This is a genomic window from Kribbella sp. NPDC020701 (genome assembly GCF_055562215.1).
Window position 1 is genome coordinate 1 of the sequence record NZ_JBVHFT010000010.1, and the last position, 56,624, is coordinate 56,624.

53 protein-coding genes and 1 pseudogene (1 of these 54 running past the window's edge) are annotated in these 56,624 nt (G+C 68.6%); 21 read left to right on the plus strand and 33 right to left on the minus strand.

Annotated elements, in window-relative coordinates; all coding sequences use genetic code 11:
* Positions 1-335: 335 nt before the first annotated feature.
* From ACZ3HV_RS23615 to ACZ3HV_RS23625, 3 genes are all read right to left on the minus strand, one after another.
* A complete protein-coding gene (locus ACZ3HV_RS23615) occupies positions 336-569 on the minus strand; it encodes a hypothetical protein (protein ID WP_465687140.1) in 234 nt (77 codons plus the stop codon).
* 296 nt (positions 570-865) lie between these two features.
* Positions 866-3,544 carry a hypothetical protein gene (locus ACZ3HV_RS23620; RefSeq protein WP_465687141.1) on the minus strand — a complete coding sequence of 893 codons (2,679 nt, stop codon included), beginning with the start codon at positions 3,542-3,544 and terminating at the stop codon, positions 866-868.
* 68 nt (positions 3,545-3,612) lie between these two features.
* Entirely contained in the window at positions 3,613-3,849 is a 237-nt protein-coding gene (locus ACZ3HV_RS23625; RefSeq protein WP_465687142.1) for a hypothetical protein, read from the minus strand.
* Between the two features lie 137 nt (positions 3,850-3,986).
* Between ACZ3HV_RS23625 and ACZ3HV_RS23630 the strand changes: the two genes are divergently transcribed.
* Positions 3,987-5,399, plus strand: coding sequence for a glycoside hydrolase family 43 protein (locus ACZ3HV_RS23630; protein WP_465687143.1), 1,413 nt, complete (start codon positions 3,987-3,989; stop codon positions 5,397-5,399).
* A gap of 3 nt (positions 5,400-5,402) precedes the next feature.
* Here the strand turns inward: ACZ3HV_RS23630 and ACZ3HV_RS23635 are convergent, their stop codons facing one another.
* The 4 genes from ACZ3HV_RS23635 to ACZ3HV_RS23650 all read right to left on the minus strand — a co-directional run bounded on the left by ACZ3HV_RS23635 (position 5,403) and on the right by ACZ3HV_RS23650 (position 12,182).
* The gene (locus tag ACZ3HV_RS23635; protein WP_465687144.1) at positions 5,403-9,080 is read right to left on the minus strand and encodes a hypothetical protein; all 3,678 of its coding nucleotides are present in this window, start codon (positions 9,078-9,080) and stop codon (positions 5,403-5,405) included.
* Between the two features lie 62 nt (positions 9,081-9,142).
* Positions 9,143-9,970, minus strand: a complete 828-nt coding sequence (locus ACZ3HV_RS23640) for a carbohydrate ABC transporter permease (RefSeq protein WP_465687145.1) — start codon at positions 9,968-9,970, stop codon at positions 9,143-9,145.
* The gene (locus tag ACZ3HV_RS23645; protein ID WP_360366299.1) at positions 9,967-10,899 is read right to left on the minus strand and encodes a carbohydrate ABC transporter permease; all 933 of its coding nucleotides are present in this window, start codon (positions 10,897-10,899) and stop codon (positions 9,967-9,969) included. The genes ACZ3HV_RS23640 and ACZ3HV_RS23645 overlap by 4 nt, the downstream gene beginning before the upstream one ends.
* Positions 10,896-12,182, minus strand: coding sequence for an ABC transporter substrate-binding protein (locus ACZ3HV_RS23650; RefSeq protein ID WP_465687146.1), 1,287 nt, complete (start codon positions 12,180-12,182; stop codon positions 10,896-10,898). Before ACZ3HV_RS23650 ends, ACZ3HV_RS23645 begins: the two co-directional genes overlap by 4 nt.
* Positions 12,183-12,479: 297 nt before the next feature.
* Here ACZ3HV_RS23650 and ACZ3HV_RS23655 point away from each other — a divergent pair, with 297 nt between their 5' ends.
* Together ACZ3HV_RS23655 and ACZ3HV_RS23660 are read left to right on the plus strand one after the other, a co-directional pair.
* Positions 12,480-13,178 carry a hypothetical protein gene (locus tag ACZ3HV_RS23655; RefSeq protein WP_465687147.1) on the plus strand — a complete coding sequence of 233 codons (699 nt, stop codon included), beginning with the start codon at positions 12,480-12,482 and terminating at the stop codon, positions 13,176-13,178.
* Positions 13,179-13,262: 84 nt separating this feature from the next.
* Positions 13,263-13,979: a hypothetical protein gene (locus ACZ3HV_RS23660; RefSeq protein WP_465687148.1), complete on the plus strand. Its 717-nt coding sequence runs from the start codon at positions 13,263-13,265 to the stop codon at positions 13,977-13,979.
* Between the two features lie 374 nt (positions 13,980-14,353).
* On the opposite strand, the gene ACZ3HV_RS23665 is transcribed toward ACZ3HV_RS23660, so the two are convergent.
* Positions 14,354-15,946, minus strand: a complete 1,593-nt coding sequence (locus ACZ3HV_RS23665; RefSeq protein WP_465687149.1) for a protein kinase domain-containing protein — start codon at positions 15,944-15,946, stop codon at positions 14,354-14,356.
* 61 nt (positions 15,947-16,007) lie between these two features.
* Here ACZ3HV_RS23665 and ACZ3HV_RS23670 point away from each other — a divergent pair, with 61 nt between their 5' ends.
* From ACZ3HV_RS23670 to ACZ3HV_RS23695, 6 genes and pseudogenes are all read left to right on the plus strand, one after another.
* On the plus strand, positions 16,008-16,568 hold the full coding sequence (locus ACZ3HV_RS23670; RefSeq protein ID WP_465687150.1) for an RNA polymerase sigma factor: 561 nt from the start codon (positions 16,008-16,010) through the stop codon (positions 16,566-16,568).
* Between the two features lie 50 nt (positions 16,569-16,618).
* Positions 16,619-17,851, plus strand: a complete 1,233-nt coding sequence (locus ACZ3HV_RS23675) for an MFS transporter (RefSeq protein ID WP_465687151.1) — start codon at positions 16,619-16,621, stop codon at positions 17,849-17,851.
* Between the two features lie 27 nt (positions 17,852-17,878).
* The gene (gene dhaK / locus ACZ3HV_RS23680; protein WP_465687152.1) at positions 17,879-18,883 is read left to right on the plus strand and encodes a dihydroxyacetone kinase subunit DhaK; all 1,005 of its coding nucleotides are present in this window, start codon (positions 17,879-17,881) and stop codon (positions 18,881-18,883) included.
* A 2-nt stretch (positions 18,884-18,885) separates the two neighbouring features.
* A complete protein-coding gene (gene dhaL, locus ACZ3HV_RS23685; protein WP_465687460.1) occupies positions 18,886-19,506 on the plus strand; it encodes a dihydroxyacetone kinase subunit DhaL in 621 nt (206 codons plus the stop codon).
* A pseudogene (gene dhaM, locus ACZ3HV_RS23690) lies at positions 19,503-19,913 on the plus strand (dihydroxyacetone kinase phosphoryl donor subunit DhaM); the annotation flags it as partial. The gene dhaL and the pseudogene dhaM, both read left to right, overlap by 4 nt.
* Positions 19,914-19,952: 39 nt before the next feature.
* Entirely contained in the window at positions 19,953-21,827 is a 1,875-nt protein-coding gene (locus tag ACZ3HV_RS23695; RefSeq protein ID WP_465687461.1) for an HPr family phosphocarrier protein, read from the plus strand.
* On the opposite strand, the gene ACZ3HV_RS23700 is transcribed toward ACZ3HV_RS23695, so the two are convergent.
* The 3 genes from ACZ3HV_RS23700 to ACZ3HV_RS23710 form a co-directional block, all read right to left on the minus strand.
* Positions 21,806-22,462 (minus strand): cupin domain-containing protein, encoded by a 657-nt coding sequence (locus ACZ3HV_RS23700; RefSeq protein ID WP_465687153.1) that lies wholly within the window; start codon positions 22,460-22,462, stop codon positions 21,806-21,808. The genes ACZ3HV_RS23695 and ACZ3HV_RS23700 overlap by 22 nt on opposite strands.
* Positions 22,459-23,007, minus strand: coding sequence for a GNAT family N-acetyltransferase (locus ACZ3HV_RS23705; RefSeq protein WP_465687154.1), 549 nt, complete (start codon positions 23,005-23,007; stop codon positions 22,459-22,461). Before ACZ3HV_RS23705 ends, ACZ3HV_RS23700 begins: the two co-directional genes overlap by 4 nt.
* Before the next feature lie 72 nt (positions 23,008-23,079).
* The gene (locus tag ACZ3HV_RS23710; protein ID WP_465687155.1) at positions 23,080-25,008 is read right to left on the minus strand and encodes a beta-L-arabinofuranosidase domain-containing protein; all 1,929 of its coding nucleotides are present in this window, start codon (positions 25,006-25,008) and stop codon (positions 23,080-23,082) included.
* Positions 25,009-25,160: 152 nt separating this feature from the next.
* Here ACZ3HV_RS23710 and ACZ3HV_RS23715 point away from each other — a divergent pair, with 152 nt between their 5' ends.
* Positions 25,161-26,150, plus strand: a complete 990-nt coding sequence (locus tag ACZ3HV_RS23715) for a LacI family DNA-binding transcriptional regulator (RefSeq protein ID WP_465687156.1) — start codon at positions 25,161-25,163, stop codon at positions 26,148-26,150.
* Here ACZ3HV_RS23715 and ACZ3HV_RS23720 read toward each other — a convergent pair whose 3' ends face one another.
* The 5 genes from ACZ3HV_RS23720 to purS form a co-directional block, all read right to left on the minus strand.
* Positions 26,151-26,639 (minus strand): DUF1707 SHOCT-like domain-containing protein, encoded by a 489-nt coding sequence (locus ACZ3HV_RS23720; RefSeq protein WP_360366275.1) that lies wholly within the window; start codon positions 26,637-26,639, stop codon positions 26,151-26,153.
* Positions 26,640-26,729: 90 nt separating this feature from the next.
* Complete coding sequence (purL, locus tag ACZ3HV_RS23725; protein ID WP_465687157.1) at positions 26,730-28,991, minus strand: phosphoribosylformylglycinamidine synthase subunit PurL; 2,262 nt, start codon at positions 28,989-28,991, stop codon at positions 26,730-26,732.
* Between the two features lies 1 nt (position 28,992).
* Positions 28,993-31,047 carry a hypothetical protein gene (locus tag ACZ3HV_RS23730; RefSeq protein WP_465687158.1) on the minus strand — a complete coding sequence of 685 codons (2,055 nt, stop codon included), beginning with the start codon at positions 31,045-31,047 and terminating at the stop codon, positions 28,993-28,995.
* Positions 31,047-31,718: a phosphoribosylformylglycinamidine synthase subunit PurQ gene (purQ, locus tag ACZ3HV_RS23735; protein ID WP_360366269.1), complete on the minus strand. Its 672-nt coding sequence runs from the start codon at positions 31,716-31,718 to the stop codon at positions 31,047-31,049. Before purQ ends, ACZ3HV_RS23730 begins: the two co-directional genes overlap by 1 nt.
* On the minus strand, positions 31,715-31,966 hold the full coding sequence (gene purS / locus ACZ3HV_RS23740) for a phosphoribosylformylglycinamidine synthase subunit PurS (protein ID WP_465687159.1): 252 nt from the start codon (positions 31,964-31,966) through the stop codon (positions 31,715-31,717). The genes purQ and purS overlap by 4 nt, the downstream gene beginning before the upstream one ends.
* Positions 31,967-32,080: 114 nt before the next feature.
* On the opposite strand from purS, the gene ACZ3HV_RS23745 reads away from it, so the two are divergent.
* The 5 genes from ACZ3HV_RS23745 to ACZ3HV_RS23765 all read left to right on the plus strand — a co-directional run bounded on the left by ACZ3HV_RS23745 (position 32,081) and on the right by ACZ3HV_RS23765 (position 35,948).
* Positions 32,081-32,596 (plus strand): helix-turn-helix transcriptional regulator, encoded by a 516-nt coding sequence (locus tag ACZ3HV_RS23745; protein WP_465687160.1) that lies wholly within the window; start codon positions 32,081-32,083, stop codon positions 32,594-32,596.
* Positions 32,596-33,279: an ABC transporter ATP-binding protein gene (locus ACZ3HV_RS23750; RefSeq protein ID WP_465687161.1), complete on the plus strand. Its 684-nt coding sequence runs from the start codon at positions 32,596-32,598 to the stop codon at positions 33,277-33,279. Before ACZ3HV_RS23745 ends, ACZ3HV_RS23750 begins: the two co-directional genes overlap by 1 nt.
* Positions 33,279-34,727, plus strand: a complete 1,449-nt coding sequence (locus tag ACZ3HV_RS23755; protein WP_465687162.1) for a hypothetical protein — start codon at positions 33,279-33,281, stop codon at positions 34,725-34,727. Before ACZ3HV_RS23750 ends, ACZ3HV_RS23755 begins: the two co-directional genes overlap by 1 nt.
* On the plus strand, positions 34,724-35,350 hold the full coding sequence (locus ACZ3HV_RS23760) for a CDP-alcohol phosphatidyltransferase family protein (protein WP_465687163.1): 627 nt from the start codon (positions 34,724-34,726) through the stop codon (positions 35,348-35,350). Before ACZ3HV_RS23755 ends, ACZ3HV_RS23760 begins: the two co-directional genes overlap by 4 nt.
* Positions 35,351-35,459: 109 nt before the next feature.
* Positions 35,460-35,948: a hypothetical protein gene (locus ACZ3HV_RS23765; RefSeq protein WP_360366257.1), complete on the plus strand. Its 489-nt coding sequence runs from the start codon at positions 35,460-35,462 to the stop codon at positions 35,946-35,948.
* Here the strand turns inward: ACZ3HV_RS23765 and ACZ3HV_RS23770 are convergent.
* A complete protein-coding gene (locus tag ACZ3HV_RS23770) occupies positions 35,945-36,820 on the minus strand; it encodes a phosphoribosylaminoimidazolesuccinocarboxamide synthase (protein WP_465687164.1) in 876 nt (291 codons plus the stop codon). The genes ACZ3HV_RS23765 and ACZ3HV_RS23770 overlap by 4 nt on opposite strands.
* A gap of 136 nt (positions 36,821-36,956) precedes the next feature.
* Positions 36,957-38,036 (minus strand): FAD-dependent monooxygenase, encoded by a 1,080-nt coding sequence (locus ACZ3HV_RS23775; protein ID WP_465687165.1) that lies wholly within the window; start codon positions 38,034-38,036, stop codon positions 36,957-36,959.
* A gap of 53 nt (positions 38,037-38,089) precedes the next feature.
* Between ACZ3HV_RS23775 and ACZ3HV_RS23780 the strand changes: the two genes are divergently transcribed.
* The gene (locus tag ACZ3HV_RS23780) at positions 38,090-38,677 is read left to right on the plus strand and encodes a TetR/AcrR family transcriptional regulator (protein ID WP_465687166.1); all 588 of its coding nucleotides are present in this window, start codon (positions 38,090-38,092) and stop codon (positions 38,675-38,677) included.
* On the opposite strand, the gene ACZ3HV_RS23785 is transcribed toward ACZ3HV_RS23780, so the two are convergent.
* The 11 genes from ACZ3HV_RS23785 to purD all read right to left on the minus strand — a co-directional run bounded on the left by ACZ3HV_RS23785 (position 38,661) and on the right by purD (position 49,275).
* Positions 38,661-39,083: a hypothetical protein gene (locus ACZ3HV_RS23785; protein WP_465687167.1), complete on the minus strand. Its 423-nt coding sequence runs from the start codon at positions 39,081-39,083 to the stop codon at positions 38,661-38,663. The two genes, ACZ3HV_RS23780 and ACZ3HV_RS23785, sit on opposite strands and share 17 nt — an antisense overlap.
* A 222-nt stretch (positions 39,084-39,305) precedes the next feature.
* Positions 39,306-39,662: a hypothetical protein gene (locus tag ACZ3HV_RS23790; protein WP_465687168.1), complete on the minus strand. Its 357-nt coding sequence runs from the start codon at positions 39,660-39,662 to the stop codon at positions 39,306-39,308.
* 434 nt (positions 39,663-40,096) lie between these two features.
* On the minus strand, positions 40,097-42,208 hold the full coding sequence (locus ACZ3HV_RS23795; RefSeq protein WP_465687169.1) for an ArnT family glycosyltransferase: 2,112 nt from the start codon (positions 42,206-42,208) through the stop codon (positions 40,097-40,099).
* A 1-nt stretch (position 42,209) separates the two neighbouring features.
* Positions 42,210-43,592 carry a bifunctional glycosyltransferase family 2/GtrA family protein gene (locus ACZ3HV_RS23800; protein ID WP_465687170.1) on the minus strand — a complete coding sequence of 461 codons (1,383 nt, stop codon included), beginning with the start codon at positions 43,590-43,592 and terminating at the stop codon, positions 42,210-42,212.
* A gap of 63 nt (positions 43,593-43,655) precedes the next feature.
* Positions 43,656-44,069 carry a hypothetical protein gene (locus ACZ3HV_RS23805; protein WP_465687171.1) on the minus strand — a complete coding sequence of 138 codons (414 nt, stop codon included), beginning with the start codon at positions 44,067-44,069 and terminating at the stop codon, positions 43,656-43,658.
* 1 nt (position 44,070) lies between these two features.
* Positions 44,071-44,427 (minus strand): hypothetical protein, encoded by a 357-nt coding sequence (locus ACZ3HV_RS23810; RefSeq protein ID WP_465687172.1) that lies wholly within the window; start codon positions 44,425-44,427, stop codon positions 44,071-44,073.
* 3 nt (positions 44,428-44,430) lie between these two features.
* A complete protein-coding gene (purB, locus tag ACZ3HV_RS23815) occupies positions 44,431-45,867 on the minus strand; it encodes an adenylosuccinate lyase (protein WP_465687173.1) in 1,437 nt (478 codons plus the stop codon).
* Positions 45,868-45,900: 33 nt separating this feature from the next.
* Positions 45,901-46,350 carry a glutaredoxin domain-containing protein gene (locus ACZ3HV_RS23820; protein ID WP_465687174.1) on the minus strand — a complete coding sequence of 150 codons (450 nt, stop codon included), beginning with the start codon at positions 46,348-46,350 and terminating at the stop codon, positions 45,901-45,903.
* 23 nt (positions 46,351-46,373) lie between these two features.
* Positions 46,374-47,282 (minus strand): hypothetical protein, encoded by a 909-nt coding sequence (locus ACZ3HV_RS23825; RefSeq protein WP_465687175.1) that lies wholly within the window; start codon positions 47,280-47,282, stop codon positions 46,374-46,376.
* A complete protein-coding gene (locus ACZ3HV_RS23830) occupies positions 47,279-47,851 on the minus strand; it encodes an RNA polymerase sigma factor (protein ID WP_465687176.1) in 573 nt (190 codons plus the stop codon). Before ACZ3HV_RS23830 ends, ACZ3HV_RS23825 begins: the two co-directional genes overlap by 4 nt.
* A 146-nt stretch (positions 47,852-47,997) precedes the next feature.
* Entirely contained in the window at positions 47,998-49,275 is a 1,278-nt protein-coding gene (purD, locus tag ACZ3HV_RS23835; protein ID WP_360366229.1) for a phosphoribosylamine--glycine ligase, read from the minus strand.
* A 77-nt stretch (positions 49,276-49,352) separates the two neighbouring features.
* On the opposite strand from purD, the gene ACZ3HV_RS23840 reads away from it, so the two are divergent.
* From ACZ3HV_RS23840 to ACZ3HV_RS23850, 3 genes are read left to right on the plus strand one after another with little or no spacing between them, the layout of a single operon-like run.
* Positions 49,353-50,306, plus strand: coding sequence for a carbohydrate ABC transporter permease (locus ACZ3HV_RS23840; RefSeq protein WP_465687177.1), 954 nt, complete (start codon positions 49,353-49,355; stop codon positions 50,304-50,306).
* Entirely contained in the window at positions 50,303-51,145 is an 843-nt protein-coding gene (locus ACZ3HV_RS23845; protein ID WP_465687178.1) for a carbohydrate ABC transporter permease, read from the plus strand. The genes ACZ3HV_RS23840 and ACZ3HV_RS23845 overlap by 4 nt, the downstream gene beginning before the upstream one ends.
* Before the next feature lie 22 nt (positions 51,146-51,167).
* Positions 51,168-52,577, plus strand: coding sequence for an ABC transporter substrate-binding protein (locus ACZ3HV_RS23850; RefSeq protein ID WP_465687179.1), 1,410 nt, complete (start codon positions 51,168-51,170; stop codon positions 52,575-52,577).
* A 55-nt stretch (positions 52,578-52,632) separates the two neighbouring features.
* Here the strand turns inward: ACZ3HV_RS23850 and ACZ3HV_RS23855 are convergent, their stop codons facing one another.
* Positions 52,633-53,232, minus strand: coding sequence for a hypothetical protein (locus ACZ3HV_RS23855; RefSeq protein WP_465687180.1), 600 nt, complete (start codon positions 53,230-53,232; stop codon positions 52,633-52,635).
* Positions 53,233-53,421: 189 nt separating this feature from the next.
* Here ACZ3HV_RS23855 and ACZ3HV_RS23860 point away from each other — a divergent pair, with 189 nt between their 5' ends.
* On the plus strand, positions 53,422-54,273 hold the full coding sequence (locus tag ACZ3HV_RS23860) for an SMP-30/gluconolactonase/LRE family protein (protein ID WP_465687181.1): 852 nt from the start codon (positions 53,422-53,424) through the stop codon (positions 54,271-54,273).
* Positions 54,274-54,350: 77 nt separating this feature from the next.
* Here ACZ3HV_RS23860 and ACZ3HV_RS23865 read toward each other — a convergent pair whose 3' ends face one another.
* Genes ACZ3HV_RS23865 through ACZ3HV_RS23875 form a run of 3 tightly spaced genes read right to left on the minus strand, consistent with a single transcriptional unit; the run spans position 54,351 to position 56,314 of the window.
* Positions 54,351-54,665, minus strand: a complete 315-nt coding sequence (locus tag ACZ3HV_RS23865) for a hypothetical protein (protein WP_465687182.1) — start codon at positions 54,663-54,665, stop codon at positions 54,351-54,353.
* A gap of 3 nt (positions 54,666-54,668) precedes the next feature.
* Positions 54,669-55,418, minus strand: a complete 750-nt coding sequence (locus tag ACZ3HV_RS23870) for a hypothetical protein (RefSeq protein ID WP_465687183.1) — start codon at positions 55,416-55,418, stop codon at positions 54,669-54,671.
* A gap of 32 nt (positions 55,419-55,450) precedes the next feature.
* A complete protein-coding gene (locus tag ACZ3HV_RS23875; RefSeq protein ID WP_465687184.1) occupies positions 55,451-56,314 on the minus strand; it encodes an alpha/beta fold hydrolase in 864 nt (287 codons plus the stop codon).
* Between the two features lie 159 nt (positions 56,315-56,473).
* On the opposite strand from ACZ3HV_RS23875, the gene ACZ3HV_RS23880 reads away from it, so the two are divergent.
* Positions 56,474-56,624 carry the 5' end (the start) of an FKBP-type peptidyl-prolyl cis-trans isomerase gene (locus tag ACZ3HV_RS23880; protein WP_465687185.1) on the plus strand. Its footprint extends 221 nt past the window's final position, so the window shows 151 of its 372 coding nt (coding positions 1-151); its start codon is at positions 56,474-56,476; the stop codon falls past the right edge of the window.

The window sequence follows — 56,624 nt, forward strand, 5'->3', positions numbered from 1 at the left end:
AACTGCTGGATGCGGACCCGTCCCAGGTCACCGTCTCCTGTCAGGTCACCGTGCGGTGTCACTCCAGGGGACCCACACATACCGCAGAAGAGCCGTTATTTCCTGTTCACGGCCCCGCAAGGGGATCCCAGCCCCCCACCGGAGACGCGGACGCAGTTGGCCCGCTGGAGGAGCGGACGCAACTCGGCTCCCGCAGTTGGGAAGCGTGCGGACGCAGCGCGGCTCCTACCGCTGGGACAGGTGCGGGCGTGACTCGGCTCCCGCAGCTGGGAAGCGTGCGGGAGCCGGGCTCCTGTCGGCTGCGCCTGACCGACGGGAGGTCGAGGAGTGGGAGGTCAGGCGTGCATCAGGACCAGGGACGGGTCGGCGGCGGCCAGCTCGAGGCGGCCGGCGTCGATGGCTCCGTAGGCACCGATCGGGCCGCTGGACGGGCGACCACTGCGGTTGACCCAGAAACCCCAGCCGGCCGGAGCGTCCGGCCACGCGGGGTCGGGCTCCCAGCCGACCGGCGGACGCCAGCTGTCGGTCGGCGGCTCGGGCCAGTCAGGTGGTGAGTTGAATCGGTGCACGGGCGGTCCCTTCCCCAGATTCCCCAGCAAGATCTGCCCCAGCGATCCGCTGCTCGCGAACTCTCTGACAGATCAACGACCTGGCGCGCCGGACGTCACGGCAAATCTTCGTAAAGTTTCGCCCTGCACACGGCCACTAATCAGACCACCGGCCTCGAGTCCCGGCAACCACCCGCTCACCAGGCGGACTGCACGTGCATCGGCACCAGCATCAGCTGCCTTGTCCACAACTTTCGTTGCCTTGTCCACAGATCTGCGGAGTTATCCACAGGAGCAGGGCCTTTCCAGACTGTTGCCTACGGCACGTCCCAGAGGCGGTCGTGGACCCGGTGGTGGTCGGTGAGGGATTGGGCGAGGCTGTAGCCGAGGGCCCGGTAGGCCTCGAAGTCCCACTCGTCGTAGAACTGGTCGCCGGTGGTCCGGCGCGGGAAGTCCGAGTGCTCCACGGCGTATTGCTCGAGGTCCCATTCGAGGTGACCGGCCAGCATCGCCTTCACGAAGAAGATCTCGGTCTTGTACGGCTTCTCCTCGCCCTCCTTCAGCGGATGGGTCGCGAGTCCGTACGCCCAGGCCCGGTCCGCGCGCGGCTTCGACCCGCGGACCATCGGCGCCGGGTCGATGTCGATCTGGATCCCGTGGTCCATCCGCGCGGTCGCGATCGCCTCGGCCAGTGCGGTGAACCTGTCCTCGGCGTCGTTCGAGGCGTCGATCACGATCACCTGGGCGGGCTTGCGGCGCAGCGCCTCGACCAGCCCGAGGTTGTCGTAGTGACCGCCGTCGGTGACGTAGATCCGCCGTTCGTACATCGACGGCGACCCGACCGCCTCGTGCAGCAGCCGGTACGGACCAGGCTTGTCGATCACGCTGCCGACGTACCGCCGGAGCTTCGGCACGAACCCGTGTACGTCGGGGAACGCGGGCTCGGCGCGGTTGTTCCAGTACGGGTTCGGCAACCACACGCCGAGGCGGGCGTTCAGTACGGCGAGCAGCAGCCGCACCGGCCTGGTCCGTCCATTGACCCGGCCGGTGAGCGGACTGAGCGCCGCGCCGCTGATCGCCATCGCCGCCGGCACGGTCACCTCCCGCTTCAGCATGTCGGCCTCGCGCTCGTAATCGTCGGTCGTACGCCGGCCGCCGTCGGGCAGCGACCGGTCCCCCACGATCCCGATCTGCTCGGCATCGAAGATGAACGGGACACAGTCGCGCTCGGTCGGCACGAAGTCGGGATCGTCGACGTTCGCGACGCCGGCGATGACGAGCTGCGGACCACCATTGACCGGCTTCGCCCAGTCCGAGTACCGCAGCCGCAAGTGGTAGTCGAGCGCGACCGCGGCACCGTTGTCCTTGCGCGTCACCAGGAACGCCCGCGACAACCGCTCGCGGTAGAACGAGTGCAGCGAGGTCCGGTTCGCGTCGGTGAGCACCTTGATCGCCACGGCGATCGCGGCCAGGACCAACGCGACGTTCCAGTCCTCCTGATAGGAACGATCGGTCGCGTAGCCGCCGGTCCACCGCAGCAGCACGATGCCCGCGGCAACCACGATGATCGTGCTGCCGACCCAGGGCGCGAGCTTGGTCCGCGCGAACGCGAGCAGCCGCGCGCGCAGGCCGGGCGCCGACTTGCCCTCGACCGCGAGCCCGTTCCACACCGACTTACCGAGCCCGATCAGGACGACGACCAGTGCACTGAACGAGGCCAGGCCCTGCTTCGTTGGATCGACCAACGCCAGCAACGCGGACGGGAGACTCGGCTGATCGGAGGAGTCACCGGGCAGCTTCCCCAGCAGATAAAGGCCTCCCGGTACGCCGAGGAGGAGGACCGCGACGGGTACGCCGTACCGGAGGGTGACGGTCCCGACCGTGGTCAGGACCGTCCGGACGACGTCGGGCATCCGGGCCCAGCGATCCCAGACCTTCTCGATCACGAACATCGCGGCGCTGACCGCGAGCAGGAACGCCGACAGGCCGACGAAGAACCAGGAGTCGTTCGGCCGCCAGTCGACCCGGATCTCGGTGCCCACGGGCACGATCACCTTCTGGTCGGCCAGGAACCAGCCAAGCACCCAGGCGATCGCGCGCAGCATGATCCCGATCAGCAACAGGTTGACGCTCAGACCGAACAACACCGACAACGCCGCGCGGAACATCGCGCGGCCGCCGGACAGCAGGTAGCGGGTCTGCCGGCGGAGCCTCGCCAGCTCCGGCGAGCCGGGTGAGAACGGGTCGGTGCAGGTCCGCCGGAGTACGTGGAACGCGGCGGCCATGTAGCCGCCACCGCTGACCCCGATCACCGTCGACGCCTTGTCGTACAGGCCTCGCTCCCGCAGGAGTTGCAACGCGCCGAGACAGAACGACGCGGACCGGATGCCGCCGCCCGAGCACGTGATCACGAGCCGCCCGGTATCCTTGCCGTCGTCCATGGGCCGCTTGAACGTCGCCGGTGGGTCGAGCCGGACGCCGTACAGCTTCCGCTGGCCGAGGCGACTCGTCGCGAACAAGCAGACCGCGAGTACGAGCGCTCCCGCCAAACCGACCGCCCGCATCAGCCAGGTGAACCAGCCGGTCGAGAGATCCGCGCACGGGCCCGTCGACGCGCCGAACTCGCTCCACAGCCAGACGTCTTCGACGATGTCGAGAACGGCCGCGCCGAAGACCAGCCACGACCCGACCACCGCGATCCCTTCCCAGGATTGACGATTGAGCAAGGATTGGCGGTTGAGGAACTTGACGTACTTGTAGGCCCGGAACGCCGCGTAGACGTAGGCCATGATGAACATCGCGTCGACCAGCAGCGAGAGCCGGCCGGGCACCTCACAATCGAACGCGGAGCCGGCCGCGTCGTGCACCGCGGCACGCATCGGCCATTGGACGACCGCGAGAATGATCGCGAGTTGGAGAGTTGTGGTGAAGGTCCGGCGCCGGCCGATCTGCTCGATCGTGGCGTTGCCTGTCGTGCCGTCCGATTCCCCGAGCATCGCCCCAGGATGCCGCCCGCGGGGTGCACGCGGCCAGGTCTGCGCCGCGGTAGTTGCCGAGCCTTGACCTAGGCGGCCGCGGTGCGGGACTCGCTGATCCGGCACGGAAGAGTGCCCGCGGCAATCGCTTGGTCGAGCGCGACGAGCTGGGTGCACGCCAGCGAGATCGCTTCAGCCTGAGTGCGGCAGCCGTCGGCGTACCAGAACGGGTCGTCCGGCTGACGATCGTCCGCGTCGTCGATGTCGGCGTACCAGCAGTCGTGCCGCTGACAGCGGTAGTGCACGACCCGCACCTTCAGCTTCATGTGCGGTACGACGCCCGCCGCGAGGTGCCGGTTCCGGCTCCGGTTTCGATCCTGGTGTGAAGGGTTTACAACGATGGTAAAGATGGAATAGAACAACAGCGAGACCGGTCCGCCCCCCAGGTTTCGAGAGGTGCGCCATGAGGTTCGTCCGCCCCGTCCTCTGCACGATGCTCGCCGTACTGCTGAGCGCTGCACCCGCCGGCGTCTCACGTGCCGTCGAACCCCAGGAGAGAGCGGCTGTGTCGCAGACCTTCCGGAATCCGGTGAACCCTTCCGCGGATCCGTCGCTGATGTACTACGGCGGCAAGTACTACGTCGCGACCACCCGCGGCGACCGGATCGGGATCTGGTCCTCGCCGAGCCTGGCGACACTGCTGGTGCAGCCCGAGCAGGTGGTGTGGCGGGACTCCGACACCAGCCGCAACACACAGATGTGGGCGCCGGCGTTCCGTCACGTCGGCGGCCGCTGGTACATCTACTACACGGCCTCCGACGGCGTCGACGCCAACCACCGGATGTACGTGCTCGAGTCCTCCGGCGACGACCCGCTCGGCCCGTACCACTTCAAGGCGAAGACCGCGGACTTCGGTGAGTACGCCATCGACGGCGAGCCGATCACCGTGAACGGCCAGCAGTACTTCGTCTGGACCGGCCCCGGCCGTGGTCAGGGCGGACCGGCCCAGCTGTACATCGTCCGGATGAGCGACCCGTGGACGTCGACCGGCGCGCGGGTAGCGATCCCGGCGGACGGTGGCTGCACCGAGGTCCGCGAGGGACCCACCCCGCTGTACGGCGCCGCGCGTACGTTCCTCACCTATTCGACGTGTGACACCGGCAAGCCGGACTACCAGCTGTGGATGAAGAGCATCGAGAACGGCGCCGACCCGATGGTCGCGTCGAACTGGGTCCAGCACCCCGGCCCGATCTTGTCCCGCAACGACGACACCGGGGTCTGGGGTCCTGGCCACCACTCGTTCTTCAAGTCCCCCGACGGCACCGAGGACTGGATCGCGTACCACGGCAAGAACACCAGCACCTACACGTACGCGTTCCGCACCGCCCGCGTCCAGAAGGTCGCCTGGAACGCCGACGGCACGCCCAACCTGGGGAGGCCGTTGGCCGCCGGCGCCACCCAGGACCTGCCCTCGGGCGACCCCGGCTCCACCAACTACTGGATCAACGACACCGACACAACGGTCTCGTACGCCGGTGCTTGGAGCTCCGGATCCGGTTGTGGCAACCAGTGCTTCTGGGGCAACGACCACTGGAGCAACGCGGTCAACGCGACCGCCACCATCCACTTCACCGGCAGCAAGGCAGCCCTCCTCAGCGTCGCGGACGTCGGCAACGGGATCGCCGCGATCTCGATCGATGGCGGTCCCGAACAACGCGTCGACTACTACAGCTCCATCCGTGTCGGCGAGCAACTGATGTACATCAGCCCAACCCTCGCGAATGGCGCCCACACCTTGACGGTCCGCGTCACCGGCGACAAGAACCCTGCCTCCAGCAACACCGTGATCAGCCTGGACCGCATCGAGGTCTACTGACCCTCAGCCACGCCGGAGAATCACCGGGCCGAAGAGGCCGGATTCCTTCTGGCCCGGGAAAACGAAGTGGGTGGGGCTGACCGCGTCCAGGTAGGGGGCGGCGGTGTTGAAGACCTCGATGGACAGGGTGTGCTTCCCGGGCGGTACGTCATAGACGTACGGCGCACAGAACCGGACGCCCTGGCTGATGCCGTCGACAAGTACTTCGGCAGTTCCGCGGACCCGCCCGAGGTCCAGCCGCAACGCGCCGGCTTCGGGGAAGTCGATCTCACGGGAATAGCGAACACCACCGGAGTACTCGGACAGCCCCTGGTCTTCCCAGTTGCCCACGGCAAGACGACCATGGCCGACGTACACCCGGATCGGGCCGGTGAGGGCGGCGCCGGATTCGAAGCCTGGTTCGGTCAGGAGGGTCAGCACCCCGACGCGTGAGCCGGTCGGGACGGGTGTCTCGAGGTAGCCCGAACCGGTAGCGAGTTGATTGCCGTCGACAACGAGAACCGCTTCGCCGACGACATCCAGTTCGAGACGGTTGGTGCCTGGCGGGAGGTCGAAGCGCAGGTGCTCGATGCGTTCGGTCTCCGACCTGGGTACGGCGAAGGTGACGGGCTCGACCGTGTCGATCGACGTACCGTCGAGCCAGGCAGCCCCGGGGAGCGGGTGTGGGCGCCGGGTCAGGTAGAGGTCGGCGAGCGCGCGGTGCTGGGGACGGCGTCGTACGGTCGGCACCGGATTGCCGTCGATCACCGCCTGCCAGTCGTGGTCCGAGATGACCAGGCCGTCGACCAGGATCGGCGTCGGCTGGGTGACCTCGATCGTGACGGTGTTCTCTCCTGGGTGCAGCGCGGCTGCGGCGTCGTACCGGCGTACGCGCGGAGTCGTGCGTTCGTACGGCAGGAAGCCACCCTGGCGGCCGACCTCTTGCCCGTTGACCAGCAGCCGGGCCGAGCCCCAGGCAGTCAGGGTCAGCTCGGTGCAATCGGCCGGTACGACGGTAGTGGTGAAGTGGATCGTCGTTCCGGGCGCGGGCGGCTCCGCGACCGCGATCCAGTCGGGACGTCGATATGCCCCGGTATCGCGGACGAAGGCGACGTTCGCCCGGAGGCGCAGTTCCTCGGACGGAGTCAGCCGCAGCTCGAGCTCATGCGTGCCGACCGCGAGTACGGCGGGAGCCGCACCGAAATGGCCGCCTTCGTCGGAGATCGGCAGCGGTCGGCCGTCGATCAGCACCTCCTTGGCCGCCGGAGCACCGACGACAACCGTGGTGTCCAGATCGGCGGCCAGTTCGAAGGATGCGGTGAACTTCACGGTCCGGCCGGCCTCGACGGTGCCGAAGTCCAGGAAGTCCTCGGGGACGTGACCCTTCGGGCCGAGGGCGTGGTGGTGAATGGGGTCCTTGTGGATCCCCAGCCGGTCGGAGTACTCAACCGGCCGGCCGTCGATCAGGCCGTGCGGGCCGAAGGTGGCGTGGGCGGGCTGCCAGTCCTCCGAGCCTTCGACGCGATGCTCCAGCGCCCAACGCTCGACCACGACGTCCGCCGAAGGCGCCGAGGCCGGCCAGGCGAAGTCGCCCCAGCTGTTGTCGAGGGTCGGGATCAGGGCCGCGTCCCAGTCACCCTCCAGCCGCTCCGACTGCCAGACCACCGGCTCGGACTCTGTGGCCTCCTGGTTGCCTGGGGCGAACACCACCAGCGCCGCGGGACCCGCGTCGAACGGGACCACGACCTCGGTCAGGTCACCGACAGTCCTCGCTGCCAGCGGCCGGGGCTCGCCACCGAACGGATCCGCAAGCAGCGGTGGGCCTGGCACGTCCCGCACGCGGAGGACGACCTCACGGCGATAGTGCTGCGGATCGAAGCTGTACCCCACGCTCGCCCACTCGTGACTGATTCCTCGCCCGACCGGCGGACCGGCGATCTCGGTCGCGCTCCACTCCGTCGGTGTGACGAAGACAACCAGCGCGTCGTCGACGGCCCGCGCCAACACGGGTACGTCGGCCTCCACCCGTCGCTGCAGCCGACCGAGCGCCTCCGGGACGTCCTCCGCCGACGCGACCGTCACGACGCCGTCCGGCAATCCGGCCGGAACGGTGCCAACAGCAACAACCAGGCCACCGGCCACCACGAACTCGGCCAGCCGGTCGAGCACCGCATCCTCGAGCACAGTTGCCTCAGGCAACACGATCGCGCGGTAGATCTCGTCCGCGATGAACAGCCCGTCCCCCACCTCGGCGCCGGCGAGGGAGTCGTCGTCGATCACGTCGGCGTCGATCCGCGCGCGATCCAGTACGCCGGGCACCGGCGCGAACCAGGTCGCGTCCCCGATCAGCTCCCGGTATACCTCCTGCGCCCGCACCGCGGCCGGCCCCGGACCATCGAGCGTCTGATCCGCCTGCGCCGTCGCATTCGGGAACAGTACGGCGACATCGCACACGTGCCGACCCAGCGACAGGGCCGCGCACAGCCGCGTCACCGCATCGGCGAACGACTTGTGGTGCCGCCAGTATGGCTGACGCCAGTCCGTCGACGGTGGCGCCCACTCCCACCAACCGGCCCGCGTCGAGTAGTAGACGGCATGTGGGTTGTAGAGCGTGGCCCCGGTCCGCAGCCACGGGAGCAACCAGTCGAAGGTCTCCTCCAGCGTGCCGCCCCACCCGGTGGAGTGGAATGCTTCGATCCACGTCCGCGGGCGCTCGTACAGATGGGCCAGGGACGAGTGGATCCGCGCATCGCCGTGATGATCGGAGCCTGGAGCACTGAACCACCGGTGCGTCCGGGCATAGTCGGCGTACAACTGGACGCCTTCGACCGGGCGCCCGGCCCGCGCCGGGTCCTGCTGATCACAGCCGACAACGAGCCCGTGCTTGTCGTGCCACTCGTGCAACGGCCGGAAGAACGCCTCTTCGGCCAGCGAGGCCCGCAGCGCGTGATAGTCGCGCCGCACCCGCTGCCCATCGGGTACGTCGAGATCCCACAGGGCACCGAGTCGGTCGCGCAGGTCGTACCCGTACCGCGCGGAGAACCGGTCCGCGAAGTCCGCAGACCACGTGGGCACCGACGGCAACTCGTCCTGGAACGACCCGACGACCACGCGGCCGAGTCGATCCCCGAGACGCCGCTCGAACTCGCCGTGCACCTGATCCAGCAGCGCCTCGCAGGCCGACGTACTGAGGTAGTCGAAGCCGTGATCGGTCTCGTAGAACAACGACAGCCGCGACTCCATCAGCGCGTCGCACTCGGCCCGATCGGAGGCAGTCGTCACCGACAGCGGCGTACCGCCGTCCACCGGTTCCAGCAAGGCCGCGATCGCACGACCTCCGGCGGGACAACGCAGTACCAGCTGGCCCGTCCCGGTGATGGTGAGCCGCTGGATCCGGCGCCCGGCGAAGGCCGGCTGCCGGGCCACCAGCCGAGCCTGGATGTCCGCGCCCGAGAACCCGAGCTGGTCGTAGAACCACAGCGAGACACCGAGCTCCTCGGCGTCGTCGCAGACCCCGAGGAAGATCTCCCACCACAGCTCCGAGAAGAACGGCGGATCGTCCGCGTCGCAGCCGTGGTCGGTGCCGGCCGGCGCCAGATTGAGGACGACGAGTTGGTACACGCCGCCCTCGACGAACCGTTCCAACTGCCAGCGCAACCGCGCAGGGTCGAGCGGTTCGCCGCTCCACCACCAGATGGGCACCGGCGAGAACTCCCTGGGCGGATCGGACAGAACCGTCGCCAGGCGAGCGGGGAGAGGCACAGTTATCCCTTCAGGCCGCTGGAGAAGCCGCGAATGACGTACCGCTGGAGGACCAGGAAGACCAGCAGGATCGGCAGCGCCGCGAGGACCAGGCCGGCGGCGACCAGTCCGTAGTCGGAGGTGTATTCATTGACAAAGGCAAACACTCTGACCGGCACGGTCTCCCGGCCGGAACCGCCGAGGTACAGCAGCGGGGTGAAGAAGTCGTTCCAGATGTGGACCGCGTTGAGGATCAGCACGGTGCCGGTGATCGGCCGCAGCAGCGGGAAGATCACGTAGCCGAAGGCCTGCAGGTGCGAGGCGCCGTCGATCAACGCCGCGTTGGTGTAGTCGGCCGGCAACGACCGGATGAACCCGGTGTAGAGGAACACGGTGAACGGCAGCTGGATCCCTGTGTAGAACAGGATCATGCCCTGGTACGTCCCGAGCAGACCCAGGTCGTTGACCAGCTGGTAGAGCGGGATCATCCCGAGCTGGAACGGCAGGATGATGCCGACCAGGAACAGGATGTACAGGCTGTAGCTCAGCCGGGACGCGGTCCGGGCCAGGAAGTACGCCGCGAGCGATCCGAGCACGATCAGGATGAGCACACTCGACACCGTGATCAGCGTGCTGTTGAGTAGCGCCGACCCGAGTGACGCCGACTGCCAGGCCTCCGAAAAGCTACCGACCGACGGCGGGTTCGGGAGCGACAGCGGCTTGTTCGCGATCTGTCCCGGATCCTTGAAGGCGAGCGTCACCAGGGCGTACACCGGGAACAGGAACGCGACCGCGACCGCGATCATCACGATCTCGCGGACCAGCGTGCGGGGACGGTATCCGGTCCTCATGCCGACGTCTCCCTCGAGCGCAGGTACCCGATCTGGATGAACGACACCGCCGCGACGAAGATCGCGAGTACCAGGGCGACCGCCGTGCTGTAGCCGAACTTCCCGAAGACAAAGGCCTGTTTGTACAGCACCGTCGACAAGGTGTCCGTCGCGTACCCAGGCCCGCCATTGGTCATCGCGATGATCTGGGTGAACAGCGTCAGCCCGCCCACCGTCGACAGCATCACGTTGATCGTCACCGCCGGAGCAAGCAGCGGCCAGGTGATGTGCCGGAACCGCGCGACCGTCCCCGCACCGTCCACCATCGCGGACTCGTGCAGCTCGGCCGGCACGCCTTCGAGCCCGGCCAGGAAGATCACCATCGAGTACCCGGCGCACTGCCAGATCACCGTGAACGCGACAGACCAGATCGCCAGCGACGGGTTCCCCAGCCAGTCCTGCCGCAACGAGCCGAGGCCGATCGCGTTCAGGGCGGCGTTGAGGCCGGCGTCCGGCGCCGGGTTGTAGACGTACTTCCACAAGAACGACACCATCACCGGACTGACCACGACCGGCGCGAAGAAGATCACCCGCAGAACCATCCGGCTCTTGATCCCGGTGTGTACGCCGAGTGCCAGCAGCAACCCGATCCCGTTCTGCACGACCACGATCGCCACCGTGAGCAGCAACGTGTTCCGCAACGCCCCGAGCGCCTGGTCATCGGAGAACAACTGCTTGAAGTTGTCGATCCCGACGAACGACCGCGCGTCACCGACCCCGGACCAGTCCGTGAACGCCGACCCCGCCCCGACGATGCTCGGATAGAGCATCACCAGCGCGTAGACGAGGAGCGCCGGAACGGCGAACAACCACGGCGGGGTGATGCCGCCCCCGCGACGCCGCGATACTTTCACGGCGTCGCGGCGTACCGCCTGTGCAGTGATCGTCATGCGCTCTTCCGGTAGGCCTCGTCCATCTTCTTCAGGGCACCCTGGACTGTGGTCTTTCCGCCGAGGAGTTCCTGGACGACGGCGAAGTGGGTGGGCTGGACTTCGGCGTTCGGCCAGCGCTGGTCCATGAACGGGACCGCCTTGTTGTCCTTCAGGTAGGGCAGGAAGGAGGTGAGGACCGGGTCGACCTTCGCGTCACCGTCGGAGTACACCGGTACGCACGCCACCGCCTCGGCCCACGCGTTCACGACCTCCGGCCGGCCGCAGTACTCGATGAACTTCTTCGCCTGCTCGGCCTTCTTGCTCTTCGCACTGACCGCGATGCCGACCACGACGCCGCCGGGAATCCAGTTGTCGGCGGCAACATCCGTGGCCGGGAACGGGAACATGCCGAGGTCGTCCGGCGACGGCGCTGCCGCCCGGAACGCCTGCAGGACGGCGGAGACCTGGATGGCCATCGCAGCCTTGCCGGTGCCGACCATCGAGGTGGCCTGCTCGTACGTCGTACCGTTCGGGTTGTCGTTGAAGAAACCCTTCTTCTGCAGCTCCAGGTACTTGTCCATCGCGTCGGCCCAGCCGGAGTCCGCGAAGGACGCGCTGCCGGCGATCATCTTGTCGTCGAAGTCGGGCGTCTTGGCGTAGACCGTGCCCGGGACCAGCGCGTAGTCGATCAGCTGGGTGACCCACGGCGTCTGCGCGCCGAGGGCGATCGGGACGATGCCCTTCTTCTTCAGCTTGTCGCAGACCGAGAGCAGCTCGGACCAGGTGGCCGGAATCTCGACGCCAGCGGTCGCGAACGCCTTCTTGTTGTAGATCGCGCCGAGCACACTGGTGCCGGGCGAGAAGATGAACGTCTTGCCGTCCTGCTGGAAGGCGCCCTTGAAGCCGGTCGGGATCTTCTGCGTCCAGGACTGGCTGCTGAGGTCGGCGAGCAGGTTGGCCTTGCTCAGCTGGACCATCGACATCGCACTGCCGTTGCCCGGGTAGACCGCGTGCAGGTCGGGTGCGTTGCCGGCCGCGAGCTGCGCGCGGAGGGCGGTCTGCAACTGGTCGGCGGGCGAGAACGAGAGGTTGAAGTCGAAGTCGGAGTGCGCCTTCTTGTAGTCGTCGAGCGCCTTGCGCAGGCCGGCCTCCTGGCTGCCGGCGCCGATCACCTTCAGCGTGCCGCCGGACGAGGACGAGCCGCCGTTCCCGCCGCCGCAAGCTGCCAGCGTGCCGACCGCGGCGGCGCCGCCCATCAGCTGGAGGAGCCGCCTTCGGCTGACGGACTGTTCGAGTGCCATGGATCCTCCTGAGCGTCCAGCGCTGAGATACCGCTGGAGAATGTGAAGTAACCGCAAGATCGTGTTACTTTTGACACGCGGGACGCTACGGACGGCCCGGGAGGGTGTCAAGACCTCGTTGAAAGGATTCAGTCCGACACGGTGTGAAAGCCGTTGACCCCGACTTTGGGACCCTGCCCGCCTCGCCTGAGAAGATGTCGTCATGCCCACGACCGCCACTGCCAGCGCGCCGTACGCCGTGCTGCGGACCGGCGGTCCGACCATGGGCTCCCGGCGTGATCCTGGACCGGTGCTCGGGTGAAACGGCTCCTCCTGACCGGCCTGCTCCTGCTGGCCGTCGCTCTCGGCGTCACCGGCGGCTACTTCACCGGCGACCGCTTCGACACGCCCTCCGCCACCCCTTCGGGTAACGCGGCACCCCTCGGCGAGGTGTCACCGTCCGAGCCGGCGCTGCCGGTCAAGACCCCGGTGCCGAGCAACCTCGCCGCCCTGGAGACCGGGCTGGACTACGAGCGCCACACCTTCACGGTCACCCCGAAGGGCCAGCCCTCGGTGCAGCTGTCGATCCAGACACCGGACGGCTGGCGCCTGACCAGGGATCCGGCGGCCCCGGGCGAGGTCAAGTTCCTGGACAAGTTGCGGGAGCGCGGCGTACGGGTCGAGGCGGACGAACCCGCGACCCGGACCCCGGCCGAGGCCAGCGCGAAGCTCGTCGTCGACCTGAAGCAGAGCCAGGAGCCGGAGAACGACGTCCGCATCGTCAGCCAGGCCGACGACCAGATCGAGGGCGACGACGGCACGACCCGGACGGTCTCGACCCTGATCTACACCTATATCCCGAACAAGACGCTCCGCTACGTGATCGTCCGCTGGATCGCGACCGGCGACGACGGGCTCACCACGATCGAGATGAGCATCACCGGCGTCCCCCAGGATGCCCCGGCTCTCGACGAAGTCCTCCTCAACGCCACCCGCTCGATCCACGAAACCGGTTGAACGACTCCGTTTTCACGGAATTGTTACCTGGGGGATGCAACCTGGTGGGGGTCTTGCGGGTCTTTGGAATAGGGAGGTGCAGGCGTGGCTGGTCGGGGGACTGTAGGCGCACTGCTGGCTTCGGGGCTGGTGGCGATGATCGCCATCGGCGGGGCCGGCGGGTACGGCGTCGGGCTGTTGACCACCGCGGAGCAGTCGGCTGCCGCGACAGGTACGCCGGCTCCGCTCGGGAGCGTCAGTCCGTCGACGGCGTCGCCTTCGGTGAACCCGTCGCCGACTCCACCACCGAAGAAGATCGTTCCGGACGACAGCAAGCCACTGAACGCCGACGACCTGTACTACAAGACCCGCCAGTTCACGGCGACGAGCGCGGTGCGCTCGAGAGTCAGCGTGCGGGTGCCGTCGAACTGGAGTTTCACGCAGCCGGATCCGCCGAAGATCGGCCGGTACACCGACCCGACCGGCAAGCGCTGGCTGCGGATCGAGGCAGGGTTCACCATCAGCCGGCCGCCGTCCGCGTCGATGGCCGCAAGGATCACTCAGCTCCGCGTGGTCCCCGCGAACCAGATGCTGTCGATCAAGTCCCAGACCATCGATCCGGACACCGGTGACGCGACGCTCGTCTACACCTACGTACCGGACAACTCGGTCCGCTACGTGCTCGTCCGCTGGGTGGCCAACGACGACGGCCAGTGCACCTTCGAGATCGCGGCCACCGGCCTCCCCCAGGACCTGCCCGCCCTGGAGGATGTCCTGGATCACGCCGGCGACTCGGCCGTCCGCGACGACTCGACGACCTGACCCAGCTCAACGAGCTCGCCCAGTTGCCGGTGCCCGGCCGGAGGCGGCCTCTGGCTACTAGCCCTCACCACCACCTGGCAGACCATCTAACTCAGCCTGGATCCTCGCGGCGTGTGCATTTCGACAGGACGTGTCTGTGTTTGTCGGGCCGACGCACGCTCACGCGACCGGCGTCCCGCTCGTGGTGGAGGTATACGTCCTGTCGAGCTGCTCACGTTGGACGTCAGTCGGTCGGCCAGATGGCGCGGAAGATGGTGGAGCGGAGGCGGTAGAAACGCCGCCGGGCGGACTGGATCAGGGCCGGAGACGGGCGGAGCCGTTCGGTCGGGATACGCACCAGGGATACCTCAAGCGCTCGACAACTGGGCCGGTGCTCATCCGCCGTTGTACCGGACCGATGACGCGATCTCGCGGGCGCGGTCGGGATCGTTTTTCGGCAGCAGGACCTGGATGAGCATCGAGCCGGCGGTCCCCGTGTCCACGACTCGCTGGAAGAGCATAGCGCCGCCGTCCCCGCAGCCGTTGGAAACCTGATCCGTCACCGTCTGCCCTTCGACCGTGGACGGGGCCGGATCCCCCAGAGTGTTGCAGCTGAACTGCGGACTGGAGACCAGCGCGAGCTTGACGTCCCGCGCGTCCGTGACGCCGACGAAGACACCCGGGGTGTCCGTCGACCAATGTGCGTTCTGGCTGACCCGGAGCGCCGGGTACGACTTGGCGCTGCCTGGCGGCTGCCACTCGGAGTCGGCCACCGAGTTCGTCCACCCACGCGGGAGGGTCAGCGAGATCCCGCCGTACTCGACCGGGACCAGTTCACGCCCGGCCAGGTAGCGCTGACCCTCGAAACCGGCGCCGCCGCCCACGATCAGCGCGAGGACGGCGGCAATCACCCAGCGGCCACGCCGTCGCTTCCGCGGGGTCGGCGGCTGCACATCGGCCGTCTCCTCCCGGGCCAGCGACTCCGCCGCACCGGCAACTGCTTCAGAGAGAGCGGCGACAGCGGCGCTGCCGGCCGTCGTCGCATCCGTCTCAGGAGCGGCCGTCTTCACGATGGTCGGCTGGTTCTCGTCGCTGAGGGCGGTCTTCTCGCCCTCCTCCAGTGCCGGAGGTACGACGATCGTCGCGCGGAGCGAGAGCGGGAAGTCGTGCGTGGTCTCGTCGAGCGCGCCGACGAGCTCACGGGTGAACGACTGGACGTCCGGCCAGCGCTGCTCCCGGTCCGGGTCGAGTGCGCGGACGATCGCCGCGTCGACCAGGTCCGGCAGCTCGAACCCGAGCGAACTCGGCGGCGGCGCCGCCTTCACCCGGCTAGCCGCGCCCAGACCGTCGACCTGATGCGGTGACCGCCCGGTCAGAGCGGCGTACGCGACAGCGCCGAGCGAGTACTGGTCGGCGCGCTCGTCCAGCCGCTCCCCCAGCGCCTGTTCGGGCGCGACGTACGACGGGGTGCCGCCGGGCATTGTGATTCGCGACACTTCGTCGATCGCCTTGCCCAGACCGAGGTCGGACAGGACAGCACGCACGCCGTCGTCGACCGTACTGCGGAACAGAACGTTCGCCGGCTTCACGTCACGGTGCAGCAAACCGCGCCGGTGGAGTGCCTGCAGGCCGCGGCCGACCTGGACGACCACGTCGACGGCCTCGGCCAGCGGGAGGGGTTCCTTCTTCAACCGGTCGGCCAGCGTGCCGCGATCGGCGTACGTGAGCACGAGAAACGGGCGGCCGTCCTCGAGCTCGCCGACGTCGTGGACCTGGACGACATGCTCGGACTCCACCCGGCGCAGGAACCGGCCCTCCTCCAGGAACCGGCCCCGGACCGCCTCGTCGTGGGCCCAGTTGTCCGCGAGCACCTTGATCGCCACTTCGGCGTCCAATTGCTCGTCGTGAGCAAGCCACACCGTAGCGAAACCGCCTGAGCCCAGGCGTCGGCGCACGGCGTAGCGGCCGAGCCTGGTTGGGACCCCCATACAAGGCATTATGGATTACGAAGAGTCCCTCCGTTGGGGGCCGATGACAGCAAAGGCGCAGATGAGCGAGAGCAGCAGCCCGAACGACGACCTCGGAGCCCTGGCTGAGCGGGCCCAGGCGGGCGACAAACACGCGATGGACGACCTGCTCCGGCTGGTCCATCCGCGCGTCCTGCGGATCTGCCGCAGTGTGCTGCCGTACTCCGCGGACGCCGAGGACGCGGCCCAGGAGGCCCTGCTCAACATCGCCACCAAGATCAATACGTACTCCGGCCGGAGCAGCTTCTCCACCTGGGTCCACTCGGTCGCGGCGAACTCGGCCCGCTCGACCTACCGCAAGCTGAAGCGCACCGCCCAGGCCGCGCACAACCCGGAGACGATGGAGAGGCCGGACCCCCGGACCACCAGCGTCATCGCCGGCACCCGGCTGGACCTCCTCGAAGCCCTCGAAACCCTCGAACGCGACCGTCCCCAGATGGTCACCCCTCTCGTCCTGCGTGACGTCTACGGCCTGTCCTACGAGGAGATCGCGGCCGAGGTCGGCGCACCGCTGGGCACGGTGAAATCGCGCATCCACGACGCCCGCGAGGTCGTCCGCCCGCTGCTGCGCCCCAAAGACTGACCCGCGCGCGGGCCTGAGAACTGGCCCGGTCCGGTAATACGCTCGCGGACATGTCGAGCGGGGGGCTGCTGCGCAACGGGGACTACCTGAAACTGCTGAGCGGTCAGACGATCAACTCGCTCGGCTCGGCGATGAGCACCTTCGTCTTCACCCTGCTCGCCATGGCCATCTCCGGCTCCCCGGTCCAAGCAGGCCTCGTCGGTACGGCGGGTGCCCTCGGCGGCACGGTGATGGCGCTGCCGGCCGGAGCCCTGGTCGACCGGCTGAGCCGGCGCAAGATTCTGATCGGCTACAGCCTGACCGGGACCGTCCTGTACGGCTCGGTCGCAGTCGCCGGCTGGCTGGACCGGCTGACGCTCCCACACCTCGCGGTGGTCAGCCTGATCAGTGGAGCCGGCTATTCCTTCTTCATGCCGGCGGAGAACGCCGCGCTGCGGCAGATCGTCGAGCCTGAGGAGATCGGCACCGCCCTGGCGGCCACCCACGGGCGGCAGTACATCGCGTCGCTGACCGGAGCGCCGCTCGGTGGCCTGCTCTACTCGGTCGGCCGGGTCGTCCCGATCGCGGTGGACGCACTCTCCTACCTGGTGATGACGGGCCTGCTGGCGACGATCCGCCGGCCGCTCCCGGCGGCGAAGCCCGACGGCGACGCGCACGAGCCGATGCTGGGGGCGATCCGGTCCGGGCTGACCTGGATGCTGCGGCAGCCGGCGCTGCGGACGAACGCCGTGGTCGCAACGGTCTTCAACTTCGCGGCCACCGGCACCCTGCTCGTCCTGATCCTCAACCTGCAGCAGCACGGCGTCCGGGCCTCCGTCATCGGGTTGCTGGAGACCGGCATCGGGGTGGGCGGTCTGCTTGGCTCTGTCGCGGCGCCGAAGCTGCTGGCCAGGCTCACCACCGGCAGCATCACGATCGTGGCCGGCTGGGTCATCGCCCTCACCTTCACCATGACCGCCTTCACCGTGCTTCCGGCCGCACTGGTGGTCCTGCTCGCTCTCGCGATGTTCCTGCTGCCCGCGCTGAACTCCGGCCTGTTCGGTTATCAGATGCTGATCACCCCGGACAACCTGCAGGGCCGGGTCCAGAGTGCCTTCGTCTTCCTGGCGACCAGCACGAACCCGCTGGCACCGTTCGTCGGCGGTCTCCTGCTCGCGACCCTCGGTGCCCGCTGGGCGCTGCTGATCTTCGGTGGATTGCTCACCCTGGGAGCCGTTTTGCTCACGGTGAGCCGATCGATTCGGTCGATCCCGCTGCTTTCGGCGGTGGAGCCCCTCCCGTAGGCGGCGGGCGTGTGCTCAGATGGGGTCATGAAGAAGCTCATCAACGAACCTGGTGATGTTGTGAGTGAGGCGCTGCGGGGGATGGAAGCAGCGCATCCGGATCGGTTGCGGGTGGATCACGAGAACCGGATCGTGTACCGCAAAGACGCGCCGAGGTCGGGCAAGGTGGGACTGATCTCCGGTGGTGGGTCCGGGCACGAACCGATGCACGGCGGGTTCGTCGGACTCGGGATGCTGGACGCGGCCTGTGCGGGTGAGGTGTTCACCTCGCCGGTGCCGGACCAGATGATGGCGGCGACCAAGGCGGTCGACGCGGGCGCCGGCGTACTGCACATCGTGAAGAACTACACCGGCGACGTGATGAACTTCGAGATGGCCGCCGAGCTGGCTGCCGCCGACGCCGGTACCGAAGTGCTGTCGGTCGTGACCAACGACGATGTCGCCGTCCAGGACAGCCTGTACACGGCCGGCCGCCGCGGCGTCGGTGTGACTGTGCTGCTGGAGAAGATCGTCGGCGCGGCCGCCGAAGAGGGCCGTCCGCTGCAGGAGGTCGCGGACCTGGCGAAGAAGGTCAACGACAACGGTCGCAGCATGGGCATGGCGCTGACGTCGTGCACCGTCCCGGCGGCGGGCAAGCCGACGTTCGAGCTGGCCGAGAACGAGATGGAGGTCGGCATCGGCATCCACGGCGAGCCCGGCCGGCAACGGTTGCCCTTGGCACCGGCGCGCGACATCGCCGCCATGCTCGTGGACCCGGTGGTGTCCGATCTGCCTTACCAGCAAGGCGATTCGGTCATTGCCTTCGTCAACGGCATGGGCGGTACACCGCTAATCGAGCTCTACCTCATGTACAACGAGGTGGCCCAACTGCTCGACCGGGCCGGCATCACCGTGGCCCGCTCGCTGGTCGGCAACTACATCACCTCGCTGGAGATGGCCGGCTGCTCGGTCACCCTCCTCAAGGTGGACGACGAACTGGTACGTCTCTGGGACGCACCGGTGAACACCCCCGGCCTGCGCTGGGGCGCGTGAGCATGGGAGTAGACAACTTCGTCAACTGGCTGCGTGACGCCGCGGTGGTGCTGCACGACAACGCGGCGTACCTGACCGAGCTGGACTCGGCGATCGGCGACGCGGACCACGGCGCCAACATGGACCGTGGGTTCCAGGCGGTGGTCGCGGTGCTGGACGAGACCAGCTTCGCGGCGGTCGACGAGCTGATGAAGAAGGCCGGGATGACGCTGGTCAGCAAGGTCGGCGGAGCGAGCGGGCCGTTGTACGGCACGTTCTTCCTCCGCTTCGGGACCGCGCTGGCCGGCGCCGACCTGACCCCGGCGACGATCGGCGCGGCCTTCCGGGCCGGTGTCGGCGGGATCCTCCAGCGCGGTAAGGCCGAGCTCGGCGACAAGACGATGTACGACGCCTGGGCACCGGCCCTGGACGCGTACGACGCCGCCGTCGCGGGCGAATCGGATCTCGCCGGTGCCCTGACTGCGGCCGCCGAGGCAGCCGCCAAGGGCCGCGACGCGACCGTGCCACTGGTGGCGCGGAAGGGTCGCGCGAGCTACCTCGGTGAACGCAGCGCGGGTCACCAGGATCCGGGCGCCACGAGCACCACACTGCTGCTGGAGTCGGCTGCTCGCACGCTCGCATGATCGGGATCGTGGTGGTGTCCCACAGCCACGCGCTGGCTGTGGCGGCGGTCGGGCTGGCCTCGGAGATGGTTGCCGAGGACAAGCGACCGGTGATCGCGATCGCGGCCGGGCTGGACGAGACCACGTTCGGCACGGACGCGATGGCGGTCTCCGAGGCGATCACGACCGCCGACAGCCCGGACGGGGTCCTGGTTCTGCTCGACCTCGGGAGCGCCGTACTGAGTGCGGAGCTGGCCTTGGAGTTCGTCGATCCCGACGCGGCTGAGCGGGTGCGGTTGTCGAGCGCTCCGCTGGTCGAGGGCCTGGTCGCCGCGGTGGTGACCGCGTCGACCGGTGCCTTGCTGGACGCCGTCGCTGCCGAGGCCGAACGCGGGCTGGCCGGTAAGAAGGATCACCTGGGTGACGCCGGGGCTGTTGAGCCCGGGGTGGTGGCCGCGACCGATCAGATGGTGGAAGTTGTCGTCGGCAACGAACACGGCTTGCATGCACGTCCGGCGGCCCGACTGGTCGGCCTCGTCAACTCCTTCGACGCGACGGTCACCATCACGGACCTCGATACCGGGCGTGGGCCGGCCGATGCCGGAAGCCTGAGCATGGTGGCGACGCTGAATGCCCAGCTGGGGCACCGATTGCTGGTCGGCGCCAGCGGGCCGCAGGCTGCCGAGGTGCTGGAGGCGATCACCAAGCTCGCCGCCGACAACTTCGGCGACGCCGCCGAGCCGCCTCTGGCCGCCGGTGTGTCGGCCCCTGGCGGGTCCGGGCTGGATGTGGCGATCGGGCCGGCGGTGATCGCCGGCGTGGCGGTCGAGCTCGGCGACTACGTTGCCGGGGACGACGAGCTGGGCCGGCTCGACGCCGCCCTGGCCGAGACAGGTGCCGAGCTCCAGCAACTCCGCGACGCCAACCCCGAGCACGGCGGCATCTTCGAGGCGCATCTCGCGCTGCTGAACGATCGCACGCCGCTCGAGTCGATCCGTGCGGCGATCACCGCGGGTGCGCCCGCGCCCGTCGCATGGAAACAGACCTACGACGAGCTGGCGGCAGCTTTCGAGGGGCTGGACGATGCCTATCAGCGGGAACGGGCCCAGGACGTCCGGGCTATTCGTGATCGGGTTCTTCGGGCTCTCACCGGAGATCGGACCGCGGACACATCGGCCGGCGGCATCCTCGTCGTGGCCGAGTTGGATGCCGCGACTGCGGCGACTCTGGATGCGACGCGGATCGACGGGATCGCCGTACGGGCGGCCGGGACGACCGGGCACGGGGTGATCGTGGCGCGGTCGCGCGGGATCCCGTTGATCACCGGGATCGGGGATATCGACGTACCGGCGGGGGCGATGGTCGCGTTCGACGCGCGAGTCGGGTCGTTCCAGGTCGCACCGGACGAGGACTCCGTACGGGCGACGATCGCCGAGCGGCAGGGGGAACGCGAACAGGCGCTGGCGCGGGCCGATGAGCCGGCGACGACCGTGGACGGGCGAACGATCGAGGTGCTCGTCAACGTCGGCGTCGTCCAGGACGCCGTGGATGCGCGAGGGGCCGACGGATCCGGGCTGGTGCGGACCGAGGTGCTGTTCGGCGATCGGCGGACCGCGCCGACCGTGGATGAACAGGTCGACGTCTTCCGGGCGATCGCGCGAGCCCTGGCCGGGAAGCCGATCACGATCCGGACCTGGGACATCGGTGGCGACAAGCCGCTGCCGTTCCTGCCGCAGGCTCAGGAGGCGAACCCGTTTCTCGGCGAGCGCGGGCTCCGGGTCTTCCGGCGCCGTCCGGAGCTGCTCCGCGATCAACTCCAAGCAGTACGGCGGGTTGCCGCCGAAACACCGGTGCATGTCATGTTCCCGATGGTGACGACGGCCGACGAGGTCGCGTGGGCTTTGGACGAGCTCGGCGACCGGACCGGCCTGGAGGTCGGCATCATGGTCGAGGTCCCGGCGGCCGCGCTCCGGATCGGTACGCTCGCCGCCGGGCTGGACTTCGTCAGCATCGGCACCAACGACCTCACCCAGTACACGACCGCGGCCGACCGTACCAACACCGCGGTTGCTCCGCTCGCGGACGGCCTCGACCCGGCCGTACTGCAACTGATCGACCACGTGGTCCGCAACGCGGGCGTCCGCGTCGCAGTCTGCGGTGACCTCGCCAGCGATCCGCAGGCCGCCGTACTGCTGGCTGCTCTCGGGGTGGACGAGCTCAGCGCGGTCGGTCCGCAGGTCCCACTGGTGAAGGAACGGCTACGGCAGGCAGACCTCAGCGCGGTCGACACGGCCGCGGTGCTGGCGGCACGGGACGCTGCTCAGGTGCGCGGCTTGCTGTAGTAGCGCAGCTCGACCAAGTTGAACCCGGAGGTGCGTTCGGGCTTGGCGGGGAGGGTGTAGGTCTCGCCGGGCTCGAGGTAGGTGACGGCCGGGTGATCCAGGTCAAGGTCGACGACGAGGGCCGGGTAGGCGCCGGTGTGCCAGGTGTAGGACTCGCCCGCGTCCGGAGTGACGTGCTGGACGCGTACGTCGTCCTCGTCGACGACGACCTTGGCCGGGATCTCGCCGACCTGCTCGAAGCCGGCCTCGGCGGGGACGCCCGCGACCGTGAAGTGTGGGTCGCCGGAGGCCTCCTCACCCAGGTCGAGCACCTCGATCAGCCGGTTGAGGTACAGCGCATCGCCGTCGTTGGTCAGCATGTGTACCGGCGACACCGGACGATAGACCGAACCACCGACGGTCTCGCTCAGGTGCCGGGCCGGACTGCCATCCAGCCAGTCCATGTGACATGGAGACGTGGACAGGCAGAGGACGACGTACGGGTTGTGGTGCAGGTGCCAGCCCTGAGCCTCGCCTGGCGCCAGTGACACCTCCCAGACGCGGACGCGGGAGTTCTTCAGCAGCACCCGGGTCCCGATCTCGCCGAGGACGACCTCGGTCCCGTCGGGGGCAGCGACGGCGGTGCCTGCGGTCATGCTTTCTCCTCGAGATCTATTGGGCGTTCCATGGCGACGCCGCCGAGGACGACGCCGTCGGGCATGGGTAGTTCGACGGACTCCACCTCGGTGAAGCCGAAAGCCTTGTAGAGCGGTACGCCGGGCAGTGTGGCCATCAGTGCGAGCTGGGTGAACCCCTCGGCCTGGGCCGCGTCCACACAGGCGGTCAGGATCGCCCGGCCGAGTCCACGCCGGGTCCAGTCCGCGCGGACGAACATCGCACGGATCCTGGCCGGCTCGGTCGCCGGGTCCAGGAGCCGTCCGTCGGCTCCCGCCGTACTGGCGTTGAACAGCTTGTTCCGCCGGCTCCACCCACCACACGCGACGATCTCACCGGCCGCCTCGTACACGTAGTAGGTCCCGTCGTCGATCAACGCGGTGTCCAAGGTGGTGATGTGTTCAGCGGCGCTAGCGGTCTGCACGTCGTCGTAGTACGCCGGGAACACCTCCCGGACCGAGGCCCGCGCCAACTCCGCGATCGCCGCCCCATCCGCCCCCGCCGCCACCCGCAACCTAGCCTCCACGCCCCCCAGGCTAGTTGATGTCCAACTGCAGCAAGTCTCCCGAGTATGTCGGGCGCAGTGCGGCTGGTGTTCTCAACGGCGGACCCACTGCTCGCCGTCTTCGGATACCTGCGGAAATGACGTGATCCGAAGTCGTGCGGCACCCATCGGGATCAGTGTGATCGTCTCGACCGGCTCGTCCGATCGGGCCGGGCTTGGCTGCAGCAGTCCGACTACATCCTCGGTGTCGGTCTCCCACTCCGGGATCCGCCGAGCCTTGGTGGTCAGAGCGAGCGGCACACCCGCTGGGGTGAACGGATCCGCTCCCGGCTCGGCATCACGCCGTACGACGTCGAACTGCGCGCCGGCCAGGAGGCCATAGTTCCAAGGGGATTCCGGGTAGACGGCCAGCTCTGGCCAGGCGTCGGTCCCGCCGATCCGCTCGTACCGTTCGTCGATCGCCAGTGAGTACGTCAACGGACCGCGGTCCACGGAGATCGAGTCCTGGTTGTCCGTCCACACCCGAGTGGTGGTCCGCATCGGCAGTACCAGCTCCACGCGATCACCCGGCCGCCAGGTTCGGTCGAGCTTGATCCATCCACCCTCGGCCCGGGCCCGCACCCGCTCCGAGTTCACCGTCACCGAGAAGTCGTGAGCCCAGCCGGGAAGCCTTAGATAGAAGGGGAATCGAGTACTGCGCGCAGCCTGCAGAGTGAACGCGATCGCGTCGGAGAACGGGTACTCCGTGTCCTGCACAATGCTGACCGTCTCCCCCGCACCCGCGCCCACGCGCGCGGTCACCTTGCTCGCGGCGTACATCGACGCCGCCAGTCCGTTGTCCGTGGTAGCCAGCCAGAGCTCCTGCGCGTAGTACGGCCAGCCCATGCCGTAGTTGTGCGGACAGCACCGGTACTGATGGACGCCGTACTTGTAGGCCTGCATGGCGAAGCCGTTCTCGAACTGCCCGTGCTTCGGCCGGTCGTCAAGCTGCACGCTGTTGGCGCAGGTGATGTAGTGCATCACCTGCTGGCGCGGGTCGTACGACGCCGGCAGCGAGTTGAACGCCAGCTCCTCACACCGGTCCGTCCAGGCCGTGTCACCAGTGAACCGGGTCAGCAGTTCGCAGCTGTGCATCAGCTCGACGATCCCGCAGGTCTCGAACCCCTGCCGCGGGTCACCGAACCCGGGCCGTGAGTTCTCGTCCCCGGCGAAGCCACCGCCCGGGAACTGACCGTAGAGTCCCATCACGGTCGCATAGTTCCGGTACGTCGCGGCGCGGTACTTCTCGTCGCCGTCCAAGAGCCAGTACTGCAGTGGCTCCCGGAATCCCTGCGCCAGGTTGACGTTGTGCCAGTTGGGAATGCCGGTGGTGTAGTCGGCCGAGCCCGTGTGCATCTTGGTCACCAGGTCGAGCAGCCACTGGTCGCCGGTGCGGTTGTACAACCAGTACGCGCTGTCGATGTTGTCGCCCCAGCGGAAGGCACCCCAGGAGCGGTTGAAGACCTCGGCGGGTTGCGTGTTCTGGAACTGCAGGTACTTCGTCATGAACGGCACGACCCGCTCGTCACCGGAGTACTCGTACCAGGACCGGAACGCGGCCAGCAGCGGCATCCCGGGCCAGAAGTCCGGACCGTTCTCCAACGAGGTCCGCAGGCGATCCGGGCCGAACCAACCGTCCGGAGCCTGGGTGGCGAGGATGCCGTCGATCCAGCGCTGCGTCCGGGTCAGTACGCCGGTGTTGCCGGTGACGTACCCGAGATCGCCGAAGCCGCGGAGCCAGTACGGCAGCTCCTCCCAGGCGCCCTGAGCGGGATCGACCCAGCCGTTGGTGTCGTAGACCAGGAAGTCCGAGATCTCGTCGTACCGGCCACAGAGGCCGTCGACCTGGAGCTCGAGCTGTCGCGCCAGCCAGCCGCGCGGTTCGATCGCGCCGGGCGGAAGCTTCTGGAACGGGACCGGCCGCAGCGGCGCGCGCTGCGGGACATAGTGCCCGCCGCGGGTGGCGGGCAGTGGTTCGGGCATGGCGATGCCTTTCGGAGGGCGGAAATACCGCACACGTTTTCCGTCGCTGACAACGTAGGACAGCGGTTTGCCTGGGTCAATACCAAAGCGCAGGTCAGCCGGGTCTTCGGAGGTCTGCTGATACGCTTCCGCAGAAGATCGGAAGGAAACGCATGATGAGGCCATCGGTCCGGATCACGGACGTCGCCGCCCTGGCCGGGGTGTCCGCCGGGACGGCGTCGAAGGCGCTGAACAACACCGGCCAGCTGAGCCAGGAAACCCGCGCCCGGGTCCGCCGTGCCGCTGCCCAACTCGGCTTCACACCGGACGCCCGCGGCCGCGCACTATCGTCCGGCCGGACCTACACCGTCGCGCTGCTGACCACCGACAGCTCCGGTCGCTTCAGCATCCCGATCATGCGTGGAGTTGAGGACGTGCTCAGTGCGGGCGAGCTGGCCACCGTTCTCTGCGACACCCGTGACGATCCGCTCCGCGAGCAGAGCTACCTGCGTTCGCTGGTGGCCCGTGGCGTCGACGGCATCGTGGTCACCGGCCGACGGACCGAGCCGCGGCCGCCGATCGACGTACCCCTGCCCGTCGTCTACGCGCTCGCCGCCTCGACCGATCCCGCGGACGCCTCGGTGATCGTCGACGACGCGGCCGGCGCCGCCGCGGTGATCAGCCATTTGCTCGGGATCGGGCGGTCGCGGATCGCGCATGTCACCGGGCCGGCCGGCCATCGCTCGGCCGCCGAGCGAGCCCAGGCGGTGGCCACGACCGCGGGCGCCGCTCTGTGCGGTCAGGCCCTCTTCGGTGAGTGGAGTGAACGCTGGGGCCGGCAGGCCGCCGACCTCGTGCTACGCCGGCACCCGGACGTGGACGCGATCAGCTGCGGCAGCGATCAGATCGCCCGTGGCGTCTGCGATCGCCTCCGCGAGCTCAACCGCGCAGTGCCGAGCGACATCGCCGTCACCGGGTACGACGACTGGCTCGTCATGGCCCTGGCCGCCCGGCCACCGCTCACCTCGGTCGACCTCCGCCTCGAGGACCTCGGCCGCCGCGCGGCGTACCTGCTCCTCGACGCGATCGCCGGCACCCCGCGTCACGGCGTACTGGAACTGCCGGCCCAGCTGGTGACGCGGGAGTCGACGCTCGGCTCGTGATCAGGGCCGGCGGCGCTCCTCGCGCTGCGGCCGGGACGCCCAGCGGTAGGTGAAGTAGACCCAGGCAAGCGCCGGCAACCCGAAGATGGCCGCGGCGATCTCACGCCCGAAGACCAGCAGCACCAACCCGGTCAGCGCGAACGGCAGGGCCATCCACACGGCCCCGACGAACGCCGCCCAGCGCCACCTGCCGGCCTTCCGCGGCTCCGGCTTGTACAACGACGGCTCCGGCAACCCCGCAAAGATCGGCTGCAGATCGGCCCGCGTCACAGCGTCGTTCAGCCGATCGACCCGACGATGCAACTCGTCCTCATCCAACCGCCCGACCGCGAACTGCTCAGCCAACTCGTCCGTACAAACCCGCCGCTCCTCATCGGTGAGCCGCAACTGCGCCATCCGCCGCCGCGCAGCCGCGGCCCGAGCTTCCTGCCCAGCCGCGGCAGCAAGACCCATCAGCTCGCCGGGCTTCACCGGGCGCCGCTCCGCCATCCCCTCACCTCACTCGTCCCTTCGAGTGTGCCAGACACGTGGAAGCGGCTTCGACATCGTGGGAGGTGGTGTCAGCGCCCGGGTCTCCGGTCAGCTGAGGGCGGCCGGCAAGGTCTGGGTCCACGCGGTGCGCAGCTCGGTCAGCGGCACCTCGAACTGGTCCTGTACGTCCAGCGAGTCGCCTGTGATCACGCCGATCTTCGCGTGCGGGAAGCGCCGGGCCGTGCACATGTCGGTGAACCGGACCTCTTCGGTGCGCGGTACGGCGACCACCGCCCGGCCGGCCGATTCCGCGAACAGGAACAGGAACGGGTCGAGCCCGTCCGGTGCCCACACGCGCGCACCCACACCGCCACGCAGAGCCGACTCGACCAGCGTCTGCGCGACACCGCCGTCGCTGACATCGTGCGCCGCGTCGATCAGGCCGTCGCGGGACGCGTTGATCAGGATGTCGGCCAGCTGCTGCTCCGCGGCCAGGTCGACTGCCGGCGGCCGTCCACCGAGGTGTCCGTGGACGACATGCGCCCACTCCGACCCGGACAGCTCCTCCTCGGTCTCACCGAGCAGGTACAGCTGGTGGCCCTCCATCTCGGCCGTGAAGCCGATCGGCGTCCGGCGGGTGACGTCGTCGATCACACCGAGGACGCCGACCACCGGGGTCGGCAGGATCGGGGTCTCACCGGTCTGGTTGTAGAACGACACGTTGCCACCGGTGACCGGGATCCCCAGCTCGATACAGCCGTCGACGAGACCGCGGATGGCCTCGGTGAACTGCCACATCACGCCCGAGTCCTCCGGCGAGCCGAAGTTCAGGCAGTCCGTCACCGCGGCCGGCCGGGCGCCGGTAGTGGCGACGTTCCGGTAGGACTCGGCCAGCGCGAGCTTGGCGCCGGTGTACGGGTCGAGCTTGGCGAAGCGCCCGTTGCAGTCGGTCGACACCGCGACCCCGAGGCCGCTGGTCTCGTCGACGCGGATCATCCCGCTGTCCTCGGGCTGCGCGAGTACCGAGTTGCCCAGCACGTAGCGGTCGTACTGATCCGTCACCCAGGACTTGTCACACAGGTTGGGCGACGCGACCAGGCGCAGCAGGGTGTCCCGCAGCTCCGCGCCACTGGTTGCTCGCGGCAACTTCTCGGCGCCGTCGGCCTGCAGCTCGTCCTGCCAGACGGGACGCTCGTACGGGCGGTGGTAGACCGGGCCCTCGTGCGCCACAGTCTCCGGCAGAACGTCCACGACGCGCTCGCCGTGCCAGTCGATCTCCAGCCGGCCGGTGTCGGTCACCTCACCGATCACATCGGCCTGGACGTCCCACTTGGCGCAGATCTTCAGGAACTCCTCGACATTGTCCGGAGTGACGCAGGCCATCATCCGTTCCTGCGATTCGCTCATCAGGATCTCTTCGGGCGACAGCGAGGCATCGCGCAGCGGCACCTTGTCCAGCCAGACGCGCATGCCGCCGTCGCCCGCGCTGGCCAGCTCCGAGGTCGCACAGGACAGTCCGCCACCGCCGAGATCCTGGATGCCCTCGACGACCTTGGCGGCGAAGAGCTCGAGCGTGCACTCGATCAGCAGCTTCTCCATGAACGGGTCGCCGACCTGGACGGCCGGACGCTTGGTCGGGCCGCCCTCGGCGAAGGTCTCGCTGGCTAGCACCGACACTCCACCGATCCCGTCGCCACCGGTCTTGGCGCCGTACAGGATCATCTGGTTGCCGACGCCGGTCGCGTTGGCGAGGTGCAGATCCTCGTGGCGCATCACACCGATGCAGAGCGCGTTCACCAGCGGGTTGCCCAGGTACGTCGGGTCGAAGACGACCTCGCCGCCGATGTTCGGCAACCCGAGGCTGTTTCCGTAGCCGCCGACGCCGGACACGATCCCCGGCAGCACGCGCTTGGTGTCCGGGGCGTCCAGCGGACCGAAGCGCAGCGGGTCCATCACCGCGACCGGGCGGGCACCCATCGCGATGATGTCGCGGACGATGCCGCCGACCCCGGTCGCCGCGCCCTGGTAAGGCTCGACGTACGACGGGTGGTTGTGCGACTCGACCTTGAACGTGACGGCGTACCCCTCGCCGATGTCGATGACACCCGCGTTCTCGCCGATCCCGGCCAGCATCTTCCCGGTCGGCGTCTCCTGCGGAATCTCGCCGAAGCGCTTGAGATGCACCTTGGACGACTTGTACGAGCAGTGCTCGCTCCACATCACCGAGTACATCGCCAGCTCACAGCTGGTCGGCCGCCGGTCCAGGATGTCCCGGATCCGCTGGTACTCGTCAGGCTTCAGTCCGAGCTCCGCCCAGGGCTGCTCGACGTCAGGGGTGCTCGTGGCGTTGCTAACGGTGTCGGTCGACACTTCAGGACTCCTGCACTAGGTGGGACTCAGGTGAAACGGTAGCGGGCTGCTCGGAGGCCACGAGATGGGCCACCAGCAGTGGAGCGGCGAAGCCGGTCATGATTGCGGGGAGCGTGACGCCGGCGTCGTTGAGGAGCATGCCGATGAGGCCGCAGGCCGACAGGGCGAGCAGGGTGGGGCGGATCATCGGCAGACTGGTGTAGAAGCTGCGGTACGCCGGGAACGGGACCCGGTCCGGCAGCACGGTGGCGAGCATCGCCAGCACCACGCCGACGAGCATCGCCCAGCCCGCCGGACCGGTGAAGTACTGCACGGCCATCTCCAGCTTGCGGATCAGTACGTCGCTCACGTCACCGTCCAGCAGCCGGGCCACGAACGTGCCGAAGTGACTCCGCTGATCCGGCGGCCGCAGATAGTCGAGGAAGGCAACAGCAGAAACAGCCAGTACGCCGGTCACACCGACACCGATCAGTGCGCGCCAGGAGATGCTGCCACGCCAGGTCAGCCAGGCCATGAGCAGCACGGCCGGAGTCAGCGCGAGAATGCCGCCGAAGTCGGTCCCCCAGCCCGGTCTGCCGTCCACCACGATCGCAGCGCCGCCGATAGCCAGCACAGCAAGCGCAGCCTGCACTCTGCTCTTGTCGATCAGCTTCTGCGCGACCCAACCGGCGGTGACGAGCGCAGCGACCGCGAGCGTCGCGAAAGTGGAGTTGCCGAAGCCATAGAAGCGTCCACCGACCACGGGCCCGTCGGTGAACATGCTGCCGAACTGCAGCGGTGTCCCCAGTACGCCGTCCACCATCAGGATCGCGTACGCCGCCACTGTGATCCCCAGGAACGCATAGCGCTTCAGCAACACCTGCGTCACGGCCGCGAACAACGCGCTGATCCCGAGAACCACGCCGTACAAGGAGAAACCAGGGGCCGGCCACCGCCACCACACGGTCGCCGTGGACAGGAATACCGCGATGAAGAACCCGCCCTGCGTCAGCAGCGTGAAGACGAACGTACGCCGGGACCGCGGACTGCGCGTGATCCAGAACCACGCGAGCGCGAGAAGCTCCGCGGCCAGGATGGTCATCGTCACCGCGACCTGCACCGGACGCGGCTGCTCGAACCGCTGGTTGGCGTCCAGCCGGTTCTCGATCACCGCGTCCGCGTTGGTGTGCACGGGACCGGTGAAGTGGATCTCGTTCCCGTCCAGCGGTCCGGGCTTCGCCGAACCGGCCGGGTCTACCTCCTTGGCCTCTCCGCGCAGGACAGTCGCCGTGATGTCGGTCAACTGGATCAGACCGGGCCGACGGGTCGAGTCGCTGGTCAGCCAGCGCGGACCGTTGTCCGGCGGCAGTTGCATCGCGACGAGCGGCTCCTGGTGGGCCCTAGCCGTCTCCTGGCTGATGCCCACGAGCAACACCCACCCACCGGCGGCCCGAGCCTGCGCGACGAGGTCGGCGACGTGCTTGCGAGCCTCCGCCCGCCCCTCTCCGAGCGGCAACGCCCCGGCGTCGACGATGGCATCACCACACGCGGTGCTGGCGAGCTTGAGCGGACTGAAGTCCGGAGTCCAGTTGGAGACCGAACCATCGGGCTTCGCCACTGCGATCGCCGCGCCAGGGCCGAATCCGCACACCCGGTCGCGACTCGCACCGAGGCGGCCGACGGGGGCGCCGGTGTGGTGCTCTGCCTGGCGGTCGACGTACGTCTGCCAGTCTGCGACCTTGCCGTCGCTCACCGCGGGCAGGTCACCGCAGGGCTGGTCGGCCACGCTGCCCCACGCCCGGGTGCCCGCGCTGATCGTGAGCCAGCCATCGACCGGGCAGGTGTGCGGGCCGGCGGTCTTCACCGTGATCGAGCCGACGTGGGACTGGTTCACCAGCGCGGTCAGCTCGGGTGAGGCCTTGACGTCGTTCCAGGTCAGGCCGGGTACACCGATCACCACGACCTTGGCCATCAGGCTCGCGGGCTGCGCGTTCGCCGTACTCGCGCCGGCGAGCAGGACGGCCGCGGTCAGAATGAGGGTGCGGCCCAGGAGGCGCCACAACCCGGTGCAGCTCATCAGCTGGAGACGACGGCCTTCAGCACCGAGGTGAAGAAGCCCAGGCCGTCCGTGCTGGGGCCGGTCAGTGTCTCGACGCAGTGCTCCGGGTGCGGCATCAGGCCGACCACGTTGCCCCGCTCGTTGGTGATGCCGGCGATGTCGCGGTACGAGCCGTTCGGGTTCTCGTCCAGGTAGCGGGCGACCACCCGGCCCTCGCCCTCCAGCCGGTCCAGGGTCGCCTCGTCGGCGACGTACGATCCGTCCTGGTTCTTCAGCACGATCGTGATCTCGTGGTTGGCGTCGTAGTCGCTGGTCCACGCGGTGCGGTTGTTCTCGATCCGCAGCGGCTGGTCCTTGCAGATGAACTTGCGGTGGTGGTTCTTGATCAGGGCACCGGGCAGCAGGTGCGACTCGCACAGCACCTGGAAGCCGTTGCAGATCCCCAGCACCGGCAGGCCTTCGCCGGCCTTCTTGATGATGGTCTCCATCACCGGGGCGAACCGGGAGATGGCGCCGGCGCGGAGATAGTCGCCGTACGAGAAGCCGCCCGGCAGGACCACCGCGTCGACCCCGTGCAGGTCGGCGTCGCCGTGCCAGAGCGCGACCGCCTCGGCACCGGCCACCGCGGCCGCGCGACGGGCGTCGACGTCGTCCAGCGAGCCCGGGAAGGTGACGACCCCGATCTTCACTGCTCGTTCTCCACGTGCAGCGTGAAGTCCTCGATCACCGAGTTGGCCAGCAGCGTGTCGGCGGCCTTACGGATCTCGGCGACCCGTTCCTCGGTCGCCTCGCCGTCCAGGGTGATCTCGAACCGCTTGCCCTGACGGACATCGGCCACGCCGTCGAAGCCGAGCCGGCCGAACGCGCCGTGCACCGCCTTGCCCTGCGGGTCGAGGATCTCGGGCTTGAGCATGACATCGACGACAACGCGAGCCACTGACTTACTCCAGGTCTCGTTCCGGGGTGACGCCTGAATCCTACCGAGTGCGCGCCAGAACGCCGCATCGCGGACTATTCACTCAGTACATACACGCAGTGTATAGTCGCTGCCATGGCTACCGCCGAGCTCGTCCTGGGGCTGCTTTCGGCCGGCCCGGCGCATGGGTACGACGTGAAGCGCGGCCACGACCTGTGGTTCCCCGACAGCCGGCCGCTGGCGTTCGGGCAGGTGTACACGACCCTCGGGCGGCTGGAGCGGGACGGGCTCGTCGAGGTGGTCGAGAAGACGTCCGGCGGCGGACCGGACCGGACTGTCTACGCACTGACGACCGAGGGCCGCGACCACCTCGCGGACTGGCTGAACGATCCCGTGCCGCCCGCCTGGGGCAGTGCGGACGAGGTAGTGCGCAAGCTCGTCGCCGCGATCCGCACCGGTGGTGACGCGACGGCGTTCCTGGCCCGGCAGCGCGCGAGCCACCTGCGCCGGATCCGCGAACTGCGGGAGACGCCGGCCGAGGACGACCCGACGTCACCACTGGTCCGCGAGTACATCGTGGCCCACCTCGATGCCGACCTGCGCTGGCTCGACAGCGCCCTGGAACACATCTCCGACCAGAGAGGCTCATAATGACCGCGCCCCAGGTTGCCCTTGAGCTCACCGGCATCAAGTACTCGTATCGCCGCAACACGGCGCTGCGTGGTGTCAGCCTCCAGATCAAGGCCGGCGAGGTGGTCGCGATCACGGGTGCGAGCGGCTGCGGCAAGTCGACTCTGCTGCACTGTGCGGCGGGCATCCTCAGCCCGCACTACGGCACCGTCCGGCTGGCCGGTCAGGACGTGACCGCTCTTCCGGAGGCGGAGCGCGCACGGCTCCGGCGTACGAAGGTCGGGATCGTGCTGCAGTTCGGCCAGCTGGTGCCGGACCTGTCGCTGCTCGACAACGTCGCCTTGCCACTGCTCCTGGACGGCCACGAGCGTGCGGAGGCGCAGGAGACCGCACGGGTCTGGCTGGAGCAGGTGGGCATCGCTGATGAGGCGGAAGCCGTTCCGGCCGAGCTATCCGGAGGTCAGACGCAGCGGGCGGCCGTGGCCCGAGCTCTCGTCACCGGACCGTCCGTCGTACTGGCTGACGAGCCCACCGGCAGTCTGGACAGCCGGGCCGGGCAGGAGCTGCTCGATGTGTTGCTGAAGTCCGCGCAGTACCGCGGCGCCGCACTGGTGATGGTGACCCACGACAACCTCGTAGCGGCCTCAGCAGACCGTGAGATCAGGCTGCGCGACGGCGTGATCCAGCACGAGGTAGTGCTCTGATGACACTCGAGACGCTGGTGAAGCTGGCCCGTTCGCGCACGCCTGCCGACCGCAGCCGCATCCAGCTGGCCACTGCGGCGCTCGCGTTCAGCGGTGCGCTGCTGCTGGGTGCGCTCCGCATCGTCCGGCTGGGCAAGAACGAGCTGCCGAAGGCCATCTACAGCAACTACGTCGCCGAGAGCGAACTGCGCGCCGGACTGATCGCGATCCTCGTGATCCTCGCGCTCCTCACCGGCGGCCTCGCCGTTCAGGCCCTGCGGCTCGGTACGGCGGCGCGCGAACGGCGAATGGCCGCACTGCGACTGGCTGGCGCGTCCAGCAAGCAGGTGCGACAGCTGTCCGTGACCGACGCGGCCATGGCGGGGTCGGCCGGCGGACTGCTCGCGGGACCGGTCTATCTGGTGCTCAGCCTGCTACTGGGGTTGCTGCCGAGGATGGCCCAGATCCTCCCGGGAGCCGAGCTGGTGGACGTGCTGATCTGGATCCCGGTGGTCGTGATCACGACCGGTGCGGGCGCGCTGATCGGCAGCCTGCTCCACCGCGACGACCTGCTGCCTCGCGAGGAGCACCCGGCCGAGCCGACGCGCACCGGCATCATCGCGGGTCCGCTGATGATCGTCCTCGGCCTCGCCACGGCTCGCTGGCTCGGGTACGTCGCGTCGACTGCTCTGGTTGTCGGATTGGCGCTGTGTTTCCTGAGCCTCACCCCGATGTGGATCCGGATCGTCGGCGCCCGGCTCAAGCGATCCAACGACCCGGCCAACCTGCTGACCGGCATCCGACTGGTCACCGACGCGAGGTCATCGGCCCGGATGGCGATGCTGCTCGGCTGCTGCGGGTTCCTGGTCGGCACCCTGGTCAACGGGCTGGTGTCCGTCCTGGCGTCGCGGGACGTGTTCTACGAGCCGGCCTTCTACGCCACCGGTTTCGGGATGAGCGTTCTCGGCCTGCTCGTGGTCGTCCTGACCGCGATGGCCGCACTGATCGTCGGCGTGGCCGACCAACTGGTGGACCAGCGCCGCCAGTTCGCCTGCCTCACCGCACTCGGCGTCGACGTGCGCTTCCTGCGCCGCGTCATCCGCCGCCAACTCACCGCGATCGCCGCACCGGCGCTCGCCGGCGGACTCCTCCTGGGTGCGGTCCTCGGCCTCGCCCGACTGGTCGGCGGGGCGATCGATCCGTTCACCGACCCTGATGGTCACCGCTGCCGCCCTGACCGTCGGCGGCTGGCTGCTCGGCCTCCTCGGTGGCGCCGCCGCCGGCTTCCTCCTCCGCAACCAACTCCAGGACGCACTCGACCCAGAGAACCTGAGGGCAGCGTAATGACTGTGCTTTTGGCCGGGCCTTCGGCGCCGGCAGGGTCATGGGGCTTTTACTCCCGGCCTTCCCTCGTCGCTCCAGTCGCTTCGCTCCCTCCGCTCATCAGTCCAGGCCGGGAGGCCCCATGACCACGACGACCTCGATTCCCTTGGCGGTCCGGCCGCCGTTCCTGCTGGGTGTTCCCAACCGCATCACGCTCGTTCGCACTGTGGTGGCGATGGTGATTGCGGCGATCGCCTTCCGGAGTGGGCTGCTCAGCTGGCTGGTGATTGGGTACGCCGCCTACTGGCTGGGTGATATGGCCGACGGTGCGGTGGCGCGCTATCGGAACGAGGAGTCAGTCGCCGGTGCGGTGTTCGACATCGTCTGCGACCGGGCGTGCTCGTTCCTGCTGGCAGCCGCGTTCATGGCCACGTTTCCGGCGACCATCGGCCCGCTGGCGATCTTCCTGGTGCAGTTCGGCGTACTGGACACCATGCTGTCGCTGGCGTTCCTGCTCTGGCCGGGCACGCTCAGCCCGAACTACTTCTACAAGGTCGACCGGCCGATCTGGGTCTGGAACTGGTCCAAGCCGGCCAAGGCGGTGAACACGGCGGCCGTGGTGATCTCGCTGATCGTCGCGCACCAGACCGGCGCACAGTGGCTGCCGTACTCGATCGCGCTCGCGGCGTGCGTGGTCAAGGTGATCTCGTCGTACCGGCTGATCGCGATTCTGCGCGGACGGCAGGCCGCCGTACCCGGTCAGCCCTGACCGTGGGTGTCAAGGGTGCGAGGGAGCCGGTCGGGCGGGACCCTGGTTCGCCCCGGGAGTGGGGCTGAGTTGCGTGGCAGCGTTGGTTGCGACGCATAGCCTCGGAGTCATGTGGGTCTGGCAGCTTGCGCTGGCGGTGGGCTTCGGGATCGGGTCCGCCGTCGTACCGGTGATGAACGCGGAGGCGTACGTCCTCGGTGTCGGCGTCTCCGGCGCGCTGGACCCGGTGGTGGCGGCGATCGGGGTCTCGATCGGGCAGACGATCGGCAAGGTCGCGATGTTCCTCGCGGTCCGCTACCGGCCCGGGTACGCCGCCCGGAAGGCCAAGGAGCCGAAGTCGGTCAATCTGGAGACGCGCTGGGGCCGGTTCGTGCAGTGGAACCGCGACGTCAGCAAGCGGCTCCTCGACGCGATGAGCGACCGGCGCTGGGGAATTCCGGTGACCCTGCTGAGCGCGTTCGTCGGCATCCCACCCCTGTACGGCGTCGCCCTGATCGGCGGCGCCTCCCGGATGGGCGTCCTCACGTTCGCCCTCTCAGTCCTGGCCGGCCGCGCCGGCCGCTTCATCCTCCTGGCCCTGGGCGTCGGCCTGTTCTAACCCTCGAACTTCCGGCCGGTCAGCTGCTCGTAGGCCCCGACGTACGCATTTCGGGTGCGCTCGACGACCTCATCGGACAGGGGCGGCGGGGCCTCACCGGAGTGGCGGTCCCATCCAGACTCGAACTGCAGCCAGTCCCGCACGATCTGCTTGTCGTACGACGGCTGCTGCTTGCCCGGCGCCCACTGGTCAGCCGGCCAGAACCGGCTCGAGTCCGGCGTCAGCACCTCGTCGGCCAGCACGATCGTCCCGTCCGCCCGCGCACCGAACTCGAACTTCGTGTCGGCCAGGATGATCCCGCGCTCCTCCGACATCACCCGCGCCCGGCTGTAGACGTCCAGCGTGAGGTCCCGCAGGGCAGCCGCCGTGTCCGCGCCGACGGTCGCCACGACCGCGTCGTACGAAACGTTCTCGTCGTGCTCGCCGAGGTCGGCCTTGGTCGCCGGCGTGAAGATCGGCTCGTCCAGCCGGGAACCCTCGACCAGCCCCGACGGCAGCGGGATCCCGCAGACCGCGCCGGTCGCGTTGTAGTCGAGCAGACCGGAGCCGCTCAGGTACCCACGGGCGACGCACTCGACCGGGAACATCTCCAGCTTCTCGCACACCACCGCCCGGCCCGCGACCTCCGCCGGTACGTCGGTGGAGACGATGTGGTTCGGCACGTCCAGCTGCTCGAACCACCACAGGCTCATCGCGGTGAGCACCTTGCCCTTGTCCGGGATGTGCGGCTGCAGGATCCAGTCGAACGCACTCATCCGGTCGCTCGCGACCATCAGGAGATCGCCGGACTCGAGCTCGTACAGGTCCCGGACCTTGCCGGAGTGGATGTGCTTCGCACCGGAAATCTCAGGCGCCTGCGGAGGTGTGATCACACCGGCGATTGTTCCACCTTGCCTTGCGGGGCGGACGTGCAGCACTCACCAAGCCCCACCGGGCACCCGCGGCGGCCGGCGGTCGAGCGTGGGCCGCCGCCTTCGCGCGTGGTTGGTGAGTGCGGCAGGTCCGCACCTATCGACGCCGGAGCGCCACCAGCTTGCCGCCGATGCGGAGGAGGCCGTCGCGGAGTGCGCGGACCACCGGGTTCTCCAGCTGGCCGGCTCGTCCGATGCTCCGGGATCGCCTGACCAGCTTGGTGGTCGCGGGACGGCGCTCGGCATCGTACGCGGCGAGAGCAGCGCTCAGATCAGTGCTCTCGGTGAGGTGGCGGCCGAGGGCGCCGGCGTCCTCGATCGCCGAGCAGGCACCGCGGCCGAGATTCGGCGTCATCGCGTGAGCGGCGTCCCCGAGCAGCACGACGCGACCATGGGTGAACGGGACCAGCGGTAGCGCGAGGTCATAGATGTCGTTCTGCAGCACGGTCGCGGAGCCTGCGAGCAGCTTCGGGATCGGGTCGTGCCAGTCCCCGAACGCCTTCGTGACCGCAGCATGGTCGCCGCCTTGGCCGGCGGGCTGGTTCGCGGTCGCGTACCAGTAGATGCGGCCGTCGATCAGCCGCGCGAACCCGAACCGCTGCCCCCGTCCCCAGGTCTCGCCGCCGCCGTCGTCGGTATCCACGTCCGCAATCCCCCGGTACGCCGTGTAGCCGGAGTACTGCGGTCCCTTGTGCTCCGGGTGCAGCGCGGACCGGATCACGCTGCGGAGCCCGTCGGCAGCGACGACCAGGTCTGCGCGCAGCTCCTCGTCAGCGCTCCGGACCGACACACCCGAGTCGTCCGGCTCGACGCCGGTGGCGGTGAACCCGGTCCGGACGGTGACGGCCGGGCCGAACTCGGCCGTGATCAGGTCGTGCAACTGCGCCCGGTGGATCATCACCGGGATCTCGACACCGAGATCGGCCGCCTCGACGACCCAGCGACCGTCGGGCTTGCGCATGCCGGCCGGCTTCGAGACCGCGGCCGCCTTCTCGACGCCCTTCACCCCGAGCTCCTCGAGGACGGCGACCGCCGACGGCCAGACCGAGATCCCGGCTCCCACCTCACCCAGCTCCGGAGCCCGCTCCAGGACTGTGACCTGCCACCCGCACCGCTGCAGTGCGACGGCCGCCGTGACCCCGCCGATGCCCGCTCCCACCACGATCGCCGTACTCATGCACGGTACTCTACATCTGTAGAGTCTGGTTGGGAAGTGCGAGGATGGCCGCCGTGACGAAGCAGGTACCACTGGGCACGGATCGCCAGGACGCCATCGCCGACGCCGCGATCCACCTCGTCGCGACCCGCGGGCTGCGCGGGCTGACCCACCGCGCCGTCGACGCGGAAGCCGGTCTGCCTCCGGGCTCCACGTCGTACTACCTCCGCACCCGCAATGCCCTCCTCACCGCCTGCGTGAATCGAATGCTCACCCGGGACGTCGGCGGCATGTCCACGCCGGATGGCCTGGACGTACCGCCGTTGGAGTTGATGGTGGGGATGACGGTCGGGCTCGCGCGGGATCGGCCGGACGATCTGATCGCGCGGTACGAGCTGTCGCTGGAGGCGAGCCGTCAGCCCGAGCTGCGGGCCGCGATCAACGAAGGCGGCCGGCAGTTGCGGGTACTGCTGTCGCAGTTGCTCGACGGGCTCGGCGTACCCGATCCATCGGGAGCGGCATGGCCGGTCGCCGCGATGATGGACGGGCTCCTCTACGACCGCGTCGCCGGAGCGGGGGCAACGCTTTCACCAGAAGCGTTCGAGGCCGGCGTACGGCGTTCTGTCACGGCACTGATCGAGGGGCTCAGAACCGGTCGGTGAGGGTGACGAACGTGAAGTACCCGACGCCGACCACCATGCCGACGTGGCCGAGCAGCGACAGGCCGGCGCCGGAACCCCAGGCGTCACCCTGGGCGTCCTCCGAGTGTTTACCGCCGCTGGGCAACCAACGGGCCAGGAGCAACAAGCCGACGATTGCCAACAGCCACCATCCGGCCAGCAGCACCAGAGCGATCGCGCGCTGACCGGTGACCAGGGCAACGACCCACCCCAGCAACGTCAGAACACCAACGATGGTGTGAACTCGCAGCAGAGAGGCGGAGTATCCCGCCCGCCCGGCACCGTGACCGGTGCCATCCACCACTGTTCCGCCGAGGCGGACGCGCGTCAGCAGCACGACGACCGCACCAAGGGCGGTCAGGAACCAGGTGACGTTCGACCATTCCACGCACCGATCCTTACCCCACCCCACCCCCTCGCGAACCGTAAGCCGCGTGTCGTAACCCTCCGTCGCCACAGTCCGCCCCACTTGGTTGCCACTCCCACCCACAGAACAGGAGATGCCCGACGGGCCCAAGTGTCCGCTCGGGGTCCGCCGGGCTGCTTCTCCGGTTGGGTCGACTGATCCGCATCCTGCTACGGGGTTCGGTGCGGGTGCGTTCGGGCTGGGTTAGCTGGTTTGGGTCTGACCGTTGGAGTTCTGGGTGCCGGTGCCGGGTTGGGTTCCTTGCCCCTGGCCCGTGCTGCCTTGGCCCTGGCCCGGGAAGGTGCCCTGACCTTGGCCGGTCGAGCCTTGCCCCTGGCCGGTGTTGCCTTGGCCGGTTGAGCCTTGGCCCTGACCGTTGCCCTGCCCCGTGTTGCCCTGGCCGGTGCCTTGGCCCGGGAACTGGCCCTGGCCTGGGAGCTGTCCGCCGCCGGGGCCGCCGAACTGGTTCTGCTGGTTCGAGCCGCCGTCCGACGCGTGGCCGACCGCCAAGCCGCCGAGGAACGCCAGTACTGCGAGCACCGAGCCCGCACCCGCCATCATCAGGTTGCTCGGCCGCCCGCCGCTCTTCCCGCCCCCGTCAACAGTCGAGCCACCCTGCGGCGCTACGCCCGCCGCAGACTGCGGCGCCGGACCCGCAGTGGACTGGGGTGGCGAACCTCCAGGTGACTGCGCCGCACCCGGGGTGAACTGTGGCCCTGCGCCGCCGGTGAACTGCGGCCCTGCAGCACCGGCCGACTGTGCCGCGCCGCTTGCCGCGGACTGCGGCCCTGCAGCACCGGCCGACTGGGCCGCGCCGCCTGTGGCGTACTGCGGCGCCGCACCTCCAGCGGGCTGGGGTGCGTCGCCTGCGGTGGGCTGGGGGGCGGAGGTGGGGGCCGGGGGGTTGGCTGCGGCTTGGGCTGCTTGCCATCTGTCTTCGGGGTTGGTGCCTGGGTTGAAGGTGGGGTTCTGCGTCATAGGAGTACTCCGGATTCTTAGTTTGTGGTGCTGGTGGTGAGGTCGTAGACGGTGGTGCTGCCGACGGTCTGGGACTGGAAGTTGTCCGCTACCCAGCTGGCGATCTCGCTGGAGATGCCGTTGCGGCCGCCCATCATCCCGCCGCCACCGCTGCCGATGAAGTAGTGGACCTTGCCCTGGGCAACCAGTTCCTTGAACTCGGCCAGGGACGGCGCCGGGTCGGTGCCGTTGAAGCCGCCGATCGCCATGATCGGTTCACCGGAGGCGATCTGCAGTGGTGCGGCGCCGTTCGCCGTAACCGCCGCGGCCGCCCAGGTGTAGCCCTTGGATCCGTTCTGTAGCAGCGTGATCAGCTCACTCGATACTCCACTGATCCCGCCACCACCGAGGAACCCACCGACACCACCGCCGCCCGTGCCACGCCCGGTCGTCCCGTTCCCCGTGGCACCATCACCCGTCGTCCCGTTCCCGGTGGTCCCGTTCCCGGTCGTGCCGTTCCCGGTCGTGCCGTTGCCCGTCGTACCGGTGCCGTTCTGCCCAGGCGGCGTACCCATCTGGCCGCCACCGAAGCCACCGCGGCCGAAGCCACCGCCAGGACCGCCACCCATCCCACCGGCGCCCGAAGGCCCAGCGGACGGAAGCGCACCTGCATGCGCCGTGCTGATCGTCGACAGCGAGTACGCCGTCGGTCCGGTCAGCGCGCTCACCGCGAGCAGTGCGCCCGCAAACACCCCGGCCCGCCGAGCCGCCGTACGATGCAACTTCAACTCAGGCAGCAACACCAGTGCACCAGCCGCGAGTACGCCGGTCAGCAGCACGACCCACCGCAGCCACGGGTGCCAGGTAGGCGTCTCGGCCAGCAGCCGGAAGCTCCACCCGGCCGTCAGCAGCGCACCGCCGGCCAACGTTGCCCGAGCCAACCACTGCGAACGACGCCGCCAGAGCACCGCCATCGCGGCACCGATCAGCGCACCGATCGCCGGCGCGAGCGCGATCATGTAGTAGCTGTGGATGATCCCCTGCATGTAGCTGAAGGTCAGTCCGGTGACGACCAGCCAGCCACCCCAGAGGATGGCGAACGCCCGCGTCTTGTCGGTCCGCGGCGCCTTGCCCGCAGCAACCACCAGAACGATCGTCGCCAGCAGAGCAGCCGGCAGCAGCCAAGCGATCTGCGAACCGAATTCACCGGTGAACAACCGCTGCAGACCGGTCGCGCCACCCCAGCCCATGCCGCCGCCGTTCCCGCCACCACCGCCGCCGACCGAGCCGGTCTCGTTGCCGCTCAGCCGACCGAGCCCGTTGTAGCCGAGCGTCAGCTCGAGAATGCTGTTGTTCTGCGAGCCACCGATGTACGGGCGAGCAGACGCCGGCAGGAGCTCGACGATCGCGATCCACCAGCCGGCACTGACGATCAGCGAAACCAGCGCGAGCACACTGTGCACCAGCCGCTTGCCCACCTTGGGCTTCCCGGCGATCAGGTATGCCAGACCGAAGGCCGGCAGGATCAGGAACGCCTGCAGCATCTTCGTCAGGAACCCGAACCCGACGAGCGCCCCGGCCAGCATCATCCACCGAGCGGCGTGCGTCGAGGAGTCGATCGCCCGCGTCACCGCCCACGCACCGGCGGCCAGCAGCAGGATCAGCAGCGCGTCCGGGTTGTTGAAGCGGAACATCAGTACGGCGACCGGCGTCAGCGCGAGGATCGCACCGGCCAGCAACCCGGCGTTCGCCGAGAACCATCGCCGTACCGACACGTACACGAACCCGACACTCGCGACGCCCATCAGCGCCTCGGGGACCAGCATGCTCCAGGTGTTGAACCCGAAGATCCGCCCGGACAGGCCCATCACCCACAACGCAGCCGGCGTCTTGTCCACGGTGATGAAGCTCGACGAGTCGAACGCCCCGAAGAACCAGGCCTTCCAGCTCGTCGACCCGGCCTGGACAGCGGCCGCGTAGTACTCGTTGGCGTAGCCGTTCTTGGACAGTCCCCACAGGTACGCGATCGCGGTCAGCGCCAGCAGGCCGCCGTACAGGATCTTGTCCCGGCTGAGCGTGTACTGGGTGGTGAGCGCCCGTGGTCCGGCCCGGCGTGGTGACGCCTCGACGGGATCGGTGAGGGTGGCCATATCAATTACTCCGGGTGTTCTCGAGGACGGGTGGTTCGAAGGTGGGAATGGTGGGCGCGTCGTCGTCGAAGACCCACGCCTGGAAGAGGCTGAACCGGACCACGGTCGCGGCCAGATTCGCGACGGTGAGAATGGTGATCTCCACCGCTTGGTGCGGTACGGCGACCGCCGTGTGCAGCAGCCACAACGAGCAGGCGGTCAGGCTCCAGCCGATGCCGAACGCAACGAGACCGCGGAGCTGATGCCGCCACCGGTTCTCGCCACCCTGGACGCCGAAGGTGATCCGCCGGTTGAGAGCGGTGTTGCCGACGGCCGTGATCAGCAGCGACAGCAGGTTCGCCACTTGGGCCGGCATGCCCTGCCGCAGCACGAGATAGAGCAGCGCGTACGCCGCTGTGCTGAGCACCCCGATCGCGCAGAACCGCAGCACCCGCGCGGCCATCGCCGTACGAGGGTCGAGGATGCGCGGACGACCGTACTTCTGCCGGATCGGCTCCAGGTCGATGCGGCTGCGCATCAGTCGGGCGATCCCCCGCAGATCCTCGCCCACTGTTTTCGCGATCGCGACCCTCGAGTCGAGGTCGTCGACCCAGTCGACCGGAACCTCGTGGATCCGCAGCCCAGCCTTCTCCGCCAGCACCAGCAACTCGGTGTCGAAGAACCAGCTGGTGTCCTCGATCAGCGGCAGCAGCTCCCGCGCGACGTCGGCGCGGATCGCCTTGAACCCGCACTGGGCGTCGGAGAAGTGCGCGCTCAAGGTTGCCCGTAGCAACAGGTTGTACGAGCGTGAGATGAACTCCCGCTTCGGACGCCGGACCACTCGGGATCCGTTCGACAACCTGGTGCCGATGGCAACATCACTGTGCCCGGCGAACAGCGGTGCGACCAACGGCAGCAGCGCGTTCAGGTTCGTGGACAGGTCGACGTCCATGTAGGCGAGCACCTCGGCGGTGCTCTCGGACCAGACCTGCTTCAGCGCGCGGCCGCGACCGGACTGCTCGAGCCGGACGATCCGGACTCCGGGCAGCTCGGCGGACAGCACCGTACCGATCTCATAGGTCGCGTCCGTGCTTCCGTTGTCCGCGATGCAGACCTCGGCCGGAAACGGGAAGGCGGTGTCCAGGAACTCGCGCAGCCGCCTGATGTTCGGACCGAGGTCGTTTTCCTCGTTCTTGACGGGTACGACGATCTCGACCGCTGTGGTCCGTGGTGGAGGTTGTCCGAGTGATTCCGACGTCCAGGTGCGTGCATCGCAAGGCGGGGAGGAAGCCTCGATGCGGGTTTCATCGTGGCTTCCTCCCCGCCGCCGCGAGGTGCGTGCCTGGGCGGCGGAAGCGCCGGAGAACCTCCACCACGGACCACTGTCGTGACCTGGAATCTGCATGCCACCGATGCTGTCCGGTGAACCTTGGGGAGCCCCTGCGCACGGCTGGCAGTTTGCTGGCAGTCAGCGAGTGCGGCGCAACCAGAGGAGGCCCAGGACCGGGAGGAGCAGTGGTACGAACCCGTAGCCTTGGCCGAAGTGCGACCACACCGTGGAATCCGGGAAGTCGTCGGGTACGGCGTAACTGAACGCCCCGATCGCGAGCACGCCGATCAGCTCGACCACGATCGCCGCCGTCGCCACCCGCCGGGAGACCTTGGTTGCCTTGGCCAACGCGAAGGTCGCCGCGCAGTAGATCACCGCGGCCAGCGCCGACAGCAGGAAGGCGATCGGCGCCTCGTCGAACTTGGTCGCGATCTGTACGCCGGCCCGGGCGGTGGCGGACAGCGCGAACACGCCGTACACCGCGATCAGAATCCGGCCCGGCCCGTGCCTGGTCGCCTCGGGGTCGTGCCGGGTCTCGACGGGGTCGGTCATGTCAGGCGGTCCAGATCTCGTGCAGGCGCAGCTCGACGACCGGGATCACCAGGCAGGCGACCGCCAGCGCGCCGGCTCCCCACCGGCTGCTCTCGGCCAGGGCCCACAGCGCGCCGACCGGCAGGATGAGCAGCGAGCCGATCAGGTAGCCGATGAAGAACGGTCCCGAGACGTCCCGCGAGGTCCCGGCGAATTGCACGATGCCGATGACCAGCTGGGCCAGCAGGCCGGCCTCGATCACCCCGAGCATGCCCAGCAGCGTCCAGTTGATCCGCTTGTCCCGCGCGGCCAGCACGATGGCGAACACCATCGCGGCCAGGGAGAGCGCGACCAGCATCCAGGTGAGCGGTTCGAACACGGACTAGAGGATGTCACCCGGCGTGTAGGCGGCGGCATCGGGGTAGCGCTTGGCGAGCTCGTCGATCTTGGCGACGACCGTGTTCACCTGGGCGACGGCCGCGCCGGTGAAGGACAGCGGCTCGCCGACGATGCCGACGATCTGCTCCTCGGTCAGGCCGAGGCGGCCGTCCTCGCCCAGCCGGTGGAACAGGTCGTTGCCGGCCAGGCCCTTGCGCAGGTCCAGCGCCGTGGCGACCGCGTGCTCCTTGATCACCTCGTGCGCGGTCTCCCGGCCGACACCGTTCTTGACCGCGGCCATCAGCACCTTCGTCGTGGTCAGGAACGGCAGGTACCGCTCCAGCTCGCGCGAAACCACCGCCGGGTACACCCCGAACTCGTCCAGCACGGTCAGGAACGTCTCGAACAACCCGTCCATCGCGAAGAACGCGTCCGGCAACGCAACCCGCCGTACGACGGAGCAGAAGACGTCACCCTCGTTCCACTGGTTGCCGGCCAGCTCGCCCGCCATCGAGGCGTACCCACGCAGGATGACGGCGAGACCGTTGACCCGCTCGCAGGATCGCGTGTTCATCTTGTGTGGCATCGCCGAGGACCCGACCTGGCCCTCCTTGAACCCCTCGGTGACGAGCTCGTGCCCGGCCATCAGCCGGATCGTGGTCGCCAGGCTCGACGGCCCCGCGGCCAGCTGCACCAGCGCCGAGACGACCTCGTAATCGAGGGACCGCGGGTACACCTGGCCCACGCTGGTCAGCGTCCGGCTGAACCCGAGGTGCGCGGCGATGTCGCTCTCCAGCTGGTCCAGCTTCGCCGGGTTGCCGCCGAACAGGTCGAGCATGTCCTGCGACGTACCGACCGGGCCCTTGATCCCACGCAGCGGGTACCGCTCGAGCAGCTCCTCGATCCGCGCGATCGCCACCAGCAGCTCGTCCGCCGCCGACGCGAACCGCTTGCCCAGCGTGGTCGCCTGCGCGGCCACGTTGTGCGACCGCCCGGTCAGCACCAGCGCCGCGTGGTCGGCCGCCTGCTGCCCCAGCCGTACGGCGGTCGCCACCGCGCGGTCCCGGACGAGCTCGAGCCCGGCCCGGATCTGCAGCTGCTCGACGTTCTCGGTCAGGTCCCGGCTCGTCATCCCCTTGTGAATGTGTTCGTGCCCGGCGAGCGCGCTGAACTCCTCGATCCGCGCCTTCACGTCGTGCCGCGTGACCCGCTCGCGGGCCGCGATCGACTCCAGGTCGACCTGGTCGATCACCCGCTCGTAGTCCTCGACGACGCCGTCCGGCACCGCAACCCCGAGCTCCTGCTGAGCCTGCAGCACCGCCACCCAGAGCTTCCGCTCGAGCACGATCTTGTACTCCGGCGACCACAGCTGCGCCATCGACAGACTGGCGTAACGGGCGGCGAGAACATTGGGAATCCGGGGCTTGCTGGGCTTCGACACGCCCCTATTCTCCCTGGTCCCGCACGTCGGCTCCTACACGGTCCCGGATCGCAACAGCTCGCGCACCCAGCGCGGCTCCGGGTTCACCCGGCTGTCACTACCGACCACCACCGTGGGAACCGTCTCGTTTCCCCCCGCGACCGCCCGGACCGCCGCCGCGGCCTCGGGGTCGCGCCAGATGTTCACCCACGAGGCCCGCCCGGCAACCCCGACCGTCGTCAGCCGCAGCCGCAGGCAGTACTGGCACCCGGGCCGCCAGTAGACGATGGGCTGTCCCCGTCTCGTCGCCTCGGCAGCGCTCACCGACCGTGGAAACACCAACGGCGAGAAGAGGAACCCGAGGAGAACGAACGCCGCCAACTGGACGGCGGCGCGCCCCCACGACCCGTCCGACGCCGCGAAGCCCGCGATCACCACGCCGGCGACCAGCACCATCAGGGTCAGCTTCCAGCTCCGCAGCACGTAGTCATCGTTCCAGAGCACGCAGAGTGACCCCGTGGTCAGCCTCAGCCTGGATGGTCGTCCCAGGCGACCATCCGGAGGCAGTGCGTGGTCGTTTTCGGCTTGGGCGGGATCCAGTAGGCCAGCTCGCCTTGGGGATCGACGTAGCACTTGGACCTGGCTGTGGTCCGCTCACCGACGGTCGCGGCACTCGTGTACACGAGCTTGCCGCTGGCGTCGTACCCGCGGGTGATGTACGGCAACGGCGTACTGGGCGGGCCGTCCACGTTCATCTCCAGCGGTCGCACGGGAGCGTAGAAGTAGCCGTCCCGCAGGATCGCCTCGACCGGCTCACCACCGTGCGGAGTGACGGTGATCCGGCGGATCGATTTCAGGTACAGGCCCGTACCCATTCCGCTCGGGTCGACCACGCCGTACATCGGCTGCCCCGCGGATGCCTCCATGCCGGTGACGAATTTGCCGTTCTGATCGAAGCCACAGGCGAACCACTCGCCCACGAAATACTTGACCAGCCACTGCGTCGCAGCGGTGTCGCCGGGCGGGTTCGCGTACCGGAAACCGTCGATGATCTCCGCCGTCGACGTCGGCGGCTTCGCACTCTGAGGCGTCGGACGCCCAGGCTGCGCTCTACCGATGTTCTTCGGCTGCGTCAGCTCGGGAGCGCACTTGGGTTCGAGCGCGAGCCGTTCCGCGTCGCTCAAGGGCGTGAGCTGCGAGGTCGCGAGAGCGCCGCCGACCGGTGGCTGGTCCGTGCCCGGGCGCAGAGCAGGTACGGCGATCGCCGCGCCGGCGACCAGGACGATCGCGGCGGCCGCCGCCAGGGGCACGAGCCGGCGGCGCGTGGGGCTGGTGACCGACTCGTGGTCGACGATGGCGATCAGCTCGTCGCGCTGCCGGTTGCGGGCTGACGGGCGAAGGTCGCGGTCCGGCGGGAGGGTGGGCACAGTGTTCATGGTCGGGTCTCCAGAACCGAAGGAAGGTTGAGCTCACGCAAGCGCTTGCGGGCACGGGACAGGCGCGACTTCACGGTCCCGATCGGAACGTCCAGCGCCACCGCCGCGGCGGATTGGTCGAGACCGCCCCAGACGCAGAGCTCGACGATCTCGCGCTCGTGCCGGGGCAGCCGTTTCAGCGACTCGCGCGCCGCCCGGATCCGCTGATCGTCGGCGATCCGGCCGACCACCTCCTCGGCGTGGTCGTCGATCTCGCTCGGCAGCAGGTGGGCGGCGGCCAGGGCCCGGCGGTAGCGCTGTTTGGAGCGCCACTCGTTGCGGGCTGTGTAGTCGGCGGTGCGCAGCAGCCAAGGGAGGGCGGAGTCGCGGTCGAGCACGACCTCGGACCGCCGTCGCCAGGCATGCAGGAACACCGCCGAGGTCAAGTCCTCGGCATCGCTCCAGGACGCTGTCCGCCGGTGCAGGAAGTTGTAGATCGCGCGAGCATGCCGGTCGTAGAGCTGGGCGAAGGCGTCCGAGTCACCCGCCGACACCCGGTCCCACAGGTCGGCGTCCGTACTGGCTGACACGATCCCCCTGCCCCTCAGAGCCTGTACGGCGCTCACCCGGCAGATTCCGTCTCGGCGTTACGCATGGGCTTTCCTTCCGGCACATCACGAATGGCTTGTACTCCTGATGTGTCGGACCGAGCGCGCGGGTTCCCGCGGGTTTCGCGTCAGACGGTGATTTCTCCGCGAGCCGCCTTGAGGGCGATGTCGGTGCGGTGCTGGGAGCCCTTGATCCGGATCTGACCCACGGCCGCGTACGCGCGCTGCCGGGCCTCGTCGAGGTCCTTGCCGGTCGCGCTGACCGCCAGCACCCGGCCGCCCGAGGTCACGAGCTCGTCGCCGTCGAGCGCCGTACCCGCGTGGAAGACCCGGACGGTGTCGTCCTCGGCCTGGTCGACGCCGCTGATCACGTCACCGCTGCGCGGGCTGGCCGGGTACTTCTTCGCGGCCACCACGACCGCCACCGAGGCGGCGCTCCGCCAGCACAGTGGCCCGTGATCGGCCAGCTTGCCGGTCGCGGCGGCGTACAGCAGGCCGCCGAGCGGGTTCTTGAGCAACGGCAGCAGCGCCTGGGTCTCCGGGTCGCCGAAGCGGCAGTTGAACTCGATCACGCGGATGCCACGAGAGGTCAGCGCGAGACCGGCGTACAGCAGGCCGCTGAACGGCGTGCCGCGGTGGTGCAGCTCGTCGACCGTCGGCTGGAGCACCTTCTCGGTGATCTCGGCGACCAGGTCGTCCGGTGCCCAGGGCAACGGTGTGTACGCGCCCATGCCGCCGGTGTTCGGGCCCTCGTCGTTGTCGCCGAGGCGCTTGAAATCCTGCGCGGGCTGCATCGGCAGCACCGTCGTACCGTCGGTGATCGCGAACAGCGACACCTCGGGCCCGTCGAGGAACTCCTCGATCAGGACCTGCTCGCAGCCGGCCGCGTGCGCCAGCGCCTCGTCCCGGTCGGAGGTGACCACGACGCCCTTCCCCGCGGCCAGGCCGTCGTCCTTCACGACGTACGGCGGCCCGAAGGCGTCGATCGCCTCCGCCGCCTGCTCGGGTGTCGTACACACGTAGGCCCGGCCGGTCGGCACGCTCGCCGCGGCCATCACGTCCTTGGCGAACGCCTTCGAGCCCTCGATCTGCGCGGCCGCGTGGGACGGCCCGAAGACCGCGATCCCGGCGTCGCGGAGCGGATCGGCCAGCCCGGCCACGAGCGGCGCCTCGGGTCCGACCACGACCAGGTCGGCACCGAGCTCCTTGGCCAGCGCGACGACCGCATCGTGGTCGGAAATGTCCACCGAACGGCAAACGATCGTTTGCCCGTCGTACGCCGGGCGCAACACGGCGATGCCAGGGTTACCCGGGGCCGCGACGACCTGCTCGACCTCAGGGTCCTGGGCCAGTGCCCAGACCAGTGCATGTTCGCGGCCGCCTGAGCCGATCACCAAGACCTTCACGGGCCATCAGCCTAGCGTGCTCCGGGCTGGACGGCCCCCGGCGGTGGTAAGACTGCGCATTGACTGGAGGTAAACGTTTGACTACAAGTACCGTACCGGCACGCGCCGGCAGCCGCCCCACGGCCCCAGCTCCGCACTCCACCCGTCGTCGTCACACGCCCGCGTCGCTGCTGTCCTGGCTGATGCTGGTGCCCTGCCTGGTGATTTTCGCGCTCTTCATCGTCTGGCCGCTCGGCAAGTCCGTGTCGCTGTCGCTGCACGGCTCCGACCTGTTCGGCCGCCCGGACGCGTTCGTCGGGCTGCAGCATTACCGCGACCTGCTCGGCTCCGGTGAGTTCCGGCACATCCTCTGGGTGACGTTCGCGTTCGTACTGCTCACCGTGATCCCCGGCGTCCTCGGCGCCCTGGTGATCGTGTTGCTGCTCGAGCAGCACATCAAGGGCATCCGGATCTTCCGGACCGCGTTCGCGCTGCCGTTCGCGTTCTCGGTCGCCAGTGCGTCGGTCATCTTCGCCACCATCTACAACCCGGCGATCGGGCTCGCGAACGGCCTGCTCGGGCGGTTCGGGGTGGACCGGATCGGCTGGCTGACCGACCCGTCCTGGGCGCTGATCAGTGTCTCGATCACCACGGTCTGGATGAGCATCGGCTACAACGTGCTGGTCCTGTCCGCGGGCATCGGCGCGATCCCGACGGAGCTCAACGAGGCGGCGACGCTGGACGGTGCCGGCGGCTGGCGGGCGTCGCGGTACATCACGATCCCGCTGCTCGGCCCGCAGTTGTTCTTCCTCATCGTGATCTCGACCATCCAGTCGCTGCAGGGCTTCGGCCAGATCAAGATCCTCACACCCGAAGGCGGTCCGGAGCAGTCCACCAAGACGCTCGTCTACTCGATCTACCACACCGCCTTCGCGAACAACGCCAGCGACTTCGGCGCCGCGTCGGCCCAGGCGATCGTGCTGCTGGTGATCCTGCTGATCTGTACAGCGGTCCAGTTCGGCGTCCTGGAGAGGCGGGTGCACTACAAGTGAGGGTTGGACGTGTTGTCACGTACGTCGTCCTGATCGGGGCCGCTCTGCTGGTGATCTTCCCGGTGTACTACGTCATCGCCGGGTCGGTGATGTCGCCCGGACAGATCTCGTCGTACCCGCCGGATCTCTTCCCGCACGGGCTCTTCACCGGCAACTACAAGGGCGCTTCTTCGTCGGGGACCCCAATCGGGCAGCAGTACCTGAACTCGATCGTGCAGACCTCGGTGATCACCTTGTCCCAGCTGATCACCAGCGTGCTGGCGGCGTACGCGTTCGTCTTCATGAAGATGTGGGGACGGACGGTGCTGTTCGGTCTGTTCCTGGCCACGCTGATGGTGCCGTGGGAGTCGATCGTGCTGCCGAACTACCTGACCATCACCGGCTGGTCGCTCGGCGGCGAACGACTCACGGCGTCGTACGCCGGGACGATGATCGCACTGGTACTGCCGTTCCTGGCGAACGCGTTCGGGGTGTTCCTGCTGCGGCAGTCGTTCCTGCAGTTCCCTGTCGAGCTGCGCGATGCGGCCACGATCGACGGCTGCGGGCACTGGCGGTTCCTGCGCCGGATCCTGCTGCCGCTGAACAAACCGGCCCTGATGGCGGTCGGTCTGTACGTGTTCCTGGCCGCCTGGAACCAGTTCTTCTGGCCGTTGCTGATCGGCGACTCGGCGTCCCGCCGGACCCTGCAGATCGGCATCAGCCAGCTCAATGACGCGGAGGCGGCCGACCCGGGACTGATCCTGGCCGGCGTCACCCTGTCCATCCTGCCCACGCTGGCCATCGTGATCTTCGGCCAGCGCTTCATCGTCCGCGGGCTGACCGCGGGCGCGATTCGTTGATCCTTCGAGAGAGGTGACTGTGATGCGATCCGTCCGACAACGACGTACGGCGGTCGGTGCTTCCCTGCTGGCGGTGCTCGCTCTGGTGGCGGCCGGCTGTGGCGGCAGCAGCAATGACTCCGGCTCGTCCGGCGGCGGCCAGGACGTGCCCGGCGCGGACGCGCTGGACAAGGCGACCGGGGTCACCAAGATCACCTTCTGGCACGGTATGAAGGGCGCCAACGGCGCGGCCGTCGACAAGCTGGTGAAGGCGTTCAACGCCGCGCACGCCGGCAAGATCGAGGTGACCGCGGTCTTCCAGGGCGACTACGACGACACGATCACGAAGTACAAAACCTCGGTGCAGCAGGGCAACACGCCCTCGGTCGTGCAGATCTACGACATCGGGTCGCGGTTCATGATCGACTCCAAGCAGACCGTGCCGGTGCAGAAGTTCGCCGACAAGGACAGCTACTCGCTGGACTCGATCGAGCCGAACATCGCGAACTACTACTCGATCGACTCCCAGCTGAACTCGATGCCGTTCAACACGTCGATGCCGCTGCTGTACATCAACAAGGAGGCCTTCGTGAAGGCCGGCCTCGACCCGTCGAAGCCGCCGACCACCCTCGACGAGATCATGGCGGCCGCGAAGAAGCTGACCGTCAAGCAGGGCGGGAAGACCGTCCAGTACGGCTTCAACGCGGCGATCTACGGCTGGTTCATGGAGCAGCTGATCGCCCAGTCCGGTACGACGTACTGCGACAACGACAACGGCCGCAAGGACCTCGCCACCAAGGTGGACTTCGACGGCGAGCAGGGCGTCAAGGTGGCCACCTGGTACCAGCAGATGGTCAAGCAGGGCCTGATGCCGAACACCGGTAAGAAGACCGACGACGCGCAGGCCGTGTTCAAGTCCGGTACATCGGCGATGCACCTGGAGTCGACCGGTGCGCTGCGCGGCTACCTGGACGCGGCGAAGGGCAAGTTCACGGTACTCACGGCGCCGTTCCCGCACCTGACCTCGTCCGACTCCGGTGGTCCGATCATCGGTGGCGCGTCGCTGTGGATCGACGGCCCGGGTCACTCCGACGCCGAGAAGCGCGCGTCCTGGGAGTTCGTGAAGTTCGCGTCGTCGCCGGAGCAGCAGGCCGCCTGGCACACCGGCACTGGCTACTTCCCGATCAACTCCAAGGCCCTCGACGTCCCCGAGGACAAGGCCTGGGTGGCGCAGTACCCGCAGTTCACCACCGCGATCACGCAACTGCACAACACCAAGCCCACCAACGCCTCGTCCGGCTGCATCCTCGGCGTCATGCCCCAGGCCCGCAAGGCCGCCGAAGACGGCATCGAAAAGGCAGTCCTCGGCACCGACCCAGCCCAAGCCATGAAGGCCGCCGCCGACTCCATCAAGCCCCAAATAGACCAATACAACAAGACGGTCAAGAAGTAGTTCGAACTACCGACAGCCGCCCGGAGAACACCGCTTCGGGCGGCTGTGGTTTGTCTCAACTGACCGTGGGTCGGGTCTTGCGGGCGTCGGCTGCGGCGAGGGCGGCCCGCATGGCGTCCCGCACCTCGGGTTCCCAGGGGCCGGTGGCGGTCAGTGGGATCTCGGTCATGAAGCGCCGGTCGGGCTCGGGGATCCGGGCGACGACGAGATCGGGGTCGCTGGCCACGGTCGCGTACAGGTTCGGGCCGTCGGCGCCGAACAGGTCTATGGCCACGAGTCGCCCATCCGTGGCGCGCATGATGTTGTCCGGGTTGTCATCCAGCTCAGGTCCGAACCAGGGCAGCTCTCTCCGAGCCCGTTCATGGATACGGCGTACGACGTCAACGAGATCGGCAACCTCCGGCGCCCGCTCGGCGATCGCCCGGTGGAACGCGGCGGCCTCGTGCTCGGGGACGGGTCGGAGCCGTTCCATGATCTGGAGGTCGCCGCCACCAGTGAGACGACGGTGCGCGAACAGTTGCGGAACCTGCCGGGTGTGCGCGGCGTCGCGGTACAGGGCGACGGAATACACGCTGGCCGGATCGAACGGGCTGATCCGCGCCACGGCCGTACCGTCGGGCGAGCGGAGCGCGATCGCCCAGTCGCCGGCCCGCATCGGGTCCACCCGGCCGCGAGAAGCGTCTGCTCCGCGTCTCGGTGATCTGCCTGCGGCTCCAAGAGAGCGAGCGTCTCACGGTGGGGACCGCTCTCCTCCGGCATCACGGTGCCGAGCATAGCCAGAGACATCGCTGTCGATCTCGGTATTTCTCGTTCGTGTAGAGGTAAAGGCGGAAGGAGATGTGTGATGACTGAGGTGTTGGTGGAAGGGCTTGTGATCGGGGAGTCGGCTCGGTGGCGTGAGGGGCGGTTGTGGTGTTCGAACTGGGGGGCGCAGGAGGTGCTGGCGGTTGATGGGGATGGTCGGCGTGAGGTGATGGCTCGGGTGTCGACGACGCTGCCGTTCTCGATTGACTGGCTGCCGGATGGGCGGCTGGTCGTGGTGTCCGGGCCGGAGGGGCTGCTGCTTCGGCAGGAGGCGTCTGGTGAGTTGGTGGTGCACGCGGATCTTTCGGCGTACGGGCTGCTCAACGAGATCGTGGTCGACGGGCGCGGCAACGTCTACGTGAACGGTGGGTGCGACTTCCACCCCGGGGAGGGCGAGCGTCCCGGGTTCATCCTGCTGATCACCCCGGATGGTTCGGTACGCCGGGTGGCGGACGAACTCGCGTTCCCGAACGGCATGGTGATCACGCCCGACAACACGACCCTTGTCATCGCGGAGTCGTTCGCCGGCACGTTGACGGCGTACGACATCTCCGCGGACGGCTCACTGTCGAACCGCCGCGTCTGGGCCCCCCACACCGGCGACGGCATGGTGATGGACGCTGACGGTGCCATCTGGACGCCCGGCTGGGCGAACGACGCCCCCGCCTGCCTCCGCATCGCCGAAGGCGGCAAGATCCTCGAAACCGTCCCCCTGGAACACGCCGGCTTCGCCTGCACGCTCGGCGGTCCCGACGGCCGAACCCTCTACATCCTCACCGCCGACTGGCACATGCAGGAGTCCTTCGAATCCAACCTCGACCGCCTCCTGACCTCCCGAACCGGCCGCATCCTGACGCACCCGGCGCCGGCCCAATCCGCCGGCCACCCATAATCCAGCCACCCGCGACCCGGCCCGCCCCTGACCTGACCGACCGCGATCCGCGGCACGCACGATCGGGCCGGCCGTGATCAGTCGCTCCGATGGGTTCCCGGGGTCTGTCGAGGACGGGTGTGCGCCCATGCTGCGGCGGCGAGCCACACGACGCCGCCGGACACCAGGCCGACCGTGGCGCCTGTCCCCACAGCATTGAGGAAGTAGCCGATCAACGCGCCGAGCGCCGACCCGATCAGCAGCGCCATTACCAGCAAGAACGTGGCGTCGCCTCCGTACCCGAGGTCGCGGAGACGCTTGCGCAGGGGAACCCCGCGATCCATGAGGATCAAGAGCTGCGCACTGACGAGGACCGCCAGTACGACGAGCAGTAGGTAGGCGATCGCTCCCACGGGTCAGTAGTGCCAGTAGTTGCGGCCGTCGGCGTTCCAGGGGACGGGGACTGTGGTGCGGTTGGTGAAGGCCATGCCTAGACCCTTGGCGATCTCGACGGTGCGGGAGAGCTGGAGGGCGTAGGGGTGGTTGTTGTCGTCCCACCACTGTTCGAACTGGGTGATACAGGTCTGGCCGGAGTAGTACGGGTTGGAGCAGGGATGCGGCGGGAGCCACTTCTGCAGATGACGGAAGTTGACCGTGGTGGAGCCGTTCGGCGGCTTGATGGTTCCGGACGCGTCCAGGCAGTAGCCGGCCGCGGGGATGTTCCACTTCACGTAGTGCTGCCGCCCGCCGCCTGACGGGATGTCCGTCAGGTTGGCGCAGTTCGCGTCGCCGATCTTCTCGGACACGACCCGCTGGACCTGCGTGAGCGGCCGGCCCGCGCCGTCGTTGTACCCGTCGAGCAGCACCCACTCGCCGTCGTGGACGAAGTGCTCTGCAGACTTCGGCGGCCAGGTCTTCGGATCGCCCCAGGAGATGTCGGCCTCAGTAGCGCTCAACGGCGTCCACGCCCACTGTCCGGCCGCGGTCTGCCCGGCAAAGTACTGCCCGGCCGACCGCTCGAACATCAGCGAGTACTGCCCGTAGTTCTCGGCCGCCGACACACTCGGCTCCCTCGTACTCGCGTCCGACGTCCGCGGAGCGACGACGGCAACGGCCGCGGCCACCACGGCAGCCACAGTGGAAGCTACGGCGAGTTTCTTGAGCACAGAGTGTGACGCTAGTCCTCAAGGGGTGCAGGTCAGCGGTCGAGCACCTCCCGGAGCTTCGCCGCGAACTCCTCCGGCTTGCCGGGCTGACCGTATTCGTTGCCGAGGAAGCCACCGTGGTTACTCGGGAAGACGACCGGCTCGAGATCGAGGCGAGCAGCAGCCGCCTTGCCACCACGACCGGCCAACTGATTCCCGGACTCCTCGCCGACCGCGATGACGATCCGGTCCCTGGCCTTGCCGAGAGCATCGAAATCCGGCAGGCACGACGTACAGCCTCGAAGATTCTGCCCGAGCAGAGCGTCCGTGCGGGACCCGTCGTCCTCGGTCGGCAGGCCGAACATGGCCGGATCAGGCGCCGGCTGCTGGGTGTAGTCGGCCGGGATCTCGCCGTCGTACCCCACGATCGCGATGAACTTGGCCATCCCGGCGCCCATGCCGTCGCGCTGATAGGTGTCGTAGATATCCGCGACCGCGGCCAGCGCGGACTCGCTGTCCGGCAGGATCCCGGCCAATGGCGGCTCGTGCGCGACCAGGGTGCTGATCAGATCGGGCCGTTGCGCTGTCAGGGCCAGCGCATTCACCGCGCCGCCGCTGCTGGCGAAGAGGTCGACCGGGCCGGCGTCGAGAGTCTCGATCAGCGCGATCAGGTCGGCGGCATGGTCGTCCGGCGTCAGCTCGGTCAGCTCACCGCTGCGGACACTCCGCTCCACACCGCGCGGGTCGTACGTGACGACGGTCCGGTCGGCGAAGTGTGAGGCCAGGGTCGGGAAGCCGCTCGCACCCATCGGTGAACCGATCATCAGCAGCACCGGCCGGTGGGCGAGATCGCCGCGGACGTCGTACGTCAGCGTGGCTCCGGGAACGTCGATCGTATGGGTGACGGGCTCGGCCATGACAGCTCCTCTGATCCGGCCCATCCCCCTAGGCTGGGCTCGTGACCGTGAGCCTAGACCGGCTCCAGGCGCACCGAACAGGTCCTCATCCGGCATTTACCCGGAACTCTCCGCGCACCACCTTGCGACCTCGAGCAGGCGATCTGCTTAGCTGGGGGTATGACTGACAAGCCTGAGATCGACTTTCCGGATGGACCGCCGCCGGCGGATCTGGAGATCACCGACATCACCGTGGGTGACGGCGACGAGGCCAAGGCCGGGTCGCGGGTGAACGTGCACTACGTGGGCGTGGCCCACTCGACCGGCGAGG

What these genes read in the sequence shown, in the direction of transcription:
- ACZ3HV_RS23805 (WP_465687171.1), bottom strand. Translation starts at nt 44,069, where the DNA reads ATGACCGACCCCGTCGAGACCCGGCACGACCCCGAGGCGACCAGGCAC.
- ACZ3HV_RS23710 (WP_465687155.1), bottom strand. Translation starts at nt 25,008, where the DNA reads ATGCCCGAACCACTGCCCGCCACCCGCGGCGGGCACTATGTCCCGCAG.
- ACZ3HV_RS23875 (WP_465687184.1), bottom strand. Translation starts at nt 56,314, where the DNA reads ATGGCCGAGCCCGTCACCCATACGATCGACGTTCCCGGAGCCACGCTG.
- ACZ3HV_RS23745 (WP_465687160.1), top strand. Translation starts at nt 32,081, where the DNA reads ATGGCTACCGCCGAGCTCGTCCTGGGGCTGCTTTCGGCCGGCCCGGCG.
- ACZ3HV_RS23715 (WP_465687156.1), top strand. Translation starts at nt 25,161, where the DNA reads ATGATGAGGCCATCGGTCCGGATCACGGACGTCGCCGCCCTGGCCGGG.
- ACZ3HV_RS23730 (WP_465687158.1), bottom strand. Translation starts at nt 31,047, where the DNA reads ATGAGCTGCACCGGGTTGTGGCGCCTCCTGGGCCGCACCCTCATTCTG.
- ACZ3HV_RS23755 (WP_465687162.1), top strand. Translation starts at nt 33,279, where the DNA reads ATGACACTCGAGACGCTGGTGAAGCTGGCCCGTTCGCGCACGCCTGCC.
- dhaL (WP_465687460.1), top strand. Translation starts at nt 18,886, where the DNA reads ATGGGAGTAGACAACTTCGTCAACTGGCTGCGTGACGCCGCGGTGGTG.
- ACZ3HV_RS23700 (WP_465687153.1), bottom strand. Translation starts at nt 22,462, where the DNA reads ATGACCGCAGGCACCGCCGTCGCTGCCCCCGACGGGACCGAGGTCGTC.
- ACZ3HV_RS23775 (WP_465687165.1), bottom strand. Translation starts at nt 38,036, where the DNA reads ATGAGTACGGCGATCGTGGTGGGAGCGGGCATCGGCGGGGTCACGGCG.
- ACZ3HV_RS23630 (WP_465687143.1), top strand. Translation starts at nt 3,987, where the DNA reads ATGAGGTTCGTCCGCCCCGTCCTCTGCACGATGCTCGCCGTACTGCTG.
- ACZ3HV_RS23795 (WP_465687169.1), bottom strand. Translation starts at nt 42,208, where the DNA reads ATGGCCACCCTCACCGATCCCGTCGAGGCGTCACCACGCCGGGCCGGA.
- ACZ3HV_RS23850 (WP_465687179.1), top strand. Translation starts at nt 51,168, where the DNA reads ATGCGATCCGTCCGACAACGACGTACGGCGGTCGGTGCTTCCCTGCTG.
- ACZ3HV_RS23825 (WP_465687175.1), bottom strand. Translation starts at nt 47,282, where the DNA reads ATGAACACTGTGCCCACCCTCCCGCCGGACCGCGACCTTCGCCCGTCA.
- ACZ3HV_RS23675 (WP_465687151.1), top strand. Translation starts at nt 16,619, where the DNA reads ATGTCGAGCGGGGGGCTGCTGCGCAACGGGGACTACCTGAAACTGCTG.
- ACZ3HV_RS23720 (WP_360366275.1), bottom strand. Translation starts at nt 26,639, where the DNA reads ATGGCGGAGCGGCGCCCGGTGAAGCCCGGCGAGCTGATGGGTCTTGCT.
- ACZ3HV_RS23670 (WP_465687150.1), top strand. Translation starts at nt 16,008, where the DNA reads ATGAGCGAGAGCAGCAGCCCGAACGACGACCTCGGAGCCCTGGCTGAG.
- ACZ3HV_RS23855 (WP_465687180.1), bottom strand. Translation starts at nt 53,232, where the DNA reads ATGCGGGCCGGCGACTGGGCGATCGCGCTCCGCTCGCCCGACGGTACG.
- ACZ3HV_RS23695 (WP_465687461.1), top strand. Translation starts at nt 19,953, where the DNA reads ATGGTGGAAGTTGTCGTCGGCAACGAACACGGCTTGCATGCACGTCCG.
- ACZ3HV_RS23650 (WP_465687146.1), bottom strand. Translation starts at nt 12,182, where the DNA reads ATGGCACTCGAACAGTCCGTCAGCCGAAGGCGGCTCCTCCAGCTGATG.
- ACZ3HV_RS23760 (WP_465687163.1), top strand. Translation starts at nt 34,724, where the DNA reads ATGACCACGACGACCTCGATTCCCTTGGCGGTCCGGCCGCCGTTCCTG.
- ACZ3HV_RS23665 (WP_465687149.1), bottom strand. Translation starts at nt 15,946, where the DNA reads ATGGGGGTCCCAACCAGGCTCGGCCGCTACGCCGTGCGCCGACGCCTG.
- ACZ3HV_RS23765 (WP_360366257.1), top strand. Translation starts at nt 35,460, where the DNA reads ATGTGGGTCTGGCAGCTTGCGCTGGCGGTGGGCTTCGGGATCGGGTCC.
- ACZ3HV_RS23645 (WP_360366299.1), bottom strand. Translation starts at nt 10,899, where the DNA reads ATGACGATCACTGCACAGGCGGTACGCCGCGACGCCGTGAAAGTATCG.
- ACZ3HV_RS23800 (WP_465687170.1), bottom strand. Translation starts at nt 43,592, where the DNA reads ATGCAGATTCCAGGTCACGACAGTGGTCCGTGGTGGAGGTTCTCCGGC.
- ACZ3HV_RS23860 (WP_465687181.1), top strand. Translation starts at nt 53,422, where the DNA reads ATGACTGAGGTGTTGGTGGAAGGGCTTGTGATCGGGGAGTCGGCTCGG.
- ACZ3HV_RS23620 (WP_465687141.1), bottom strand. Translation starts at nt 3,544, where the DNA reads ATGCTCGGGGAATCGGACGGCACGACAGGCAACGCCACGATCGAGCAG.
- ACZ3HV_RS23640 (WP_465687145.1), bottom strand. Translation starts at nt 9,970, where the DNA reads ATGAGGACCGGATACCGTCCCCGCACGCTGGTCCGCGAGATCGTGATG.
- dhaK (WP_465687152.1), top strand. Translation starts at nt 17,879, where the DNA reads ATGAAGAAGCTCATCAACGAACCTGGTGATGTTGTGAGTGAGGCGCTG.
- ACZ3HV_RS23625 (WP_465687142.1), bottom strand. Translation starts at nt 3,849, where the DNA reads ATGAAGCTGAAGGTGCGGGTCGTGCACTACCGCTGTCAGCGGCACGAC.
- ACZ3HV_RS23750 (WP_465687161.1), top strand. Translation starts at nt 32,596, where the DNA reads ATGACCGCGCCCCAGGTTGCCCTTGAGCTCACCGGCATCAAGTACTCG.
- ACZ3HV_RS23790 (WP_465687168.1), bottom strand. Translation starts at nt 39,662, where the DNA reads ATGATGGCGGGTGCGGGCTCGGTGCTCGCAGTACTGGCGTTCCTCGGC.